Here is a 53691-nt window from a genome sequence, read left to right as displayed (position 1 = left end):
GAGCGGAAGACGGGACTCGAACCCGCGACCCTAACCTTGGCAAGGTTATGCTCTACCAACTGAGCTACTTCCGCAATTGCTGTGCAAAGGTACTTTTTTGTTTTGTCTCTACAAAATATAAGAAGGGAAAAATTAACGGACCAGGGCACAAATTTTTTCCAGATAGAAAGCATCGGTTTCATCGAAATGATTAAGACGATCGCTATCCACATCCAATACTGCTGTCACTAAACCGTTTTTCTTCACCGGTAATACAATCTCTGAGCGCGACAAGTTGTTGCATGCGATATGGCCGGGAAACTGATTGACGTCAGGAACAATCAATGTGCGACCTTCTTTCCATGCGGTACCACAAACCCCCTTCCCATAAGAAATGCGGGTACAGGCCAAAGACCCCTGGAAGGGACCAAGTACCAACCGGTCGTCTATTACACGGTAAAAACCGATCCAAAAGAATTCAAATGCTTCCTTGAGAGCAGACGAGATATTCGCCATATTGGCAATAAGATCGGGCTCTCCTGCCGTTAACACCTGTAACCGGGGTAACAACGCTTGATAAGTTTCTTCTTTGGATGCCCCGTAAGGGAGGTATAAGTCTTCAGACATCGCCGTGAGAATTATAGATGAAAAAATCGCACTACCCACAAAGGTAATGCGATTTTAAAAATTTACATTATAAAAAACTAACTTATTTCATCTGCACAATAGCACACTTATCGGGCTTGTTCCTGTGCTTCCCGAATCATCTTAGCATTGGGAAGGATATATACTTCTACACGACGGTTCTGTGCACGACCGTCTACAGTATTGTTATCAGCTACAGGTTGTGAAGAACCGAAACCTTCAGACATGATACGGCTTCCGGCAACCCCTTTGGATACGAGATAATTATATACCGATTCGGCACGTTTTTGTGACAATGGGTTGTTGATAGCATCGCTACCGGTACTGTCGGTATGCCCATAAATTTTCACATCGGTGTCGGGATTGTTTTGCAGCGAAGTAGCAAACTTATCAAGCGATGAACGTGAAGCAGTATTTAACGTGCTTGAGTTGGTAGCGAAAAGGATACCCGATTCGAAAGTAACTTTGATGGCTTCCCCTTCGTTGACTTTCTCTACCTGGGCGCCTTCGATCCGCTCGAGCTCGGCTGCCTGCTTATCCATTTTGTTGCCGATAATAGCTCCGGCAGTACCTCCCAGTACAGCTCCTATACCGGCACCCCAAGCGGCACCTTTACCTCCTCCGGCAATGGCCCCGATTCCGGCTCCAAGCGCTGCACCTCCACCGGCACCAATACCTCCACCTTTTACCGTATTGTTTGTTCCACAACCCGATAATACCAATGCACCACCTAAAATACCGATGGCCAATAACTTTGAAAATTGTTTCATAATTTCTTTGTACTTTTAATTAAAACTTAATTTATTAATTTAATTCGTTAATCGAACAGATTCAGGGTCTCATAATAGGCCAATTCCCCCGCCACAATAGCTTCTATCTGCTCGTCAGTATAATCCCTCCCTATGATATCCCGATTTTTACGAGCATTTCCATGGATATAACTGAGAAGTTCATCCTCATCGATCTCTATCTCTGAGTCTTCATCCTCATTCTCGTCGAGATATCCCTTCTCTTCGTAAAAATCATAAATAAGATCTACTATATAGTTGATCTCATCGTCGGAGAACGCATCCTTCATCTCCTCCGGCAGGTTTTCACGGATGAAACGCAAAGAGTCGTCTTCATCATACTCAAGTACTTTATCTTCCTGACTCATGTGAATATGTTTTTAAAAAGTAAATATCAACTTTCTAAACTAGAAACAAATTTCAGAAAAATAAGTTCAACAGATTGTTAAAAACTCATTTTTTTATGTCTGTGGGGCTTTTCTCTACAAGAACGAAAAAACCTGTAGATACAAAAACGGTACACACATCATTCTATTATTCTATAAAATTGATATGTGTACCGTCTACCCTATACAGATATTTTATCTATCCATATATAACCCGGTTTTAATGCCGGTAATTTCGTTTAGCATTTTCTTTGGCTTTTTCACGCGCCATTTTCTCCTGCATCTTTTGTGCCTCTTCAAGACGAGCCATAAAACCCGATTTCTTTTTGGGCTTTTTCTTGTTGGCCTCTAACTGCGCCAATACCTTATCTTCATCGATCAACTGCTTCATAAGGAAAGTAAGACCAATCGTAATAAGAGTAGAGAGGAAATAGTAATAATTCAACCCCGCCGGATAATTATTGAGGAAGAAGAACATAAAAACCGACATAAAGATGGGCATGTACTTCATGCCCGGCATGGCCTGTGTTGAACCGGTATCGGTCATCGCCATATTGTATTTCGTATAAATTACGTTGACCGCCGTCATCAATAGGCAGAATATACTGATATGATTACCCAGGAAACGGGTAATAAGGGGTATATTGCCGCTCCATGATATAAGGGAGTCATAGGTGGAGAGGTCATCGGCCCAAAGGAAACCCTGCTGCCGCAGTTCAATAGCTGCGGGAAAGAAAAAGAAAAGAGCCAACAGTACAGGCATTTGTATCAGCATGGGAAGGCAACCGCTCATCGGATTGATTCCCACCTTATTATAGAGCTCCATAGTAGCTTGCTGACGTTTCATCATCATCTCCTGATCGGTACCCGGATATTTTTTCTCAAACTCCTGAATCTGGGGACGAAGCACTCTCATTTTTGCCGACGACATAAATGATTTGTAGGTAAGGGGCAAGGTGATTATCTTCACCATAAGAGTGAGGATAAGGATAATAAGTCCCATCCCCCAGTTGAGGGAGAGGAAGAAATTGAATACAGGAATTACAAACCATTTATTTACCCAGCTAAGCCAACGATAGCCGAGATAGACATTCTCTTCAAGTTCCAGTTTATCGGCACTTTTGGAAATATCTTTATCATAAGCTTTCAGCGTATTATAATGTACGGGCCCGAAATAATAATTGAAACCGGCGGTGATCAGGTCGCTGTCGGGACTAATCACTACGGGCACCCATCCCTCGGCTTTATAGTATTTGGTATAATCAGGGCTACTGAGTACCTCCGAATTAAGAATGGTGTTGTTGAAAGGCTGTTTACCGATAACGATGAAAGTGAAATACTGATCCTTGAAAGAGAACCATTTGAGTGGTTCCGAAAGCTCTTTATGATCATTTTTCGTCTCACTCATCTTCTGCACATCCTGCTTATCGTACTTATAATGAATCCGTGTGAAACGGTTTTCAAACATGCGGCCTTTCTCCTGCTGACGGATTTTCTGTTCCCAATTCATACGGAAATTAGTAAGACTCTCAGGGTGCAGGCCGTTCTTCATCCCTGCCAGACGCACCTCAAAATCCATCATATATTCATCGGCAGGCAAAGTATACACAAAGTCGATGTATTGTCCGGGTCCCTGTTCCAGACGCATAGTAACAGAACGACCATCAGTACTGGTAATGGGTGTAAAAATAAGATCTTCAGTAGAAAGATGGACACTATTGCGGTTGAACAGGTTGAGATTAAAACGGGCTTCATCCCGTCCATCAAACAGCAGGAGATCTTTCCCCGAATGATGGAGGTATTCTTTGATCTGTACCGATTGTATCACCCCCCCATGGGTATTGAGGAGAAGTCGTATTTTTTCGTTTTCAAGAACGACGGTTTCTTCCTTTGCCGATTGAAGTGTGTTCTCCGGGAGTGTGTCCAGCACAGTTGAATCTACTGCTGAAAGGGAGGTCGTATCCATTCCTGAGGGAGTACCGGCACTAAAGAAATCCGCGATGGGATCCACTGTGGAGGGAAGCATCGTATCAGACTGGGCATCCCTCGCATTTTGCTGTGCGGCAAGTTGTGCCCGTTCGGCTTCCATCATAGCGATAGAATCACGCATGCGCCGTTGGGCCTCTATCTGTTCAGGATTGGGTCTGTTATAAATTGTAAAAGCTATAATGATAGCTGTGATAAGAAGTAATCCTATGACTGTATTTCTATCCATTTTCAGTTTTTATTTTTCATCATGCAATTCAGCCGCCGCCTGCATAAAACTCATAAATAGCGGATTGGGAGAAATAACGGTACTATTGTATTCGGGATGGAATTGGGTACCAAGATACCAGCGGAGGCGAGGAACCTCTACCACTTCTACCAATTCCGAATCAGGATTGATACCGGTACATTTCATGCCGGATGCCTCGAATCGCTCTTTATAAAGATTATTGAACTCATAGCGATGACGGTGACGTTCGCTCACCTTGGTCTTGCCATAGGCTTTATATGCCAACGATCCTTTCTTGATCGCACAGTCATACGCTCCAAGCCGCATGGAAGCACCCATATTGGTAATATGCTTCTGCTCCTCCATCAGATCAATCACTTTGTCCGATGCTTTCGGATCAAACTCGGAGGAATTGGCTCCCGGAATATTCAAAACCGAACGGGCATATTCAATCACCATACACTGCATACCGAGGCAAATGCCGAAAGTGGGAATATCATTTTCCCGGGCATAACGCAATGCCAGATATTTTCCATCAATACCACGTTGACCGAATCCGGGTGCAATCACAATACCATCGGCATCTTTCAGCGTCTCCTCCACATTCTCCGCATTGATTTTCTCCGAGTGACAGAGATCGAGGTGCAACTTCCTGTCATTATAGATAGCAGCTTGAGAAAGTGCCTCATTGATCGATTTATACGCATCCGGCAATTCAGCATATTTCCCTACCAACTTGATACATACTCCTTTTTTAGCATTTTTACGCTTCTGAAGAAAATTTTTCCATGCATCCAAGTTGGCACTGCCTTCAACAGGCATATTCATTTTACGCAATACTACTTCATCCATACCCTGCTTCTGCATCATCGTGGGTACTTCGTAAATAGTGGATACATCCACCGATTGCATCACTGCACCCTGTTCCACGTTACAGAAAAGGGCTACCTTATCGAGAATATCCTTGTTCAGATAACGATCAGTACGAAGCACCAACATATCCGGCTGTATACCAAGAGATTGCAACTCTTTCACGGAATGCTGGGTGGGTTTGGTCTTTACTTCTCCCGCGGCAGCTATATACGGAACATATGTGAGGTGGACACAAAAACAGTTGCGTCCGAGTTCCCAGCGTAGCTGGCGAACCGCCTCCAGAAAAGGAGTGGATTCAATATCTCCCACAGTACCCCCGATCTCGGTAATCACAAAATCGAATTTACTCTTCACGCCCAATGATTTTACGTTACGCTTGATCTCATCGGTGATGTGGGGAATAACCTGCACAGTCTTACCGAGATAGTCGCCGCGGCGTTCCTTCTGGATTACATTCTGATAAATCCGTCCGGTAGTGATATTATTCTCTTTGGTTGTCTGTATGTTCAGGAACCGTTCATAGTGTCCCAAGTCGAGATCGGCCTCATGACCATCAACGGTGACATAACACTCTCCATGCTCATATGGGTTAAGGGTACCAGGATCGACATTGATATAGGGGTCGAATTTCTGAATAGTGACTTTATAACCTCTTGCCTGCAATAACTTACCAAGCGATGCTGCAATGATTCCTTTTCCCAATGAGGAAACTACACCGCCTGTAACAAAAATATACTTTGTATCGGCCACAATTGTGAATGATTTAACGTGATGAATTTTGAAGTTGCAAAGATAGGAAAAAATTTGGTTGAATTCACATTTCGACCAGTGATGCGTTTTCGCAACGTATGATTTTTCCGGGAAAGACCTGCACGATAGAGTAATTATGGGTAGACATGATGACGGCGGTGCCCCGACTTGATATCTGCTGCAAGAGGGCGACGATCTGACTTCCTGTTTCGGGATCAAGATTACCGGTCGGCTCGTCCGCCAGGATCAATGCAGGAGAATTGAGCAGGGCACGTGCAATGACTATACGTTGCTGCTCGCCGCCGGAAAGCTCGTGCGGCATCTTATAAGTCTTATTCTGCATGCCCACCTGCATCAATACCTCATTGATACGGTCCCTGATTTCACGACGATTCTTCCAACCCGTCGCACGTAAAACAAATTCGAGGTTCTTTTCGACACTCCGGTCGATAAGCAGTTGAAAATCCTGAAAAACAATTCCTATCTTCCTACGAAGAAAAGGAATCAGCCGGCGTTTGATTCCGGCCAATTCATAATCGAATACCCGGGCACTCCCTTCTTCAATAGGCAATTCCCCATACATGCTTTTCATCAAGGTACTTTTTCCGGAACCCACCTTCCCGATTACATAGAGAAAATCTCCGCGGTTGACAGACAGATTAACATTGTGGAGAATTATATTCTCCTCACGGTTCAATTGCACGTTGGAATAATTGACAAGTTGTTCCTGCACCATACCCGGTCTATTTGAAAAATTGAATGGTAAACGGATATTTCCAATACTCACCATTATTGGCTTTAACGGAAGCAATCACTACAAAAACGGCATAAAGCACTCCCAAAACAATTGCTACCGGAATACCAATCAAAGTGATACAAAGAACAGCGGCATAAATAACATAGCTGATCATTGCATTGAGGATATTTTTTCCGTGCTTGTCAACATTGGCGTTGGTATCTTTATTGGTTGTCCACATAAGAATGGGCACAATAAAACCTAATAACGCAACAATCACACCAACAAACTGGGTAAGATGCATCAGCATCAGATAAGTATTCTCGGTAAGTCCGAATAATGGTTGCTTACCGGCATTGCTGAAGGAGTTCCCCTGATCATTGAGGATCCTTTCTTTCTCCCGCTGGTATTCCTCTTCGGAAATACTGCCTTTCTCCCGTAATTCGTCCAGAATCTTTAAATCTTCGTATTTCATATTTTTTTAAGTGAATAGGTAAAAATAAAGAGTGAATAGCTGTCTTAAATATGTAATGTCACAAAGGTATATTTTTTTTAGAATAACGGTGTTTTTTAAGGAATATAATTACGATGAATGTCGCGGTAATCGATCCGAGCATATCAGCGATCCAATCGCCCCACTCCGCACTGCGAGACGCAAAAAAATATTTTTGCAGCAACTCGATGATCCCCCCATAGATTACAGGAATAAGAAATCCCCAGAAGAGCCAACGGCACATCGAGGGCTTTCCCTTGTGCATCCGGTAATAATCAACCAAAGAGACCGCAGAAAGGAAAAAAAACATACTGAAATGCACCACTTTATCCCATGCAATCCCTTCCGGCATAACGGGCAATTGAGAAGGTGTGACCAAACATGTAACAATAAAAATAATCAACCCTGTAAGTAGGGGTAAAAGTGTATATCGCAACAGTATTTTCATAAACATTGATTGAGCCGTAAATAACAGCATTGATAACAAAATAGGGAGTGTTTTTGTTTAAGATAATCATCCAATTGGGCGTTGAATAAAAAACCGGCAATAGAAATACATAAAGGAGGGAATATATTTATCAGAGCAGCGATTTATAAACATATAACTAAAACTACATTTCGATGTCGTGAAAAATTTGTTCCTTTGCCATTTGTTAGAAATGGAGAGACGAAGGGACACGGAAAGATGGGAAGACGGGAGATTCAAGATCAAAAAACGAATCAATTATATAATATGAGAAAATTCATTCTTTGTATGCTGGTAGCTACCATGGCACTGCAGGCCGCAGCACAGGAAGCCCCAGCCGACAACAAAAACAAACGCTATTTCGACATCAATAAGAATATTGATATTTTCAATTCATTACTGCGCGAACTGGACATGTTTTATGTAGACAGTGTTGAAGTGAACAACCTGGTACAGGGCAGTATACGTAATATGCTGGCACGACTGGATCCATACACCGAATATTATCCGGAAGAGAATATGCAGGATTTGCAATTTATGACCACCGGCGAATATGCAGGTATCGGTGCAATTATATCCTATAACGACGGAAAGGTAGTGATCAACGAACCTTACGAAGGGCTACCGGCAGATAAAGCAGGTCTTAAAGCCGGCGATGCGATCCTTGAGATAGATGGCAATGATATGCGGAAAGCCACCGTTAAAGAAGTAAGTGATAAACTTAAAGGCACACCGGGCACATCGCTGAAAATGACGGTACGTCGGCCGGGAGAAAAGAAAGACCGGAAGTTGACGATCGTACGCGAGAAGATAGAAGTCGATCCTATTACCTATTCAGGTGTGACGGAAGATAAGATTGGTTATTTCCATTTCGGGAGTTTTACTACACGAAGTGCCGACCGGGTCAAGAAAACGGTACAGGATCTGAAAGAGAAAGGTGCCACATCGCTGATTATAGATCTGCGTGGAAACGGGGGAGGCATACTGGACGAAGCGGTGGATGTGGTGAACCTGTTTGTTCCGAAAGGGGAAGAGATTGTTTCAACCAAAGGGAAGCTAAAACAATGGGACAGGACTTATATCACACGCAACCAACCATTGGATGAACTTATTCCCATTGTGGTACTGACTGATACCGGTTCGGCATCGGCATCCGAAATTGTAGCGGGAGGGCTGCAGGATCTCGACCGGGCGGTGATCGTAGGCAACCGTTCATTCGGAAAAGGATTGGTACAAACGCCACGGGACCTGCCATATGGAGGCAACATCAAGATTACCACCTCAAAATATTATATCCCGAGCGGACGTTGCATCCAGGCACTGGATTATTCGCACCGCAATCCCGACGGGAGCGTAGCACGGGTACCCGATTCCTTGACAAATGTATTCAAAACCCGCAATGGACGTGAAGTACGCGACGGAGGCGGAATCACGCCGGATATCACCATCCCGCAACCGGCAGGTGGTACCATCGCATTCTACCTGATGACGGACAACGTGATATTCGATTATGTGACGGAATGGGTGCAGCAACATGACAAAATTGCCCCCCCCGACCAGTTCAGGCTCACTGAAAGCGATTACAAAGCATTCAAGGAATTTGTAAAAAAACGCGATTTTCAATATGACCAGTTGAGTGAGCGCTCACTGCAACAGTTGAAAAGCATGATGGAATTCGAGGGTTATCTGGACGTGGCGAAAGAAGAGTTTGCAGCATTAGAAGCGAAACTGCATGCCAACTTAGACCGTGATCTTGAACTGTTCAGGGAGGATATTACCGGCATAATCGAATCGGAAATCGTACAACGTTTTTACTACAAGAAAGGTGTATTGCTACATCAATTGTCGAGTGACAAAGTCTATGACAAGGCTGTGGAAGTACTCAAAAATCCGGAAATGTACCGGTCGTTACTGCAACCTGTATCAGTAGAGATTCCCGAAACCGGGGGAGCAACGGCACCTCCAATTGCGTCCGCAGCATCGTCTTGAACAATTGTTTCAAGTTTTAAGTAGAACCCTTTTAACCACTTAGGCATTGTAGATATTGTTGATGAATTTTCCATCAATAAGTTTTCGTTGTTTATCCAATAATTCAAAACTGTTTTTTTATTACCGACATACCAATTAATAGAACAACTTTATCTTGCTCAATAAGGGTACTTACATTTTTTAAAACATTTAAACACTGAGTGTAATAATGAGTCGTAGTGCATTATTGTAAAATTGTTCATAAGAAAGAGAGTATTTATGAAAAAACTTTATTTTCAATTCCATTAATTATGATTTCTTTTAATGGCATATTTTACCAATATATTTGCTTACAAAAATATTGGAGATTGAAAAATAATTTTTGATTCTTTTCATACATCAATAGTCTTTGCCCTATTTTATAAATTTGCTATTGAGAGGAGAGGTGAGAAATAGAAAAAATAAAGGAAGGATGCAGACTATTTCAAATTTACACATTGGATAACAATCCCGGTACAGGAAGATTGTCCTGCACAATAATCATCCAGCGTCTTTTGGTCGATGATCACTTTCTTTTGGGTGGAAGAGGCGTGGATAAAAGTGAGTCGCTCTCCATCTCTAAAAGCAAATCCCATGTGGGTAACATCTAACCCTTTTATACCGGTAGTAAAGGCAACTATCGACATATGGGGTATTGCAAAAGCTTTTCCGGCTATCTCCGCTTTGGACAGATAATAAAATCCACCCCGCTGATTGATAACCTCTTCTATCTTCTGCATCTCCCGAAGCAGCGTATCATCATCCTTTAACTGCCTGTATGCCTCCCTGTGGGTAGTCATGAAATCAATCGTTTTCTGCTCGGGGACACCCCCTAATCCGGCTGAAATATTTTTCAACAGACCTTTCTTTTCATTGTCACAGACCCAGTCAGAAGTATAATGAAGCCGCGAAGCATACCCTTGCAGATTGCCATCACGGTAACGGATACGTTGTAATTCCCCGAGGAAAGATTCAAAATCGGCTTTTCCTGAATATGCGATACGTGCAAGAGCGATTACCGACTCCACAAAAGTGGTGCAATCAAACTCACGCAGGTTGACAACCAGTTTCTCCTCTCCCGGTATTTCAAGCGTATGTGGCACGTACGGCTTACCTAAAAAAAATCGCGCCGTTTTCTCCAGCAATATATTAGTACCGGCCGATTGCCACGGATAAATACAAGTGATATAACGGTCGAAAATCTTCCGGTCCTCAGGAGTATATACTGCTTCCGGAGGTGTATCAGCAGCAATTGCGAACGAATAAGCCACGCCCGCTGTGATCATCCAAAACTTAATGATTAACCTCATATCACCTTCCAAGCGCTCAACGTTCCACTTTCGAAAGCAGGTAAGCATCCAGCAGGGTGATCGCCGCCATGGCTTCCACGATGGGAACCGCCCGCGGCAAGACACAGGGATCATGACGGCCACGCGCCTTGATGACTGTATCATTACCATGAACATCCACTGTCTGTTGCTCCCTGAGAATGGTAGAAACGGGTTTGAATGCCACCCTGAAATAGATATCCTGCCCGTTGGAAATGCCGGCCTGGATACCTCCTGAATGGTTGGTACGTGTATTCACCCTGCCGTTATCGTCAAAGAAAACATCATTCACTTCTGACCCACGGGCAGAGACATTGAACCCCGTACCATATTCAAATCCCTTGACAGCATTGATGCTCAGCATCGCCGAGCCCAACGAGGCATGGAGTTTCCCGAAGACCGGCTCTCCCAACCCCACAGGCGTTCCTTTTATCACACAGGTAATGGTACCACCGATAGTATCTCCCTGATTGCGTACTTCCTGGATAAGTTTTATCATCAGTTCGGCCATATCGGGATCGGGGCAACGGACAAAATTATCCTCCGTACGGGAAAGGTCGTATATCCTGTAATCATTCTCTAAAGCAATATCGCCGACCTGGGATGTGTAAGCTGTAATATCGATATCGAGGCGCTTAAGATAAAGTTTTGCCACCGCTCCGGCTACTACACGGGCAATGGTCTCACGTGCGGAAGACCTTCCCCCACCCCGGTAGTCGCGGATACCATACTTCTCCTGATAGGTAAAATCCGCATGTGAAGGGCGGAAAGCCTCCTTGATATTATCATAATCGGACGATTGCTGGTTCTCATTTCTTATCAGAAAACCGATAGGAGCGCCGGTCGTCTTATTTTCAAATATCCCTGAGAGGAACTCCACCTTATCGCTTTCCTTCCGCGGTGTGGTGATGCGTGATTGGCCGGGACGACGACGGTCGAGTTCCGATTGGATAAAGTCCATATCAAGTTCCAAACCGGCAGGACATCCATCTATTATGCCACCCACACCGGCTCCATGCGATTCTCCGAAAGATGTCAACCTGAATATCGTTCCAAATGTATTCATTTCAATAAATTACTAATTACCAATTATCTCGCGAAGCACATTAGGTTCATCCTTGTCAGGAAGCATCCTTATCAGCAACTACCGCAACCACCCGATCCACAACCGCATCCGCCGGCATGGCTCTCGTGGTTAGCACCACAGCCACAGCCATCTTCTTCACCCGATCCGCAACCGCCGCAGCCGCAACCGCCGGTAGAAAAGAGAGCAGCAATTTCTTCTACGGAAGCATCGCGTACACCCATCACGGTTCCTTCGAAATGCATGACCTCTCCTGCCAACGGGTGGTTGAAGTCCATTGTAACTACCTCATCACCAACAGAAACGACGGAACCGACCAATCGGTTACCGGATGAATCCATCATCGGGAGAGTATTTCCTTCAAAAAGAACTTGTTCGTCGATCTTACCGTCAATCTCAAAAATATTTTTGGGCAATTCGATCACCCTGGTGTCGTCATAATCGCCATAGGCCTCTTCCGGAGTGAGTCGGAACGAAAATTTATCGCCCTCGGAAAGCCCTTCGAGTTGTTTTTCAAAAGCTTCAAGCATGGAATTGGTACCGAAAATAAATTCCAGCGGCTGTTCAAGTGTGGCCCGTTCCATTAATTCCAGTTCATCTCCTTCACCCACATTGAGGTCGTATGTAACGGTAACATATTTGTTGTCTGATACTTGCATTGTATTCTATTTTTTAATTTATCACTTATATTTTTTTCTTAATTTCTTATCTCGAAGTACATCACTTACTAACAATCAGGTAGCATCGTTGTTTAAGGGTGTATCGCTTTTTTTAAATTATTTAATCCCTTTTCTAACAGACTGCGCGGACATCCCACGTTCATCCGCATAAAACCTTCTCCGCCGGAACCGAACATAGTTCCGTCGTTCAAGGCAAGATGGGCTTTTTCCACGAAAAGCTTTACCAATTCCCGTTGCGGCAGATTAAGCGCACGGCAATCAAGCCATACCAGAAAGGAAGCCTCCGGCAAGATTGCTTTTATCTCAGGGATATTTTCTGTCAGATAGCTATCCACCAAATCAATATTACCTTGTACATAGTCAAGCATCTGGTCAAGCCAATCTTCACACTCATCATAAGCGGCACGGGTCGCTGTAAAGGCAAAGAGAGTGCCCTGTTGCAACTCACGGGGCTCGAGATAGGCGAGGTACCGTTCCCTTATATTCTTGTTGGGGATGACTGCAAAGGAACTGACAATACCCGCAATATTAAAAGTCTTGCTGGGTGCCATAATCGTTAGTGAAATCTCTTTCGCCTTCTCGGAGACGGAAGCAAACACTGTGTGTTGATGTCCGGGCAATGCCATATCGGCATGTATTTCATCGGAGACAACCAGTATGTTGTGCTCGTAGCATATATCTGCCAGTTCGCTTAATTCATCGGGTGACCATGTCCGTCCACCGGGATTATGCGGATTACAAAGAATCAACATCTTACAATCGTTTTCGGCTACGATACGGCGCAATCCTCCGAAATCCATTTTATACTGTCCATTCTCAAGAATCAGGGGATTATAAACAACTTCACGACCAAGCGATTCTGTAACGATACGGAAGGGATGATAAACAGGCGGCTGAATAATTACTCTGCCTCCTTTTTCGGTAAACTCATCGATGGCAAAAGCAAAACCCTTGACCACCCCCGGCACGAAGTTAACATGCTCACCCTTCACCTGCCACCTATGGCGTCTTTCAAGCCAATGAACGATAGAGTCGGTATATTCTTGTGAAGGGGCTGTATAACCGAATATGCCATGTTCTACCCTTCGTTTCAGCGCTTCTACAATAGCCGGTGGGGATTTGAAATCCATATCGGCCACCCAAAGCGGGATAAGATCTTCATGCCCGAATAACAGTTTTAACTTCTCCAGTTTGATAGCCTGAGTTCCTGAACGATCTATGATTTCATCAAAATTATATTGCATCTTTTTAAATTAAAAATTAAAAATTAAAAGTGAATAATGAAACCATCACACTTATCCACTTAACCACTTGTCTACTCAATAATATACAGACGGTATTGACCGATTTTCCCGCACCTTTTCCCCTCCGAAGTTGAGTGATTCCACCGCGAGCCCAATCATAAACTGGTGTGAAATAATACGGGTGGTAAGTTTGTTCACATGGGTACGGTAATAATCGCCCAGATAGCCTCCACGCAGGGTTATATTGCCTACGGGGACATCTACCGTGAAATAGTTGCGCAGCGCCAACTGATTATGGAAAGATCCGAAATGGATGGTTCCTTTGTTATTCCCGAGTGAAAATATTTCGTAATATGAATGACCATATTCCGGTGAGAAAAAGACTCCGGCAAACGGTGTGGCAAGTTGCCATCTGAAGGTAAAAATCTTCCAATTATAGATTGCCATCGCCGAAAAATTAAAGTTAGTCGATACCTTTAATGATCCGGGATTATTAGAATTCCGCACGTTATATATGCCTCCCAGTGAAGCGTCCCATCCACCGCCACCAAATAGCCTGAAATCAGGAGCCGTCAAAACGGGATAAAATCCGGTCAGCCTGTACTGAATATTACCATAATACTCGGATGCAGAAGCAGTAGGATTATGAGTGATGGCCGTATGTATCAGGAACTGTTGTTGCAGGAGCAATTTACCGCTACAATAACCGGTACCTTTGATACGGTCGTGCATCAGCGACAGGCTGACACCGTCGTATCTGAGCGGCGAGAGATAAGTATCGTTAAGGAATGCCTTTCCTATACCGAAAAGAGTAGCCTGATTGACAGGTCTGACCGATAAAGGATAATGATCTTCCTGTGAAATTGTTACACCAAGAATACCTATCCATATACTGATCAGTAACACTGCCCTCTTCATCGTAGTCTTTCTCCCGTTCAAATTAAAACAACTTCATCTGGCCGGTGATCTCATCGCGTAAATCGGCATCGGAAACATCGTTTTCCTCACTCTCTCCATTATTCCCGATATCGCCATTCTCTCCATTTTCTTCTCCTATCTCCACTTTCATCGTTTGCTGCGGTTCCTCTTCCGGTTCCGGCATACGAAGCGGCTCCAACTCGTCAACCGTTTCCACGCTATAGTTAGAGATCCGTTTACCTTTCGCTTTATAACTCTTTACGCCGATAAATTCTTCCACTTCGATCTCCATCGGATCACGAAAATCGTCATGACCTCCGAATATGGCCTTTACCCTCGGGTAAACGACATCTGTCAATAAGAACAAGCGGGAGTCGGGATGATCACCGATAAAACGGAGCGGCCTCTCCGAGAGCTCGAAGGTAAAACGTTTAAGATAAGCATACCCTTGTTCCGCATCGAAGAGGGCAGCTGTCCATACCTTATGTTCATCGAACTTCTCAATCCGGAGTATATTCTGCGGAAAGTGGTTCGTAAGATCGAAATTGCAGATATAATATTCACCTCCGGTAGTAACTACCAGTATCATATCATCACCCTGAAATTCGCCAAGAAATTGGCCGCTGCCTTCATAGTTGAGGCGGAAGACATCAGGGTCGAACCAGACCTTACGGCCTCCAAGCGTAGATAATCCTTTTTGTTTCAACTGTATACGGTGTACTTCAGCCTTAGTAAGGATATTGCCCATCGCCTGCCTACCCTTGATTTCTATCTCACTGAAATCCTTCTCAAACTGAAGGATACGCATACGGGGTTTAGGCTTGAGAATCACTTTGATGGTTTCGGCTTCACCGTTGGGATTGGCGCTAAAGTAAGCTATACGCGACCCGGCCTCTCCCCTGGTAACATCATATTCCTTATCACGGGTGATACCAGTAACGGCGAACCGTTTGATATAGTGTGGACCTTTTTTGCCGTCACGATAAACCACATTATAAATGGTACGCTTGTCGTTCCTTTTAAAGACAGCCGCATAAAGGATGCCTTTCCCCACGAACATCTTGTCGCTCACCTTTACTATCTTATATTTTCCCTCCTTGAAGAAGATTATGACATCATCAATATCGGAACAGTTGCAGACAAATTCATCTTTCTTCATGCCGGTACCAATGAAACCCTCCTCGCGGTTCATATAAAGCTTTTCGTTGGCTTCCACCACTTTGGTCGCCTCTATATTTTCGAAACTACGAATGGTAGTATGTCGTGGAAAATTCTTACCATACTTGTCCTTGAGCATCAGAAACCATGCAATAGTATAATCCACCAAATGATCGAGGTTATGGTTGATCTCTTCAATCTCTTCCTTCAATTTTGCGATCAGTTCTTCCGATTTGTCGGAGTTGAATTTAAGGATACGTGCCATCCTGATCTCCATCAGACGGAGAATATCATCCCGATTGATTTCGCGCAGAAATGAAGATTTATAAGGCTCAAGTCGTAGATCGATATGTGTCACAGCCACATCCATATTTTTGGCAGTCTCGAACTCCTTGTCCTTATAGATACGCTCTTCAATAAATATCTTTTCGAGAGAAGCAAAGAGGAGCGCCTCCTGTTTTTCACCCTTCTCAATCTCCAGTTCGCGACGAAGCAGTTCACGGGTAGTATCCACGGACGAACGCAATACGTCGCTCACGGTAAGGAAATGCGGCCTGTTATCGTCAATCACGCAACAGTTGGGGGAGACACTAATCTCGCAATCAGTGAAAGCATAGAGAGCATCGATGGTTTTGTCGGATGAGACGCCTGGCGCCAGTTGCACGTGAATCTCCACGTTTTGTGCCGTGATATCGTCTACTTTCCTAATCTTTATTTTCCCCTTATCATTAGCTTTAAGGATAGAATCTACCAGACCTGCGGTAGTTTTACCGTAAGGAATATCTTTAATGACCAGCGTCTTGTTATCGAGTTTGGTGATGGTGGTTCGTATCTTTACCGATCCGCCCCGTTCACCATCGTTATATTTTTCCACATCAATATATCCTCCGGTCTGAAAATCAGGGTAGAGTGCAAACTCCTCCTCTTTCAGATAATGCACTGCCGCATTACATACCTCATTAAAATTGTGTGGTAATATCTTAGAAGAAAGTCCTACTGCAATTCCCTCAGCACCTTGCACCAATAAAAGGGGAAATTTAGCAGGAAGGGTGACCGGTTCTTTATTACGTCCGTCGTACGAAGCTTTCCATTCAGTAGTCTTGGGGTTAAAAAGTACCTCAAGGGCAAATTTATTAAGCCGTGCCTCAATATAACGGGGAGCGGCAGCACCGTCACCGGTAAGTATATTTCCCCAGTTACCCTGACAATCTACCAACAAGTCCTTCTGTCCAAGCTGTACCAATGCGTCACCGATAGAGGCATCCCCATGGGGATGGTATTGCATGGTGGTTCCAATAATATTGGCCACCTTGTTATACCGTCCGTCGTCCATTCGTTTCATGGCATGCAAGATGCGCCGTTGTACCGGCTTAAGCCCATCGGAGATATGTGGCACGGCACGTTCCAATATCACGTAAGAAGCATAATCGAGAAACCAATTCTGATACATCTTCGAAAGGTTGAGCGAACTATCATCACCCAACCGTACCGGCACCTTGGAGCCGGAAAAGGATTCGGAAGAGGGCAAAATATCGTCCTCTCCCATATTTTCATCATCTCTTTCTTTTAATTCGTCGTCTGGTAATTTGGGAGACATTATTCAGTTGTTATTCAGTTGTTATTCAAATTTACATTGTAAATTTAGATGCCAAACAAAGGTAGTAATTATAGCTGCAAATGCAAAATCAGAAAGTCCACTCTTTGGAAGTCTTTGCCTTACTTGTCTCCGCCGGCACCATTGTCCGGGTCTTAATCGGCTCCTTGGTATTATTCTGTACCCCTGAACCCTTGTAATACTGCAATGCCGTGGGCATAATTGATTCAATATGGGTAATACGTTTTGCATCATCAGGGTGCGTACTCAGGACTTCGGGCACCTGACCACCGCCCGAGCTTTGTGCCATTCTCGTCCAGAAAGGTACTGCAACCCTCGGATCATAACCGGCAATGGACATCAGTATCAATCCAATCTCATCGGCCTCATATTCGTGTTTACGGGCATAAGGCATCATTACACCATATTGGGCGCCCAGGCCGAAAACGGCACTTCCAAGTTGCCTTGTAACCTGTGAGTTACCCAAAAGTCCACCCGCTATGGCTCCTCCATATTGAAGGGCTACCTGCTGACTCATCCTCTCATCTGAATGACGGGCTAATACATGGGCAATCTCATGCCCCAAAACCACAGCCAATGCATCTTCCGTCTGAGTAACGGGTAACAATCCCGTATAAACAACCACTTTTCCTCCGGGCATGGCAAAGGCATTGACACTATTCTCCTTTACTAAGTTAAACTCCCATGCATAGTTATTGAGTTCAGATGCATAGCCGTTATTGGTATAAAAAATCTTTACCGCATTGGCGATCCGGGTACCGACACGATTAACCATCTCCGCATTGGCAGTACCCCGTTCAACAGGAGCAGCACGCATGAATTCCTGGTATTGCTGCAAACTCAATGCCATCACCTCTTCGTTGGATACCAACTGCAATTGCTTTCTACCGGTAAACGGCACGCTCCCGCATGATTCAAGTAAGACTGCTGTAACAAATATTACGAGTGTAAATCGCACCGTCGCCTGTAATTTCTTCTGTTCCATAGTTCTTATTGTTTGATTATGTAAATGTTTTATCCTGTTGGATCAACTTATATTACTCAAGCAAACAAAAGTAATTAAAATTTCGCAAATACAAATATTAGAAGAATACTGATGCGCAAAGAAAATGTTGAAAAAATAAATTAGTCAATCAATGGTAAAAATTTTATTTTGTCATAAAAACAGGGTGCCCCGTCAATAAATAATTCGACAGGGCACCCTTATATAAATTTATCGGGAATTTTTACCTTTTATTTTCTAAGCCGGTTAAACGACCGGACCAACACTTCGTCAGCACCTATCCTGCGAATGGCAAGAATGGTGAGAATAAGGGCAATTACCGGCATAATAATTCCTACACCTATTTTCTGGAATTGGAGGCTCTCTACTGAATAGAGTTTATATACAATAAACCCGAAATAGAGGTAAAATCCTACCATCAATACTACATTGAAAATAGAAAGACGTATCTGCAACATCCGATTCTTGTACAAGAAGATCGTTAATAGGGCTACAACCGAACTGGTTACACCAATCGCAAACAAGCCCCAGGTAGACGAGTTGAGATCACCGTTAAGATAAATCCCCATAGCTTCAAACACTGCCTTATCGGCATTGTAAAGGAACAGTGCCAAAGGAGTTACCGAAGCGACCAACATAGCGGCTGATGCCAGTAGAAGAAAAACCGATTGGATACGTTGCAACATACTATCCAAACATTTCTTTTTCTTTCGAGGGATTGCGATAGTAGATATCACCTTCTTTCCACTCTTCGATAGCCAATAAAGAAGGTTTCGGCAGTTTTTCGTAGAAACGGGAAATTTCTATCTGTTCATGATTTTCAAATACCTCTTCCAGATTATCGCTATAGGAAGCGAATTCCTGCAACTTGGCATCGAGATCCTGTTTCATTTCCACTGCCAACTGATTGGCTCTCTTACTGATAATCATCACCATTTCATATACATTACCTACCTGATCCGACATTTTCATAACATCACGGGTTTCTGTATTGGTGCTTGCAGCAATTTTCTTATAATCCATATTTATTGATTCTCTTTATTTTTCTGTTATTCAGGTGGTCGGAAGCTCATCGATCTTACTCTGCGCTTCACGATTATATCTTTCGGCCTCAGCCATATATTTCCCTTCCGGGAATGAGTTCTTATAATTGAAATATTCATCTACTACCATGCGGTAACGTTCGGGTTGTGCCCGTAGCGTACTGTTCTTCGCATACTCAAATCGCGCACGAAGGATAGTAATCTGATATTCCTCCAGATATTCGGAAAAGGGATAGCTTTTGATTGCCTCACGTGCCGTAATGACTGCCGATTCATAATTATTCCCCATATAATTCCCCAAATTCAAGTAGAGCCGGGCTGCCAATAATTCTTTATAGGCGAGCTTTTCCTGCAGTTCAAACAGGTAGTTTTTAGCTTGCTCAGCTCTTTCGGTCTGCGGATATTTCTCTATATATTTTTGAAATTCAGCAATGGCTGTATAGGTCTTTGTCTGGTCCAGACGGGCTTCAGGCGAATCCAAATACATTCCATACGCAGAATAGAAGAGGGCCGGTTCTGCATATTCACCATTGGGATAAGTATTATAATAGGTGGTGAACCACTGCGTAGCCGAATAGTAATCTTTCGAATTATAATGGCTCTGGGCCAATAAATAGAGTGATTCTTCCGCCTGTGCCGTTCCTTTCATGAAAGAAACCAGTTCTTCGAGTAATGTGATGGAGCGATTGTACTTTCCTTCCTCGAAGTATTTTTTTGCATAACTGTATTTCAAATCCCTGTCGGTACTTTTCAGAATTTTGTTGTACTCGCTACAGGAACTCAACACCAACGCGAACAGTAAAAAATATAAAGTTTTTATTCTCATTGCGTCACAAGTGGGTTTTAGCGTGCAAATTTACAGAATCTTTCTCATTAATGAATAATGGAACGCCAGTTTTTATTCTATTTTAGGATTTGATCTAATTAAAAAATGACCAATTACCAATTATTGTGTGCCGTTTACTATAAAATCGAGGATGCTATCCACATATTTCCGGTCGTTGGAGAGTTTAGGTACTTTGTTTTGGCCTCCATATTTCGCCCTCTGTTTCATCCAATTATAAAAAGTACCCTTCTCCACAATCCTTATTACCGGTATGCCGAGGGAGAGATTGTAAGAACGTTTTGCTTCATAATCTGAATTGAGACGTTTCAGGCTTTCGTCGAGAATATGGGTGAATTCGTCGAGAGTACCGGCAGGCTGAGTATCAAATTCTATAATCCATTCGTGGGCACCGTTGCTTTTTTCCCCGAAATAGATGGGTGCTGCGGTGTATTCGGTCACTTTTGCACCGGTATAACGGCAAGCTTCATCAAGAGCCTTGTCGGCGTTATCTATAATAAGCTCCTCTCCAAAGGCATTGATAAATTGCTTTGTACGCCCGGTCAGTCTAAAAAGGAAAGGATGTATGGAAGTGAACTCGACAGTATCACCTATCCTATACCGCCACAGTCCGCCACTGGTAGTAATTACCATCGCATATTGTTTACCTGTCTCAATAGCGCTAAGGGGGATGGTAGCGGGATTTTCCTCATCCCATTCTCCCGCAGGGATAAATTCATAATAGACTTCATTGTCGAGTAATAGAAGCATATCCTTCGCTCCGGGAGCAAACTGTACACCAAAGAATCCTTCCGAAGCATTGTAAGTCTCCCAATAGTGCATCTTTTCAGAGGGAATCAACTTCTCATACTGTTCCTGAAAAGGGAGAAAGCTTACCCCACCATGAAAGAATACCTCAAGATGAGGCCATAGTTCCGGTAGAGAGCATCCGGTCTCATCGACAATTTTTTTGAGGAGCACCAACATCCAGGAAGGAACCCCCACCATAGCGCGGATATCGGCTTTGACAGCATAATCGGCCAACTTACGCAGTTTCTCTTCCCAATCGGGTAACAGGGCAATGCTTTCGGGCGTTCTGCTTCTTTTTGCCAATACCGGAAGGTTCTTCATCAGGATAGCAGAGATATCACCCGTATAGAAGCCTCCCCCGATATGGTTGATCTGCTGGCTTCCACCCAATACCAACGTCTTGCCTAAAACAAAAGCAGTATCGGGATGATGGTGGGCATAAATACCCAGCATATGGTAACCTGCACGATAATTACCGTTATATAGCGATTCTCTGGTGACAGGGATATACTTGCTTTTATCCTCAGTCGTACCGGACGACATGGCGAACCACTTCACCGGCGTGTCCCAAAGCACATTCTGTTCCTTACCAAGGATTATCTTGTCGAGCCACAAACGTAACTCTTCATAGGAGATAACCGGCACATGAATACTAAAACCGTCGCTATTCCGGATCGATTGAAAATTGTTTTCTTTCCCATAAAGTGTATTTCGCCCATGCCCAAGCAAATAGTCCAGGGTTCTCTGTTGCGTTCCCAGTGGATCATTTACAAATTTTCTCACCGGCTTATAATAGCCCGTAAGTATGGAGCGGGTTATTTTCTGAATCATCCCATCATGAATTGAAGCACAAAGGTAATAAAAAAACAGCTATCCCATCCTGCTTATCTTATGGAGCCTTTCCTCGTCGATGATCTTTATTTTTCGGCCATCGATAGCGATGATGCGTTCATTCACAAAATTAGACAGCGTTCTAATGGCATTAGATGTTGTCATATTGGATAGACTGGCCAAGTCTTCACGAGCCAGATAAATGTTAATAGTGGCGCCATCCTCTTCGAGTCCGTAACTATCTTTCAAACCCAACAACGATTCCGCAAGTCTTCCACGCACATGCTTTTGGGTGAGGTTGACAACTCTCTGATCGGCAATACCCAAATCGAGCGATAACATCTGGATGAAGAAAAGAGCCAGGTTACCGTTCTTACGCAAGAATTTTTCTATCAGTTCCATGGGGATCATGCAGACGGTACACGACTCAAAAGCCATAGCTGCAGTCACGTAACTTTCACGTGCAAAATAAGCCCTGTAACCAAAATACTGCACAGGTCGTATAATCCTGATGATCTGGCTACGCCCCCCTATTCCACTCTTGAAAATCTTCACCTTCCCTGTAAAAAGACACATCAATTCTTTGGGTGTCTCGTCTTCGAGGTAAATCAATTCATTTTTTTTAAAATGAACAATACGGGCACTACTGCGTAACATTTCACGCTCAGTGTCCGATAACATCCTCCATATTTCAGGAAGTGAAGAGGAAAAATCGATTACATTTTTTTTCTTTGCGACCATGAATGTTATAGAACTATGTTCTAAAACACAAATATACCGTTTTTTTTTATAAATAATTCTCAAAAGGGTGCTTTTTTACCTTTTTTTCCCATCATTCATTCCTTGTCAATATTTTTCCCGATTAAAAAAAAGGTAAGTATGAAAAATACTTTCACTATATTTGCAACCTAATTAGAATGAAAGGGAAAGTCACCTTATACGTCCTGATTTTATTAATTGCATCCTTCAACAGTTTTGCTTCACCTGCTGATTTGTCGGTAGATACCATCATGAAGAGAGCAATGAGCGCCGCTGAAAAATATAACGATTTGGTAGAAAATTTTTCAGCGGAAGTATATACTCGTACTTACGTAGAAACATTGAAAAAGAATTTCCTCTATAAACACACCCATCTGATACCCGGTTTTGTATTGCACGATCCCCATAACGATGCGGCTGTGATAGAAACTATCAGTAACCTGCGGTTTGATTATCCCAATAATTACGTACAGGACATACAGCATGTGACGGGCACGCTTACCGGCAGGAAGGATATCGACATGATACCATTCGAACTGCTGAATATCAATATATACGGTGAGACTACCAACGATGAGAGTTTTTTCATGCCCCTTCGGTCCAGCACGTGCAAATATTATCGTTACACCCTGTCACGAACCTTTACCGAAAACGAGAGAACCTACTTCAGTGTGAACTTCAATCCTATTTACGAGAATAGCAAACTGCTACAAGGAACATTCATCATAGAAAGAGATACCTGGCGAGTCATTTTTTTCAGGGGTGAGGGCATCGGTATCTTTTCTGATTTTTCGTTTGAGATAAATATGGGAGATACAGGAATCACCAACTTTTTACCGGTACAATTCACCGTTTATCAAACGGCATCCTACCTGGGCAACGTGTTGGCAAGCCGGCATCTGGCCACTATCAACTACCGTGATATCCAATTGCGGCAGGATACTGAACCAATTCGTTCACTCAATATCAGCAACCTCTACAAGATAAGATTAGATTCGGTACCGCTGCGAAGCGACACCACATTTTGGAACATACGACGGCCGATACCATTACAAGCCATCGAAAAAGATGTTTTGGCAGAATACCAGCACCGGAAAGCCAATGGAGATTCGCTACACGGATCAAATATAGCACAACAGGTACAACGTATGGCCTTGAATTCAAAGTATGAGTATAAGTCCACTGCGATCCGTTATTCGGGACTGCTTAACCCATTGATGATAGGCTATGGCTCCAGGGATGGTGTAACCTATCGCCAAAAGCTGTCTTTTAATTTCGACCTGAAGCGCAGCCGGACCGTAAATATAAATGCTTTTGCGGGATACATGTTCCGCCGCAAGGAGTGGCGTACCGACCTGACTACGATTTGGAATTATGAACCATACCGACTGGGAAGTGCCACCCTCTCCATCGGAAACGGTAATCCCACTTATAGTTCAATATTCGTAAAGCAGGTACAAGACAGCCTTAACAACCGGGGAATTAATTTTGATGATATCTCTTTAAAATATTACAAGGACTATTATGTAAAGTTATTCAACACCTATGAAGTAACCAACGGTCTGCTATTACATACAGGCATAGATTATCATATCAGGAAGAGTAAGAAAAATAAAAACCGGCTGCGCTCTGCCATTTCCGATACTGAAAATACCGAAGACACCGAACCACTCGAAGACCTGTTCGGCATCCGTAGATCGTTTGCCCCGTTTGTGCGCGTCAGTTGGACACCCCGGCAATATTACCGTTACGACAGGCGGCAGAAAATCTATGAACGGTCGCCCTTCCCCACCTTTAAGCTGGAATTCTCCCGGAGCTTTTTGGATATCCTCGGAAGTACCTCGGAGTACAACCGTGTAGAAGTCGATATCAGCCAGAATATCTCTTTTGGATTACGGCACTCACTCCAGTACCACGTGGGAGCAGGTATGTTCATCAATCAGAAAACAGAATATTTTGCCGACTTTGTCTACTTCTCCAAGAATAACTTTCTCGAGAACTGGGATGATGGGCTGGGAGGTAATTTTAACTTATTGGGACGCGACCTCTATAATGCCTCCGACTCTTATATCCAGACACATCTTATGTTCGAGGCACCGTTCCTGATCTTGAAAAGCATACCCTTTGTATCCGATTTTGCCGATAATGAACGGATCTACCTCAGCCAGTTATACACTCCTCAAATCATTTCCTATACCGAACTAGGTTATGGCATCGGCAACCGTTTTTTCAATGCCGGTATCTTCGCCTCATTCCATAAAGCAAAATTCAGGGAAGTGGGTGTACGCGCAGCACTTGAGTTTTAGACTGCTTTTCGTTGTTATCAGAAGAAAAGAAAATCTGTATATTTGTAGTCTCAAGATACAACAAGTATTGAACTATAACAGCAAATGATAAATGATCTGTTTTCCTAACGCAAAAATTAATCTGGGACTCCACGTTGTTTCACGTCGACCGGACGGTTACCACGATCTGGAGACTATCTTTTATCCTATCGGACTAAAAGATGCTTTGGAGATTATACCGACATCGGAGACCCGATTTTTTCAGACCGGAAACCCTATCGAAGGGCCCTCCGATAATAACCTGGTGATCAAAGCACTCCGAATGATTACAGCCGAAAGAAAGTTGCCTGAAATGGATATCCATCTATTAAAAAAAATCCCCTCGGGTGCAGGATTGGGCGGAGGTTCTTCGGATGCAGCTTTTATGCTCAACCTCCTCAATGATACTTTCAAATTGGAGTATACCCGGGAAGAGCTGATGATGCGGGCGGCCCGCCTTGGAGCCGATTGTCCATTTTTCATCATCAACAAGCCGGCATATGCCACCGGTATCGGTGATAAACTGGAACCCATAGAAGTAGACCTGAGTCGATATACTCTCCTGTTGGTAAAACCGGACGTCAGGATCTCCACTAAAGAAGCCTATGCGATGATTACTCCCCATAAGCCGGAACTGTCTCTAAAAGAAATTATCACCCAACCACCCGAAACATGGAGAGATCTCATGAAAAATGATTTCGAACTGCCTGTTTTCAAAAAATTTCCCGAAATTTGTAAAATTCGTCAACAACTATATGAAATGGGAGCTATATACGCCTCCATGAGTGGATCGGGATCGGCACTCTTCGGTCTTTTCGAGAAGGAACCTGACTGGAAGGAAGCTTTCGGTACCCACTTCATATGGAGTGGAAAAGTGGAAAAGTAATTTTTAATTTTTCACTATTAATTCTTAATTTAAAAAGTATGAAACAATATTATTTTTTAATTATTATCGTATTATTGACAGCAATAAGCCTGAAGGCTCAGCAACCATTAATGCCTGAGAAGATATACTCATTCATGCCGATTCCGGTACAGAAGCCGGTCATGCTGGATAGTGTGAACCTGGATAAATCTACCTTTACCGATGAGCTACTCCTCGCCTATCCCATCTCTTTTCCTCCACAGGAACGGTTTACCACCGAACTAACTCCGGACACGGCGGGATTTTTCATCCTCTCCAGGCCAGCGCAGGGCGAAGAGCTACAGTTATTTTCTCTCTTTGTCACCGGTGATCGCTACGGGAAGGGAAAACTGACCGTCACGTCGCCTAATCCACTGGAATTATGGGTCGATGACATAAAGCGAGCCACTAAAACACAAATAAATGACAGCCTACATCTTTCGGGATCGGTAGATGCCAACCTGAACGGTTTAGCCAACAACTCCCGCATCGTGATTAAAATGCTTACCTCGGCGGATTATAAGACCGACCCCGCCCTAAAAATCGAACTGAAACCCGATCAAGCGGATTCAATGCTCATTTATACATTCAATAATAGGGATCGGCGACGAATCAATATCAAAGATATTCTGGAAGGGAAAAGAGTCAATAGTTCCTCCATCTCCCCGAGTGGACGATTCCTGCTGCTAAGTCTGGAGGAAACCCTTTCGGGAGGGACCAACCGCAGATATACAGAAATATACGATACCAAGCAGAAACGGACGATCCTTTCTGAACCGGCTGCAAGAACACAATTAAAATGGATGCCCCAATCGGACCTTCTCTATTATGTGGCTGATGATAACGACGGACGCACTATCTACACTCTCGATCCGCTCACCGCTGAAACAAAAATAATAGCCGAAAAACTACCGAAAGAGAATTTTCACATGGCACCCGATGAGCATTCTGTTTTCTTTTCTTCCAGAAAAAGTATCACCGTCAGCAATCCCGGCGGATTGAAACGGCTGCTCGGGATGGATGACAGGCAACCGGGTTACCGCGACCGGTACTATCTCTATCGCCATTTCTTCGATACGGGGCTCACCCAACAGCTTACTTTCGGAAAACAAACGGCATCACTCAACGATGTGACGAAGGATGTAAAAAAACTGCTTTTCTCCACCTCTGAAGAGTACCTCGCAGAACGTCCTTTCCGAAGAAGCACACTCTATATGCTGGATCTGGAAACCATGGCAATAGATACTGTCTGGAAAGACCAGACATACGCTTACTCTGCTCAATTTTCACCGGATGGAAAACAATTATTGATACACGGTGCTCCCGAGGCATTTGGAGGGATTGGCCTCAATATCAGAGAGGGTCAGATTGCCAACAGCTATGATACGCAATCGTTTATTATGAACCTGGCAACCCGACAGGTAGAAGCGGTAACAAAAGAATTCGACCCGTCGATCAATGCCCAGGAATGGAATACCTTGGACGGATATATCTATTATCGTGTGGAAGAAGGCGACCGGGGCAATGTGTACCGATATGATCCCAAACGCAGGAAATTCGATAAACTACCGCTCCAAGAGGACATAATCCGTTCGTTCAACATCGCTGAGAATGCCGCATGGGCTACTTATACAGGTGTCAGTGCATCCAACTCTAACCGAAGCTACCTGCTGAACCTCAAAACTCTGGAGTCAACCTTGATTTCGGATCCATACGCAGGGCGATTGAACAAACTGGAATTGGGTGAGGTAAAGGACTGGCAGTTCACCAGCTCATCCGGAGATGTGATCGAAGGACGTTATTACCTGCCTCCTCATTTCGATCCACAAAAAAAATATCCACTGATCGTCTATTACTACGGTGGAACAAGCCCTACGGCACGTACATTCGAAAGTACTTATCCACTGCATGTCTATGCTGCACAGGATTATGTGGTATATACACTACAACCGAGCGGTACCACCGGCTACGGACAGAAATTCTCGGCCCGCCATGTGAACGCGTGGGGCAACCGGACAGCCGAGGAGATTATAGAAGGTACCAAAGCTTTCGTGGCTGCACATCCCTTCGTGGATGGCACAAAGATCGGGAATATAGGCGCATCTTATGGCGGATTTATGACGCAATATCTAATTACCCGGACCGATCTCTTCTCTGCCTCCGTCTCACATGCCGGTATCAGTAATATCACCAGTTATTGGGGTGAAGGATATTGGGGTTACTCCTATAGCGCAGGAGCAAGCGCAGGAAGTTACCCATGGAATAATCCCGATCTTTATGTAAAACAGAGCCCGCTCTTTTCTGCCGATAAGATCAGGACACCATTGCTATTGCTTCATGGCACCGCTGACACTAACGTGCCTATCGGTGAAAGTATTCAGATGTATAATGCCCTGAAACTGCTCGGCAAAGAGGTGGAATTCATTCAGGTAGATGGCGAGAATCATGCTATCTACGATTATGACAAACGAATCGCATGGAATAACGCTATCTATGCATGGTTTGCCAAATGGCTGAAAAATGACCCACGATGGTGGGATTCGATGTTTCCGAATGAGTGAGAAAATGGAAAAATGAATAACGGAAATATCATATAAGAAAACGATGGATAACCAAACAGTTTTAATAGCATTGCTACTGACACTCTTTGCCGGTTTGTCGACCGGCATCGGCAGTTTGACTGCATTTTTGGCAAAACATACCAATACCAATTTTCTGAGCTTCTCACTGGGACTGTCCGCTGGTGTGATGATCTACGTATCATTTATGGAACTGATGCCTAATTCATTAGAGGCTCTCAATGGGGCATTTGGAAATAAAACAGGAATGCTATACATGATCCTCGGCTTTTTCGGAGGTATTATCCTGATTTCACTGATAGATTTTTTAGTGCCCAAGTCCCAAAACCCACATGAAATACATGGCGTGGAAGAAATGAATTCCAACTACCGTTTGAAACAAACGGGGATGATTACAGCCATCACCATCGCCATCCATAACTTCCCCGAAGGAGTTGCTACATTTATGTCGGCGCTGAACTCCTATGAAGTAGCCCTTCCCATTACTGCCGCCATCGCCATCCACAATATACCCGAAGGAATTGCAGTATCGGTACCGATTTACCACGCTACCGGCAGCAAGAAAAAAGCATTCTGGCTATCTTTCGCTTCGGGACTGGCAGAGCCGGTGGGCGCACTCATTGCGTTCCTGTTCCTGCTTCCTTTCTGGAATCCGGTATTGGATGCGTTTGTCCTCTCAGCCGTAGCAGGGATTATGGTTTTTATTTCTCTCGATGAGTTATTACCCACTGCCGAGAAATATGGCAGGCACCACCTTTCCATTATCGGGGTAATGTTAGGTATGGCCATTATGGCACTAAGCCTCTATTTGTTTGTATGAACAAAAAAGTTTACTTTTGTTTCCCGTTTTGATCCATCAATACTCATATTATATATAGCGATGACAACAGATATTAAACAGATAGGTGAACGGATAAAAGGTTTACGCGAAGCAGTCGGCCTTTCACCCAACGAAATGGCCCACAGGTTGGAGGTCGATACAAATGACTACCGTAAATTTGAATTGGGAGAAAAAGACATCTCGATCTCATTTTTGCAACGTATAGAACGGGAATTCAACGTGGACTTGGGAACCCTTATGTTTGATACAGAGCCGCGCATGAATTCTTACTTTATCACCCGTAAAGATAAAGGTGTAAGTGTGGAAAGGGTTTCAGCCTATAAGTACCAATCACTTACTTCCGGATTCACTAATAATGTGGCGGAAATTTTCGTGGTGACGGTGGAGCCCAAGCCGATGGAATCCGATTTCTATCAAAATATCCATGCCGGACAGGAGTTCAACATGATATTGGAAGGAAAAATGATGTTAAATATCAACGGCAAGGATCTGGTACTGGATGAAGGTGATAGCATTTATTTCGATTCATCGCTGCCGCATGGCATGAAAGCGCTCAATGACAAGCCGGTGAAATTCCTTGCCGTTATCCTGTATCCCTGATCAAAAAGTAAATATTTTCCTCAACTGTCATACCCCTCTCCAACAAGGGGTTCGACACCATAATACGGTTATCATGTTAGAAAAATTTGTAAGAAAAACCTCATTCATTTCACATCAGGATTTTATCGATAATTATGAGATTTTAATACCCAAAAACTTTAATTTCGCATATGATGTGACGGATGAATGGGCCAGGACAAATCCCGATAAGAGGGCACTCTGCTGGACCAACGATAAGGGGATACACAAAGATATGACATTCGGTGAACTGAAAACGCTGTCTGATCAAACCGCCTCTTTCTTCCTGTCCCTCGGCATCGGTAAAGGTGATATGGTGATGCTTATCCTGAAGCGAAGCATCGAATTCTGGCCGGCTATCCTGGCGTTACACAAAATTGGCGCAATAGCAATCCCGGCCACCCATCTGCTCACCGACAAAGATATTATTTATCGCAACAATGCAGCAGGAATAAAAGCCATTGTGGCTGTACAGGAAAAGAGCCTGATCAACCATGTAAACCTGGCGATGGCCAAATCCCCCTCCATACAACACCGTATTCTGGTGGGTGATTCCACTCCTGAAGGATGGATCGACTTCCACCGGGGAGTAGAACAGGCCACACCTTTCACAAAGCCGGAAAAGGTGAATAAAAACGAAGATATCATGCTTCTCTATTTCACTTCCGGCACCACAGGCCAACCTAAGATGGTAGTACATGATTTCACTTATCCGTTGGGGCATATCACTACTGCCAAATACTGGCACAATCTGCATGAGGACAGCATTCACCTCACCGTGGCCGATACCGGATGGGCTAAGGCAGTGTGGGGAAAGATATACGGCCAGTGGATCGTAGGCGCCTGCGTATTTGTCTATGACTATGATGGCCGTTTTATTCCGCAGGATATGCTCCGTATACTTTCGGAATACAAAGTCACTTCATTCTGTGCCCCTCCAACGATCTACCGTTTCCTGATCCGTGAGGACCTGAATAAATACAACCTTTCGGCCTTGGAATATTGTACCACCGCCGGCGAAGCACTCAACCCGTCGGTATTCGAAACTTTTTATAAACTGACAGGCATCAAGATGATGGAAGCTTTCGGTCAGACCGAGACAGCACCTACCATCATCACTTTCCCCTGGATAGAACCGAAACCCGGATCAATGGGGGTGCCTAATCCTCTATACAAGATGGACCTGTTGACATACGACGGAAGGTCGGCCGAAGATGGAGAACAAGGAGAAATTGTCTTCTATACCGACGAAAAACGTCCCCTGGGTCTGTTTAAAGGGTACTATCGCGATGAAGCACTCACCCGGGAGGTATATGCCCACCATGTCTATCATACAGGTGATATGGCCTGGCGCGATGAAGACGGATACTACTGGTTTGTGGGACGAACCGATGACGTAATCAAGAGTTCCGGTTACCGCATCGGCCCGTTTGAGGTAGAGAGCGCCGTGATGACTCACCCTGCCGTGGTAGAATGTGCTATCACCGGCGTGCCCGATGAAATCAGGGGACAGATTATTAAAGCCACCATCGTGCTGGCCGAAGAATATAAAGCACAGGCAGGTGACGAATTGGCCAAAGAAATTCAGGAGCATGTTAAAAATGTGACAGCTCCCTATAAATACCCCCGGCAAATTGAATTTGTAGACGAATTGCCAAAAACAATCAGTGGAAAGATTCGCCGGGTGGAGATACGAGAGAAAAATCAATAAATAATTTTAAATGATATGAAGAAAGCATACGTATTCCCCGGCCAGGGAGCCCAATTCGTGGGTATGGGCAAAGATCTGTACGAGACCTCACCCTTGGCGAAAGAGTTATTCGAAAAAGCAAACGAAATACTCGGTTTCCGCATTACCGACCTGATGTTTGCAGGGACAGACGAGGACCTGAAACAAACAAAGGTCACACAACCGGCTATCTTCCTGCACTCGGTGATTCTGGCAAAGACGCTGGGCTCAACGTTCCAACCCGATATGACCGCAGGACATTCACTGGGAGAGTTCTCGGCATTGGTGGCAGCCGGCGCCTTATCCTTCGAAGACGGCTTAAAATTGGTTTATACCCGTGCATTGGCCATGCAGAAAGCATGTGAGAAACAACCATCTACTATGGCGGCTATACTGGCACTGGCCGACGACAAAGTGGAAGAGATATGTGCGTCGGTGGATGACGTAGTGGTACCGGCTAATTACAACTGCCCGGGACAGGTAGTGATCTCCGGAACAATGAGTGGCATTGAAAAAGCATGCGAACTGATGAAAGAAGCGGGGGCAAAACGGGCATTACCCTTAAAAGTCGGTGGTGCTTTCCACTCTCCCCTGATGGAACCGGCCCGTTTGGAACTGTCGGAAGCTATCGAGGCAACTCCTTTCTCAGCACCTGTTTGCCCGGTATACCAGAACGTATCGACTATGGGAGAGACTGATCCCGCGACCATCAAAGAGAATCTGATTGCTCAGCTTACCTCACCGGTAAAATGGACGCAGTCGGTACAACAGATGATTGCCGACGGGGCCACAGAATTTGTAGAACTTGGTCCCGGCACTGTATTACAGGGACTGGTCTCCAAGATAAACCGCGAAGTAGCCGTTTCAGGGAAACAATAATGATTCCGGCATTTCGAAGAAACCGTTTCAGGTATTAAAAATGAACAATTACCGGAACAGGACATGTCTCCTGTTCCGGTTTTTATTGCCGATTAAGGTTTCTTATCTAATTTTTTTTGTTAAAATAGAATTTAGAAAATACATTTGTATCGTAGCACTATTACTAAAACAAAAAAGACTATGTATAAATTACTGTTCATATTTGCATTTATCTCCACAGTTGCATTTTCAGCACACGCCCAAGATGAGTTTTTCAGCGCTCCCGATTTCGCGCAGATTGAAAGAAATATCAAAGAACCGGCTTCGTCTTATTATTATCCGAAATTGATGGAGAAATACATGTCGGGTGATGAAACGATGACCCTCGAAGAGGGACGCCATCTCTATTTCGGTTTTATCTACCAGTCCCAATATATGCCGGTGGACACTTCCTCCTATAACAACAAGATCGCAGAGGTATTATCGAAGAAATCATTCACTCCCGGCGATTACAACAATATTTTGGAATACTCCAGTGCATTGTTACTGGAAGACCCGTTCAACCTGCGGGCGTTGAATGCCAAGTTGCTGGTGTATGCCCAACAAGATAATGCGCACGAATATAAAAGGGTGGCACAGCAAAGACGGGTCGTGCAGAATGCCATTGCAGGCACCGGAGACGGGATGTCGGAGAAAACGCCGTTCTATGTAATCAGAGTGGCACATGAATATGATATACTTCCATTCCTGGGATACAGCTTCGGAGGCAACGACAAGATACTGTCGACAAAAAAGATAAATTACCTCACACTCTCCGAAAACCGATTCGGTGTAGAGAAGGTCTATTTCAATATTGCTCCCGTTATCGACCATGTAAGTTCACATGGTGGAGGGAAAATGTAAAAGCAGAAAATTCAATTCAGATTCTGATTACTCTATCCACCACACTTTCAAAATCTTTCAAGTGGGTAGCCATTAGGATGGTGATACCGGGGTATCGCCATTTTATGTTTTGGAAGATGGCAATCGCATTTTCGGAACTGATACCGGCGGTAGGTTCGTCCACCACCAGCAGTTGCGGTTCTTTGAGTAACGCTTGTGCCAATAGCAATTTCTTGCGTTGTCCGCCACTTAGCGTCTCCCCATTTTCGCCCAACCAACTATCCAACCCGTCGGGAAGCGATGCACGCCAACCGCTCAGATCCACCGTTTTCAGTACCTGTTCAATAGCTTCGTCAGGATATCCCTCAAAATTCTCACGCAGTGTTCCTGTCAGAAGATAGGCTTTCTGTGTTACATACACACATTCAGGTACCGGTAAATGGGATAATACTTGTAGATCGTTCCATATCAACGATCCCGTCCTACGGTATTCAGGATAAAAGAAACTGTTTAACAGCGTGGTCTTTCCTTTTCCTGTCTCCCCGTAGAGGGCAATCCACTCCCCTTTCTTTATTTTCAGCGATACTTCATCCGTTCGTACCGATGTTTCAGGGATTTTCGCACTCACATCCTGCAACACTAATCCTTCCAGAGGGGAATCCACCACTTCTTTTTGGATAGGCTGCCCCTCTTTCCCTACGGTTTTTTCCCCCTGTCCGATGATAGTCGCCACATCATTGACCTGGTTTTTTACCGCATTCTTTTCCGATTTTCCCGAGAAAAGCATCTCAGACAACTCGGCCTGCGCCATGATACCGAAGAAGATACCGATCGCCGCCGGCCCGTCAATACCATGATTGGATGAATTCCAGAGCAGGAAAGCAGCTATCAGACTAAATCCAAGACCGGCAATCAATTGAAGATAAAATGAATTTGTCTGCAGTTTATTCTCCAGTCGCTCGAGTATGTCCAATTTTTCCTCGTACTGATTAATCACCTTTTCCTCCATATTGTATTTGGTGATCTCTATCCGCCCCCTGAAACTTTGAATAAGTGCATGGTTATTCTCTTCTCGGTGTGTTTTCAATATTGCATAGAGTTTTCCGTTCTGCCGGAAGAAAAGTTGAGGAACGATAAACAATAACACGGCGGCAGAAACCAGGAATTCAATGGCTATTGCATGCGAAAACAAGACAAGAAAACCATAATAGAGGATAAGGGAAAGGACCAGCGCCGTAAGTGGCATCAACCATAAGAGGACATGGTTCAGTATCTGTTCAACGCCGAGCGTACTGTTCTCGAGCAACGTGGAATTGTTGTTGACCTGTTTTTTGAAATAGGGAAATCCGGCTACCGATTGGAATATTTTCAGTTGTAGGCTCTGCTGCACATCCAATGTGGTTTTGTGTGTCTCCATCCGTTCGAAATACCTCGTCGCTGTACGAAACAATGCCAACAAACGGATAACGGCAGAGGGAATCAGGTATGAAAACGCAGTGTTTGCCGTAATGAATGCCACACTACAAATAGCAAGGAACCATCCGGAGACCGCCGGCATGGCAATAAATGCCGCGGTCCAGAGAAAGAGTAGCAAAAAAGCCCCCCCCCACCTGCCGGCAAATGGCCGCAATATATATGTTGTTATAAATTTATACATCATCACATCAACAAATCAAACCTGCTCCCCCCAATTTAAGTTCAGTACAACATCCGCTACGCCATCGAACATCTTTTCATGTGAAGCAATGATCACCAACCGTTCTTCAGCCATTTTTACGATTTGCGGAAGGATAATCTCAATGGTATCATTGTCCAGACTGGCCGTCGGTTCATCCATAATCGCAACCGGTTTGGGATACATCATCATCCGGGCGAGGGTCACCAATTGTTTTTCTCCACCTGAAAGTTGTTTACCGCCATGGCTTAATTCCGTCTGTCCCCCCTGTTCCTTTTTCTCCAATATTCTATTTAGAAAATCAGGATACCCCTCGGAGCCGTTTCCTTCTTTTCCCAGGAAAACGTTGTATCGCAATGTTCCATCGAAGATAAATGGGTACTGGTTCATATATGCGCTGTTTTCCTTCAGCCATTGACGTGACCATGCATTATCCTGTCCGTTTACAGACACCGTTCCCTGCTGTACTGAAAGGCTACCGGTACAGATTTTAAGCAAGGTAGATTTTCCCGAACCGGAAATACCTTTCACCAATACCAACCCTTTTACCGGTAATTGCAGGTGGATATCATTCAACACTTTTACCGGAGAATCGGGATAGGCAAAATGCAAACTACAGATATCAAAACTCTTCAGAGATTCGTCCATTCCCTCCAAAGGCGGAGCAACCTCCTGTGCCAATATCGGCATCAACAATTCAGCTGAGGCCAGGGCTCTGTTACGGTCGTGGTATGCACCGACAAATTTCCGCAGATAAAAGAAGAAATAGGGTGTAATAGTAAGTAAAAAGAGCGCTGTACGAAAATCATATCCCTTACCATAATTAGCGCCGGGCATAATACCAAGCAAACTCATTCCCAGATAGATGGCTATAGCTGCAATGGCAATGGTCACAAAAAGCTCGAGGGCGGTGGACGACAAAAAAGCAACCCGCATCACACTGGTAGTAGCCTTGCTCAACTCCTTGCTTTTTCCGGACAAAAACCGGTATTGTGCTTTAAAATTATCCAGATTGACGATCTCGGCAATAGTCTGGAGTCGGTTATAGAAAACGGCCGAATATTTCAAGAAAAGATTAATATGTTTTTTATGAAGCGACTCGGCTCCTATACCCACCACCGCCATCTGCATAGGAATGACCAGCAACGAAACCAACAATATAATGCCTACCCATTTTTCTATCCAGAAGCAAACCAATAGCAGCAGCGAGCTGACCAAGGCGGTCGCTACGGAATAGGGAATAAAAAAAGCATAGAATGGTTTCAGATCATCGCTGATACGGGTGACATACAATGCACTCGCAGTAGAATCTAACTGATTATTGTGAAGCAACAGCGGATAAACCTGTTTTTTTATTTTTGAAACAATGATATTCCCCGCATTGTAATTGCATTGCGAAGCTAAGTGGGCGAAAAGATACCTACCCCCGAGAAATGCAGAGGCATATAATAATATGTTTGGCAGAATCAATCCGCTGTTGATCCACGAAGCGGCGAATTCCGACAGATACCAACAAAAAACGACAAAACAAACAGCGCTGACAATGGTAAACAGCGAAGCTGCAAGGTAGGCCCCCTTGGCTTCTCCCACTTTCCTGCCCAACCATCTGGAAGCACTTTCCTGATTTGAATTCATCTACTGATCATGATTTTTATTTCGTCCTCGTTACTTCAAATAACCGGGTATCGAGTAAACATGTGATTTTTATTTTAATGTCAAAAAAGTTCCCTGACATTTAAAACCATTTTCTTTTCTTAAAATACCAGAACATTCCGATGGCAATTAACAGCATCACTCCCCAGACGATAAAATAACCATATTTCAAATGTAATTCCGGCATATTATCGAAATTCATTCCATAGACACCCACTATAAATGTGATGGGGATAAATATCACTGAAAAGATAGTCAGCAGCGCCATAATATCGTTCAGTTTTGTACTCATGGAAGAGTGATAAATATTCAATTCATCATACAGCAGTTCACGATAGTACTCCAACAACTCCACCGCCTGATTGATATTGTCCTGCAATTCCTTATAGTGTTTTTCATTTTGGGGCGTAATAAAATCGCTCTCCGATTTTACCAGTCCGGAGACCATCTCCCGGGCCGGTTTGATATACCGTCCCAGGTTACTGAGTTCACGCTTGAGAAGATTGATTATCCTGAGTGTTTTCCTGCCGGGATCCAGCACCATTTTGTTTTCCAGGTCTTCAATTTTCTCACCCAAAACACCCAGGATAAAGATGTAATTGTCAATAACCACATCCAACAAGCCAAAAGCAAGGTAATCAGTCCCTAATGCCTTGAACCGTTTATTATGCTTCCTGATGCGTTCCCTGACAGGATTGAACAAATCGCTCTTCTCTTCCTGGAAAGTGACCAACAGCTTATCCATGATCACTATACTCAGGTTATCAATCGATATCAAATTGGTCTTCTCATCAATCTGCATTATCTTCAATGAGATAAAAAGTCCGTTATCGAACTCTTCCATCTGGGGACGCGTGCCCGGTTGCATCACATCCGACAGGATATCGGCAGGGATCTGTAACGTATCCACCAATTCCTGCATCAGTTGCTCATTGTGCAATCCGTCAATATTCAACCATGTGAGCGTATCGTTGTCTTTATAGGGCAAAACGCCCTCGATCGACCGGATCTCCAATTGGTCCACCTTCTCCAGGTCAATATCGAAAAGGGTCATTTGTATCTCTTCGGAACGGTGCCGGCCGCGGAACTTCAGTTCATACGGCGAAAGCCCTATATCCTCCTTGCGCTTAAGCATAATCGTCTTTAGTGATAATCTATAAAATCCAAATATACAGTATTTATTTGAAAAGTAAAAAATATTTATCAAACTATATTTTTTGATTTGTTCAACATTTTAGTTAAATTATTCACATCATTACCGAAAAATAATACCAACTGAAATGATACTGAATGATCCACCGGACTATTTATGGCTCTTGTGAAATATTTGCAGGCAAGGGTTGTGGCAATAGATCGGGTTCCCGCTATGGAGGTAATAGACGAAACCATCCTGCTCACGGAAGCCGACTATCTCATTGACCATTTTACAATTTATTGATCCTCAATAACAGGATCAGGAGTTCTGAATTTATTAAATATACAGACATTAGCACATTATTCATATATCAATTCAAAATTATCAATCCACAACTTACTGCCTGTACCACCTGTGAAATAATCGCCATACTTGCTGGCGGTAGCAACCACCACAATATACTTAGGAGTACGATTTGTATAACGATACACCAAAGGAAGATCTATTTGCTGATAGGTAGAAAGGGAGCTTCCTTGCGTGAATCCCGCATAGGCAATGATCTGCTTATCGTTTTTATCAAACAATTGCCTTTCAGAAGGACGGGTACGTATTTCCAGGGGTTCGTCCCAGTCAGTCAAGGCGATATAAATATCGCATGAATCCGGCCTTCCTTTCAGGTATTGAAATTCATCATCGCCCACCCTGTCGATGGGGGCGGATGTGTACTTATAATGGATGCGCAGTTTGGAAGGGAAAGAGGTAAACGGTCGTCCGAAACTTAATACTCCGTTCATCCCGGTCGTTCTCACATAGCTTCCGGTAAAGATATTACCGGCGGCAAACTGCATCACTAAGAATTTGGATTCCAACAAGGCTGCCTGTCCTGTGCCGTTGCTGGTTTCGTCCGTCGGGACGGAGTTGCTGGAACCAATCGTAGTGGCTCCTTTATTACCGGTATCCCAATAAGAAGTAGCGTCGGAAGCCCAGGGATTCCAGACCTTCCCATTCTGATGCCAATGGTCAAAGCTACCATCCGTCAAAGGAGCAGCAGTGGCAGTGACAAACGGCTTGGCGTCCCCCATCGTGCCGTCTATGCCCACCCGGTAGTGATACGCAGTAGCAGCGGAAAGCCCGCTCAAGGAGGCGGTGTAGCTTGTTCCATTCACTGTGATAGCAGAAGCAGGTAACCTGTTCCACGCACTTTCTGCCTGCTTCTTATATTCTATTTGGGGTGTTTTCCCATTTTGTATGTCGCCACTCACTATCGCACGTATGGTCATCGGAAATACCTCGGCAGAGATAGCACCTGATTCTTCTGAATGATAGACAAAAACTTTCCACTCATGGCTGACTTCTTCCCAACCATACGAAACAAAGAAAGCACGGGGCACAGAAAAGTCGAAAGTTGGCACTGCCGTTGGATCCGGAACTATTTTGCCATGTTCGCCCCCCAACTGAAACGACGTCACCTTGATTGCGTTCAACGGCTGCTCTTTCGCCACATACACAACCACATTCCTATTGACCTCATCCACCACCGCTTTCCCTATCTGATTCTCCAATACAATCTTGCGGGAAATAACCTGCGTCACTGTCACTGTCCATACATACTCCTGGTAGGTATGCAAGGTGAAAGTCACAGGTTGCGAAAAGTTGACCCGCGTATCCGAAGAAATAGGAATACTCTCCAGCGATTCAAATCCGGCAGTAGGAAATTTTGAGAAATTGTTGCAAACGGCAGGGTCGGCCACCAACTCCACTCCATCACTGACGGTCAGCTTGGTAATACGCAGTTTCGACAAGTCCACGGAATCGTCCACATAAAGTTGCACCGTACGATTCTTTTTATCGATAACAGCCTGCACGTTTTCTCCCTCAGAGGAAGCGCGTTGCCCCTCCACTTCCATGGAAAGGATATTCCCTTCTACAATGGGATACGGTATGTCGTTTTCGATTTTACAACCGGCAACAGCCAGCAAACAAAACAACGTATATATAATTTTCTTTATCATGTGTACAGTTTATCCATTACAAATAGAAAGACATGCCAATATTGAGGGAGAACAAGTCGAATTTAAAATTACCGGAAGAGACTTGTCTCGATCCGGTTTCGATCTGATTGGTCGTTTGGTCTTGCCATTTAATATTAAACCCCATCACCCCAAAAGAGACCTCCACGCTCGCCCAGTCGGTGACAAAAGCTGTCAGTCCGGGCGCAATGCCTATTTGCAGATTATGCGCCTTTTGATAAGTACCGTCATATTCCACCCCTGATCCGGTGGAATTTTTACCCGAACTATAACCGTAGGTTACCCTGGCTTCATTGAAAAGGCCAAAAATTTTACTTCTTCCCACCGGCATATAGGTCCGGATAAACCCCGAAACCTCATATTTATGTTCCAAATAATACAGGTTATTCAGACTGATATTAAAATCTTCGCCCAGATTAAGATCAAAATTATCCATGTCGAGATAAGTACGATTATAGCTGAAGCGTGCCCCCGCAGCAATATTATTTTTAAAGAAATAGCCAACATAGGGACTCACCTTGAATCTATATCCCAACGCCTCCACATCTTTCAAAACCAGAAAATTCAAGTTATTCTCCTCATGTTCAGAATAAGAGACTGTTCCGCCCACCAGCCATTGTCCTTTGGGGATAAATACTGCTTTTTGTATTTCCCGGTCTATACGTTGAGGCCTGCCCGCCATTGCAGAAGAGATTCCTACTATCAACAGCAGTGAACATACTACGATTTTTACTTTCATACATACAATGAATATAACCGGAGAAGGGTTTTCGCAAAGAGCCTTCCCCGGCTAAGAGGTTATAATTGAGTGATATTTTTATTGACTGATCGGACTGTCACCATACACCAATGCCAAGTCATCCACATACATCAGACTCTTCGTGCTGCCGGTAAAATAATCCCCGTATTTACTTGCCGAACAGACCACAATAATATGGGTAGGTTTCGTTTCCAGGTCACGATATTTCAGATCAATCGTAAATTCTTTCCAAGCATCGCCGGTAGGCACGGCATCCGATGCCGGAAGTTCGCCATAGGCAATGATACCGGCATCATTTTCAAAATCAATAAAAGTAGCGACGTTTGTGTTGTCCACCTCATACGAATTGGTAGTCAGCGCGATATAGATAGCACACACATCCGGTGTCTTTCCTTTTTCAATGCCTAAACTTGCCGGCGTATTACTACCCACATAATCCATTGCCTCTGTAGCATACCGGAACCATCCATGCAGTTGGGTAGGACGTGCAGCAAAAGGCTGGCCAAAATTGATTTTAGCACCATTCGTCCCAACCAATTTCACGAAATTACCGGTATAGAGACTTGCGGCAGCAAATTTACCAATCCCGATAAAGGAGGCGTATTGGGACTGCAATGATGCGGATTTTCCACCCGCCGTATGCACCACGGACGAATTGCCTTGCGTTGGATTTTTATTGATCAGCGCACCTGCGCCGGTAGTAGTACCCGGATTACTGGAGTCCCAAAATGAACCGCCATTGGCAGTGAAATAAGCTTCAGAAGCAGCATACCACGTTTTACCCGATTGATACCAATCGTCTAAATTTCCATTCACCAACGCAATCTCCGTTTCCGTAGTAAATGAAACAGGATTGCCCTCATACTCTTCGCCATCCTTACTATACTTCAACCGGTAACTGTAATCCGTATTGGGAAGCAAGCCTTTCAAGGTCGCTTTAAAGTTATTCTCCCCCTCTTTGGAGGCTGCAATCGTACTCCATTCGGAAGCGTTGTCCGCCTTATACGCAAACACCATATTGTCCGGATCCAATTCTCCCGCGGCAGACACAACCTTCCCTTCCAGATAAGCGAAGTTACTCCAGGCATTGGCGACGTTTGTTTGCAACTTAGTCTCTAATTGAGAAGATATCACGAATTCAAAAGTATAGGTTGTCTCCGTGTCATCCACATTGACAGTGACACCCCCCTCGCCCGTCTCCGCTACTTTGTAGTGCAGGATATAATGGTCACGCGCTTTTACGCCGGTAATTTTATCTGTTTGGGAGAAAGGCTGATCCGACTTGTTTACTACAGCGATGGTAGAAGTCAGGTCTCCTACAGGGAAGTAAGCCGACCGGGCAGTCTCCCCCATTACAAATGCTTGAGAAGCGATGTCCGGCAATTCCGAGGCAACTGTCGCTGTTGCCGACTTGAAAGCAGCGATAAATGTCTGGTCGAAATGGACGGTCACTTTTACATTTGCCAATGTACAGGTGACAGAGGCCGTCACTTCTTTGTCTTTTTCAACCGTGACTTGCGTAGTGCCGGCATAGTAAGGAATATCAAAACCCGACTCCGCACCATCAAATCCATTGGAAGACGCATTAATCGTATAAGTACCCGGCGTCATTTCCAGTTGCTTTCCTGCCAGCGTAGTCCAGTCGTCGGTGCTCTCCACCACCTTGCCCGAAGCATCTACTATGCTGATGGCTATTTGCTTCGGATTATACTCTTCACCCACACCTCTTGTCACATTCACGGAGACATTCGTATCAACGATGAGACGTAAATACCCTTTGTCGTTTGCTATATCCTCATTCTGGCACGAAAACAGGCAGACCGCGGTGAGCAATGCCAATAACTTATATATTCTTTTCATTCCCTTATCCTGTTATAGTTACTTTATAGGTTCCACTCACCGTTTTTCCATTCTTGTCCGTTACGACAATATCAAACTGATGAGCCTGTCCGGCATCTGTAGCACCCGTCAAATTGAGGAATGTAAAAAATACCCCTAAAGGGAAAGTATAGGATGTGTCTCCCTCATGAGGAGCGGACAAATTCTCATCCACACCGGAGAGTAACGTGCCAAAATCTGTATTATCAATCAAATCAACGCCTTCGATAAAACTTTGACCATCCATCTTCAGGTCTGTCAAGATATCGTCAAAACCCCGATTTCCCGCCGTAATCTTCACCACAATGCTTTCAAAACCTGCATCGGCCTTAATAAGAGCGTCTGCACTTGAAGGCATCCCCGTTCCATCTTCCTTGTAAATGGCATCAGCAGGCAACGCCAATGAAGGTCCATCCCCTTCACCCGGTGTAGGATTGGGATCTACCGGAATTTCCACCTCATCGGTATGATTTTCAAATTTGATGTTCAGCGCAATATCAATTCCACTCACGCTTCCGGCAGCACCGGCATCATGCTTCATATTAATAATCAGACCGTCACCACCAGTAAAGAACTCCGATTCATCGTCATACTGTTCGGCGGCTTGCGACTTTGTAAATGTACGACTGTCTCTCACGCGTGCTCCAAACACTGTTATAGCACTAAAATTCACTTTGAGGGAAGACACATTGTCGCCGAACAACCAATAAATGGATGCAGGAGCTGTATCTGTCTCATCAAAAGAAAGCGCAGTATCCGAACCGTCATCCACGGTAATGACCCAAGAAGAGAAGGCAGCCAAAAAACTTGGGTCGTAATTCATCTGAATCCGGCTATTCTTCATCTTGCAAGTGACCACAGTTTGTGTGGTTATCCCTTTGGTAATAATCAGCTGGCTACTACCTGCATAATAAGGAGCAGTCATCTTTTTCTCCAACGTGCCGGGACTGTGAGAAGACACCACATACGTACCCACTGCCAACGGAAGCGATACGGGAACCTCTGCCACAGTAGAAAAATTCTTGACGACAGACTCCACCTCTGTACCCGTTTTTCCCGCAATAGTTACAGGGAAATCGTCTGCACTGACCGCTGCACGCATTTGTGAGACCGGCGTCTTCACTGAAACTGCCAATTCCAATGCTCCCATATCCTGACCGACAGAAGTCCTCTCTTCTCCAATTTCACAAGATACCATACCTATTACGGTAAGAGCGCTTAAAGCTACAATATTAAATAGTCTCATATTTATTCTTTTCTCTTTCATTCGTATTCATCGATTATCCAATCCACTCGGATGGAACTTCTATCTCCATCTCATGATCATTTGTACTCTCATCAATCGTAATCGTAAATCCCAATTGACCGGTAGCCGGATCATACTTGGGAGTAATGTTCAATGTCCAAGACTTATTGGGAAGCAAAGTATGCGTTTTCTCCACCGTGCCGGAAGCTACACTGCCATATTCCGCTTTCCGGGTGAAGTGAATAGTCGCTTTTACCACCTCACCCTCCTTGTTCACTTTCAGATACCAAGGTGCCGCATCACCTTTCGCCCAGACGGCAGTCGCACTCTCGGCTTTCAATGCCGCGGTTTCATAAGAAACCCAATAGTCGCTGAAATAAGTATCCATCGACGGATCAAAATTCACCGATGCCTTGGCAGCCGTGGGCGTGCAATTGACTGTCACACGCTGATCGTCACTGTTCACGGAAAAATTCTGAATGCCTTCCACATAAAGATTCGTTCTGGAAGAAGTGGTAAAATCTGTTCCGTAAAAGGCCTTCAAGATATAGGTGCCGTTATCCATCTCTATGCCCTCAGGAATCTCAGCATATCGATATTCATGAAGAGGAGCGTCCGCACCCTCTTTTAGAATCTGTACGGTATACTTATTCTTGTTTTGGTACTCTGCCAAATCAACAGCACGAGCCTTCACTTCAAAATCGGCTACTACATTCATATCCATAAAGACAAATCCTTTCCCATCACTAGGGAGTTCTTCTTCCGAAGAACAGGAAGATACGATCAGGGCTACCCCCATCATACAACACACCAAGAGTTGCCTCATACTTTGCTTATTCATACTTTTCTGTTTTATTTTTACATTCGGGGACCAAGGAAGGCCATTCAATCATTCAAGAAAGACGAAAAAAAATTGCTATTACATCCCTTTTCATGCTTTCAGAGCATCAAAGGTAGCATAAATTTTCAGAACTCAAGAAGGCAGGGTCAACGCATTTAAATTTTCAATAAATACAACAAGAATTTGTTATCCCAGCCGGCTTTTAAACGTTTGGAGACCAGTGATCCTTTCGAAGTGTCCTGTTTTAGGAGGTTAAGTGCTATTTTCCCATAACCGAATCGACCGAATCCGGTTTATGCCGGTTGAAACTGTCTTCCACATGGGATAAAAGCTCTATTTAAAATAAAAGATTATGCATTTCAACCTCTATTCAAAATGGTGCGAAACAATATCACGAACGAGAAAGAAATAAAGTTGTTGGTATCGTATCTCGCGGGAAATTTCGCCCGTTTATCCACCAATAGCGAGCTGACTGATATCATAGATGTTAAAAATCCGACAACTGTAAAAAAATATATCGGATTTTTGGCCGACAGTTATCTTGTTTTTCAAACAAGTAAGTACACTTATTCATTGTCAAAACAAATACAGAACCTCAAAAAAATCGTATTTCATTGATAACTCGGTTGTTTCAGCAATACAGGTTTGCTACACTTTTTCATCGGAAAAAGAAAAAAAGGGAAATAAACGATTTGCCCGACGCATTAAACACGTATAGCCTGCAATCAGGACTAATTATTACCGACGACGCTGCAGGTGAACTTGTTTTTGAGAACAAAACTATAAAGATAATTCCCGCATGGAAGTGGCTGTTTGAGGAATAGCCGCCGAATTGATCTCTGCGCTCAAAAATATTCTCCAGCAGATACAACTACTCCTGATCCGGTTTGTATTAAACCGGATCAGGGAGCTGCATTATAATATAAATATAAAAATATCGTCTTAATCAGTCATTCATCAATACATGCATGATCTGGCATGCTGATTCGGTAATGGAACTTCCCGGGCCGAAGATGGCGGCTACACCAGTCTTGTATAGGAAGTCGTAATCCTGTGCAGGAATTACACCTCCCGCTATGACAACGATATCTGGACGACCCAACCGTTTGAGTTCTTCAATCACCTGCGGTACAAGTGTTTTATGTCCGGCAGCCAATGAAGATACGCCCAACACGTGCACATCATTCTCCACCGCCTGGCGCGCTGCTTCGGCAGGGGTCTGGAACAAGGGTCCCATATCCACGTCGAAACCACAATCGGCATAACCGGTAGCGACCACCTTGGCACCACGGTCGTGTCCATCCTGTCCCATCTTGGCTACCATGATTCTTGGTCTGCGACCTTCCTTTTTGGCAAACTGGTCTGTAAGGGCACGCGCTTTCTCGAGCGTCGGCGCCGATTTTGATTCTGCTGAATACACGCCTGAAATTGTTCTGATTACTGCATTATAACGTCCTACTATCTTTTCACATGCGTCGGAGATCTCTCCCAGCGTAGCACGGACCCGTGCCGCCTCTACCGAAAGTTCAAGCAGATTACCCTCTTTGGTTTCCACACAGCGGGTAATAGCATCGAGTGCCTTTTTCACAGCCTCATTATCGCGTGTTGCCTTCAATTGGCTGAGACGCTCCACCTGCTGCTTGCGCACCTCTGTATTATCGATATCGAGGATGTCAATCGGATCCTCGTGGTCGAGTCTGTAACGGTTCACACCGATAATAGCCTGCACGCCCGAATCGATACGTGCTTGTGTACGGGCAGCCGCTTCTTCGATACGCATTTTGGGAATACCGGTTTCAATGGCCTTTGCCATTCCTCCAAGTTCCTCCACTTCCTGTATATGTGCCCATGCCTTATCGACCAGTTCCTGGGTGAGCGATTCCACATAGTAAGAACCGGCCCACGGGTCAACCTGACGGGTGATCTGGGTCTCTTCCTGGATATAAATCTGGGTATTACGGGCAATACGGGCCGAGAAATCGGTCGGTAAAGCGATAGCCTCGTCGAGCGCGTTGGTATGGAGCGACTGTGTATGTCCGAGTGCGGCAGCCATTGCCTCGATACAGGTGCGTCCTATGTTGTTGAACGGATCCTGTTCGGTGAGCGACCATCCCGATGTCTGGGAGTGGGTACGCAACGCCATCGATTTGGGATTTTTGGCACCGAAACTCTTCACGATCTTGGCCCAAAGGAGGCGTGCAGCACGCATCTTGGCTATTTCCATAAAATGATTCATGCCGATAGCCCAGAAGAAGGAGAGACGCGGTGCGAAAGCGTCCACATCGATACCTGCATTAATACCCGCCCTCAGGTATTCAATCCCGTCAGCCAAAGTGTATGCCAATTCGATATCAGCAGTAGCACCTGCTTCCTGCATATGATATCCGGAAATGGAGATAGAATTGAACTTAGGCATCTTCTGGGATGTAAATTCGAAAATATCAGCGATAATCTTCATTGAGAATTCGGGTGGGTAGATATAGGTATTACGCACCATGAACTCTTTCAGTATATCGTTCTGGATGGTACCGGCCATCTCTTCTAATTGGGCTCCCTGTTCCTGAGCAGCTACGATATAGAATGCCAGGACAGGCAATACTGCTCCATTCATGGTCATCGACACCGACATTTTGTTGAGTGGGATGCCATCGAACAATATTTTCATATCTTCCACCGAACAGATAGAAACACCGGCTTTACCCACGTCACCCACTACCCGCTCATTGTCGGCGTCATAACCCCGATGCGTAGGGAGGTCGAATGCTACGGAGAGCCCTTTCTGTCCCGAAGCAAGATTACGACGGTAAAAAGCATTAGATTCTTCTGCGGTAGAAAATCCGGCATACTGACGGATGGTCCATGGTCGCATCACATACATCGTGGAGTAGGGTCCACGAAGATAAGGTGCCACTCCGGCAGCATAATTGAGGTGTTCCATGCCTTCCAAGTCTTCTTTGGTATAAACCGGTTTTACCGGAATCTGTTCCGGCGTAAGCCAATCAGCTTTGATCTCATTTTTTTCAGCCCATCCGGCCACATCAGTCGATGCAAAACCGACGGTATGGATATCAATATCTTTAAAATTTGGTTTCATATTTTTTCATTTAGAGCCAAGAGCCGGGAATCAAGATTCAGGACCGTTGGCGTTAGTCTAATTATTTAATCGTATGTAAGAGAAGCGATCAAGTTGCCAGCCACCATCAATAAACTGAAAATCAAAACTAACCGGGCTGTATAGGTATCCAAAAAACGGATAATTCCCAGATCGTCCATAGTTGCTCTTTTCATCAGTTTGAGATTTTTAATGGCAAGCGGAAAACTGAGTAGTACCAGGAAAACCCAGCTGTCCAACATCTGTATCATCACCATGATGGTAATCAGTAGGTAAGCCACCAGCAGCAATGTCTGATAAGCAATCTGAGAACCTTCCAATCCCATCTTCATGGCTCGGGTTCGTATGCCCCCCTCCTTATCCTGTAGCATATCGCGCGTATTTCCGGCATGCAACATGGCCATAATGAGCAACCCCGGGGGCGTGATCACGAGTAATACCGGCCAGAGTGACAGCCCAACTATTCCACTCTTTTTATGGAGATAAAAAAGGTAGGATATAGCCACCAATACCGGTGATACCGATACCGACAACATCCAGTATCCTTTTCTACAAAAGCTTCTCATTAAACGCTTTCAAAGTCTCCAATACATTACTGCGTACATTGATAAAATGTTCGATTCCGATTGCTTTGAGATCATCCGCACAGGCGGGAGCACCGGCTACAACCAAGATTTCTTTTCCTCCTTTAAGAAGATTATAAGCTTCGGGAGCCAAAGTAGCATATTCGTCATCGCTCGAGCAAAGGACTACCACATCAGCCTCTTTGGCACGTGCAGCATTTATCCCTTCTTCTACCGTCTTGAATCCGAGGTTGTCAATAAGTTCGTATCCGGCACAAGCAAAGAAATTACTTGAGAACTGAGAACGCGCTAGCCGCATAGCCAAGTTTCCAATGGTCAGCATAAACACCTTAGGGCGTTTAGTGCTTTGTTCGGTAGCAAGACGCAGTGTATCGAAAGCATTGGACAGACGGCGTGTATTGAGTCGTTTGAGCGGTCTATCCTGCACATCATTGCTTCCGCAACCGCAGTGGCATGACTTATCTTCTATCTTAGCGTTCATAGTCTCACTAAAGTTAGGATATTGATTGGTTCCCAGCAATATCTCACGGCGATTGGCTACTGCATTGAAACGGGTATTGGCCGACGCATTGACTGCATCCTGTACCGTACCAGCTTTAAGAGCTTCATAGAAACCGGACTCTTCGGTGTCGAGGAACAATTTCCACGACTGTTCAGCGAGTGCTGCTGTCAGTGTTTCGATATAGTATGATCCGGACGAAGGATCTGTAATTTTGTCAAAATGAGATTCTTCTTTCAGCAATAGTTGCTGGTTAACTGCAATCCGTTCCGCAAAAGCGGTGGCAGTTTCGAATGCTTCATCAAAAGGACGCACCGTAAGTGAATCGACCGCACCAATAGTAGCAGACATTGCCTCTGTTTGAGTGCGTAACATATTCACATAAGGGTCATACAGCGATTGATTAAATCGTGAAGTGACAGCATGAATATTCATTTTTGCCGCACAACGGCAGGTACCGTCAGAAGCTTTGTTGTCGCAATCATGTGAACAGGACGGTTTATACGCATTCACAATCTCAGCCCACAACCAGCGTGCTGCACGAAATTTTGCGATTTCCATAAAATAATTGGCGCCCACTCCTAATTCAAATTTTATCTTTTTGGCTGCTGTAGAAGGATCAACGCCATTTTCTATCAGCGCCGACAACACCTGATTACCGTAAGAGAGGCTATATCCCAACTCCTGGTAACTGTATGCTCCTGCGTCGTTCATCCTGTCTCCCGAGACCGTGATAGCACGATAACGGGGAAGCGGTGCCGTAATCTTTACCATCTCCACTGCCTTTTCGATCCAGTCGGGTTCATCGACTCCTTTTTTCAATATCTTCCTGAAAGGATCGAATTCTATGGAGCCAAAACATTCCATCACGTTGAGGTTTCGTGATTTGACATAATCCACTACTAAGCGTGCCAGATCGATAGTACGCGAGATGCAGGTGCTGAAATTCAACTCCACCTTGTCGGGCGAAATCCCCTGAAGCAGTATCTCCAGATTCTCTGCCGAAAGTTCATTCTTCGGCAAACGAAATCCAAAGGAGGTAATACCCTTTTCGAGTAAGGTAAGTGCTTTTTTGTTTGCTTCTGTAAAATCCTTCACATTGATTTCCTGGCGCACATACCACTTGTTATCCTTTCTGGTGCTGCGCACATAAGGGAATTGTCCGGGCAGGTTTTCAGCCGCCCGGGATCCTTCTATATCTTCTGCACGATAAAAAGGATTTACATTGAACCCTTCATTGGTTCTCCACACCAGTTTTTTCTGGAAATCGGCCCCTTTCAGGTCCTTTGTAATGACTTCCATCCACTCTTCAGTGGAAACGGGAGGAAAACCGGTGAAAAGTTTCTCTCTCTGATTACTCATAGTTCACTTGTTTATTTATTATTTTGATTAAGCTTCTACGGTCTCTAAAAGAGAACAAAAATAACGCTTTTTATTCTCTTTAAAAAGTATTTATCGTCTTAATTGCACTTTTTCACATACTCTCTTTTCACTATTATTTATGGAGAAAAGAACGAAGAGCCCCTAAAAAAGTATTTCAGGCTATAAAGAAGATTATTGCATTGGTATCAATCCTTTTCGGATAGCGTAGAAAGTAAGCCCGGAAACGGTTTTAATTCCGGTCTTTGCAATAATGTTTTTCCGATGCGTAAGTACTGTATTATGACTGATATTTAACTTCTCGGCAATTTCCTTGTTAATATGACCGGTCACAATAAGCCGGAGAATCTCTTCTTCCCGGTTTGTAAGTTGATGACCGTGATGTACCTGATGTTGGGTATGCTCTTCGGAGATAGCCTCGTGCAGATGGCGGATGCTCCTTGAGTCTAACTCTTCGAGTTTAGGACGAAGTACTTTCTCCCGTAATCTGTTGTGGGCCGATAAATCACTCTCCAGCGAATGAACTGAAAAAATGACGGCATATATAAGATTTTGGTTGAACTCTTTGGAAAAATGCCTGATCAGAATATTTTTCAGATCGTGCAGTAACTCATAGGGGAAGTCATCATCAAAGAGCGTCTGATTCTGCAAATGCTCTGTCATTTTCTCCTTGAATTTCAGAAAAAGGTTATTGAATATTCCCAATTCTTTATTCTCGGGACCACTCATTGCAATAAAGGCATTCAAGTGTCTTCCAATATTGGGAATAAGTTCGTGGATATAGTTTTCCACCGTACATTGAAAATAGTCTGCAATCAATTCGGTATCGAACAGGGGGAGCGATGCATCGGGAATATAGTTGTTATCAAGATAGACATTCAACACCGTAAGGATGAAATCAGGATTAAGGTCATATTCATCACAAAGTTCGAGAATGGTTTTGTTACCCACGCCAAGATGTATCCCAAAACGGTTCAATACGGGGATAAGCGAATTATGCTCTACGAGCACATCAGCCATAACACAATATTTGTCTAACAATCTCAACTATTTTTGTTATTTATTCTATTTTTTGCCGCATAATTACGATTACGCCTAATCTCCTGGCAGTAATGACGGATAGTATCCAGGGGATGAAAAAACATCATTCGGGGCCCGGAAAAACGCATCACCTCTTTAATCTTCATCCGCATATCACTTCTATAGCAATGAACCGGACAGGTTGCACACGTAGGTTTATCCTCACCATAGCGGCACTTCTCCAATCGCTGTAAAGCATATCGTTCCAAAGCCCCACACTCTATACATAACTCCTTCACAGAGCCATGCTTTGAACGGCAGTATAGAAAAATCATTTTGCTGACAACTTTTTTTTCTCCTTCGTTCATCCACTTTCCTTTTTCACTTCAAATTCAACGTAAAATTAACCAAAATCCCCTTCTCTTCCAAATTCATTCGCTCTTTTCCTCCGGGACAAATTTTCCATCTTCCGGCAATTGAGTTGTATTCTTTTTTGAAATATGATAATTACCCTGAGAATTTTGAATCACCTGGTATCCCTCATTGAGTGCAATAGTCCACCCCTCTCCCGTTATTTCTTTCTCACTGATTGTTAATGGCTCAGAAACAATCACCCACCGCCAATCGTCCCTCAGCAGGGCACCTCCTCTTTTCACGGTAAGGATCCCCCACTTATCACTCAGGGTGATAGAGGGGTAAACCGTTCCTTCATCCTCATCAAGAGGGACCAGCTTCTGGAGATCGAACGACATGTTCATATCTTCCAACCGTATCTCAAGGTGCGGCCGTTCAAAGAACTTCTCACGATAGAAATCGATCAATGTATTCTGAGTTAACTCCCTTTTGTTCTCCTCATCGATAATTATGCGTCCATTATATTCTTCGGCCACCTGCTTTACATACGATTGCAACAGAATACGCCTATCTACGCCAAATGCCTCGGACAAGAATTCCGTCAATTGGGTATCTGCATTCATCCCTTTATTCCAATGATTATCTTTTTGATAGAGAAAAAAACCATATACAGGTATCGTTTCATAAGCAAACGAACGTACAAATGAAGGAACTTTTTCAAATATATCGATGCGGCTGACAAGATACTCCCGCCATTGCCATTTATCCCTTCCGCTCATTATCTGTCCGGTGTATGAGGCTAATCCTTCCAGTAATTCCAGGCTGTTTTCCGTTGTCTCGGACCCTCTGTAAAGCATTTGACGATATTTTCGAAAAATCAACGCATTCCTGAGATGTTCTTCGGCACGGTTAAATCTTTGGGCTTTCAGCGCAGCCTTCAGGGCGGCCATTTCAAGACGGAGATATATCCTCCCTTCTCTGATATCCAAATGTTTATTTTCTTCTCTTCTAATCTGGAAACCGAGTGAAGGTTGAGCCACATGAAACAGTTCGTGGGTAATAAGATCAATGCGATCGTAGGCGTTGGCAGACAAGGGTAACTTTATCATTGCCCAGTGGGTACCATTCCATTGGATATCCGTATTAGAAATAGTAACTTCGAGCGGAAGTATCCCCGTATAAATGCCATTCATACAATTCAAGATACCTTCTGCATCGACCCGGTTGGCATATACCTCCCTGGTTTCCGGATCCACCAGAAGTACAGGACCGTATATATCCTTATCCCAGAGACTCTGATAACGAAAAGTGGCATCCTCCACCTGTTTAAAGTAGAATAAAAGCGAGTCGGCAGGATAGCATTGAGCCCGATGGACCATCGCTATAGTAAACAGCCCCGTTAACCATATGAATCCAAGCAGTTTCATTGCTGTGTGATTTAAATGAAGGCTATATATAATACACCCCTTATTGATGTTGCATTACTTTTGCCGAAAGGCGTGTAACCCATTTCCTTGGCAGGAAACGGATACTAAAAGGAGCCAGTTTATTCATAGAGCCTTGAATGACGGCGGGTTTTCCCTTCATCATGGCCTTGAATCCCAGTTCTGCCACTGCCCTGGCATCGGCAATCTTTACGTTCTTCACCAATTGGGATGCATTCATCTTCGATACTTCACCAAAATAAGTACTGGTAGGCCCCGGGCAGAGCGCGGTAATAGTAATACCCTCTTTTCTCAATTCATTTCCCACGGCCTCCGACAAGCTGAGTACAAATGCCTTGGTAGCGAAGTAGACCGCCATCATCGGTCCGGGTTGAAATGCAGCCGTAGAGGAGAGATTTAATATCTTTCCTCTTTTCCGGCCTTTCCATTCCTGTATAAACAAGTGCATTAAATGTGAGAGCGAGGTGATGTTCAATGTTATCATTTCCTCATAACGATGCCAGGGAGTATCGGCAAATAATCCATAATCACCAAAACCGGCATTATTGACTAGATAATCCACTTCCATCCCTTTGTCTTTCACCTCCCGGAAAAGTGCTTCTGCGGCACCGGGCAGGGAGAGATCTCCTACAACAGGATATACAGAGATGCCATAACCATCCTCCAGTTGTTCTTTCAGTTGCGCCAGCCTGTCGCCACTACGGGCTGTA

46 protein-coding genes and 1 tRNA gene (1 of these 47 cut by a window edge) are annotated in these 53691 nt (G+C 44.2%); 11 read left to right on the top strand and 36 right to left on the bottom strand.

Going from position 1 to position 53691, the window contains the following annotated elements:
* Position 1: 1 nt before the first annotated feature.
* From B4G81_RS00435 to B4G81_RS00395, 9 genes are all read right to left on the bottom strand, one after another.
* Positions 2–74, bottom strand: a tRNA-Gly gene (locus B4G81_RS00435).
* Between the two features lie 58 nt (positions 75–132).
* Positions 133–606 (bottom strand): GAF domain-containing protein, encoded by a 474-nt coding sequence (locus tag B4G81_RS00430; protein ID WP_294078873.1) that lies wholly within the window; start codon positions 604–606, stop codon positions 133–135.
* 107 nt (positions 607–713) lie between these two features.
* Complete coding sequence (locus B4G81_RS00425) at positions 714–1394, bottom strand: OmpA family protein (protein ID WP_294078869.1); 681 nt, start codon at positions 1392–1394, stop codon at positions 714–716.
* Positions 1395–1441: 47 nt separating this feature from the next.
* Positions 1442–1780: a hypothetical protein gene (locus tag B4G81_RS00420; RefSeq protein ID WP_294078866.1), complete on the bottom strand. Its 339-nt coding sequence runs from the start codon at positions 1778–1780 to the stop codon at positions 1442–1444.
* A 238-nt stretch (positions 1781–2018) separates the two neighbouring features.
* A complete protein-coding gene (yidC, locus tag B4G81_RS00415) occupies positions 2019–4013 on the bottom strand; it encodes a membrane protein insertase YidC (protein WP_294078863.1) in 1995 nt (664 codons plus the stop codon).
* A gap of 9 nt (positions 4014–4022) precedes the next feature.
* A complete protein-coding gene (locus B4G81_RS00410; protein ID WP_294078860.1) occupies positions 4023–5636 on the bottom strand; it encodes a CTP synthase in 1614 nt (537 codons plus the stop codon).
* A 64-nt stretch (positions 5637–5700) separates the two neighbouring features.
* Positions 5701–6372, bottom strand: a complete 672-nt coding sequence (locus B4G81_RS00405; RefSeq protein ID WP_294078857.1) for a cell division ATP-binding protein FtsE — start codon at positions 6370–6372, stop codon at positions 5701–5703.
* Between the two features lie 7 nt (positions 6373–6379).
* Entirely contained in the window at positions 6380–6847 is a 468-nt protein-coding gene (locus B4G81_RS00400) for a DUF4870 domain-containing protein (RefSeq protein ID WP_294078854.1), read from the bottom strand.
* Positions 6848–6905: 58 nt separating this feature from the next.
* Positions 6906–7313: a VanZ family protein gene (locus B4G81_RS00395; RefSeq protein WP_294078851.1), complete on the bottom strand. Its 408-nt coding sequence runs from the start codon at positions 7311–7313 to the stop codon at positions 6906–6908.
* A 285-nt stretch (positions 7314–7598) separates the two neighbouring features.
* Between B4G81_RS00395 and B4G81_RS00390 the strand changes: the two genes are divergently transcribed.
* Positions 7599–9320, top strand: a complete 1722-nt coding sequence (locus B4G81_RS00390) for a S41 family peptidase (protein WP_294078848.1) — start codon at positions 7599–7601, stop codon at positions 9318–9320.
* Positions 9321–9778: 458 nt separating this feature from the next.
* Here the strand turns inward: B4G81_RS00390 and B4G81_RS00385 are convergent, their stop codons facing one another.
* The 12 genes from B4G81_RS00385 to B4G81_RS00330 all read right to left on the bottom strand — a co-directional run bounded on the left by B4G81_RS00385 (position 9779) and on the right by B4G81_RS00330 (position 22616).
* Positions 9779–10648, bottom strand: coding sequence for an N-acetylmuramoyl-L-alanine amidase-like domain-containing protein (locus B4G81_RS00385; protein ID WP_294078845.1), 870 nt, complete (start codon positions 10646–10648; stop codon positions 9779–9781).
* A gap of 16 nt (positions 10649–10664) precedes the next feature.
* Positions 10665–11732, bottom strand: a complete 1068-nt coding sequence (gene aroC, locus B4G81_RS00380) for a chorismate synthase (RefSeq protein ID WP_294078843.1) — start codon at positions 11730–11732, stop codon at positions 10665–10667.
* Positions 11733–11803: 71 nt separating this feature from the next.
* Positions 11804–12409 (bottom strand): FKBP-type peptidyl-prolyl cis-trans isomerase, encoded by a 606-nt coding sequence (locus tag B4G81_RS00375; RefSeq protein WP_294078841.1) that lies wholly within the window; start codon positions 12407–12409, stop codon positions 11804–11806.
* 92 nt (positions 12410–12501) lie between these two features.
* Positions 12502–13674, bottom strand: coding sequence for a MalY/PatB family protein (locus B4G81_RS00370; RefSeq protein WP_294078838.1), 1173 nt, complete (start codon positions 13672–13674; stop codon positions 12502–12504).
* A gap of 75 nt (positions 13675–13749) precedes the next feature.
* Entirely contained in the window at positions 13750–14592 is an 843-nt protein-coding gene (locus tag B4G81_RS00365; RefSeq protein ID WP_294078835.1) for a DUF3316 domain-containing protein, read from the bottom strand.
* 22 nt (positions 14593–14614) lie between these two features.
* Positions 14615–17347, bottom strand: a complete 2733-nt coding sequence (locus tag B4G81_RS00360) for a DNA gyrase/topoisomerase IV subunit A (protein ID WP_414703138.1) — start codon at positions 17345–17347, stop codon at positions 14615–14617.
* 88 nt (positions 17348–17435) lie between these two features.
* The gene (locus B4G81_RS00355) at positions 17436–18350 is read right to left on the bottom strand and encodes a M48 family metallopeptidase (RefSeq protein WP_294078833.1); all 915 of its coding nucleotides are present in this window, start codon (positions 18348–18350) and stop codon (positions 17436–17438) included.
* Positions 18351–18598: 248 nt separating this feature from the next.
* Positions 18599–19054 carry a DUF4293 domain-containing protein gene (locus B4G81_RS00350; RefSeq protein WP_294078831.1) on the bottom strand — a complete coding sequence of 152 codons (456 nt, stop codon included), beginning with the start codon at positions 19052–19054 and terminating at the stop codon, positions 18599–18601.
* A 1-nt stretch (position 19055) separates the two neighbouring features.
* Complete coding sequence (locus B4G81_RS00345; RefSeq protein ID WP_294078828.1) at positions 19056–19391, bottom strand: DNA-directed RNA polymerase subunit omega; 336 nt, start codon at positions 19389–19391, stop codon at positions 19056–19058.
* Positions 19392–19421: 30 nt separating this feature from the next.
* Positions 19422–20237 carry an outer membrane protein assembly factor BamD gene (locus B4G81_RS00340; protein WP_294078825.1) on the bottom strand — a complete coding sequence of 272 codons (816 nt, stop codon included), beginning with the start codon at positions 20235–20237 and terminating at the stop codon, positions 19422–19424.
* A gap of 120 nt (positions 20238–20357) precedes the next feature.
* Entirely contained in the window at positions 20358–21875 is a 1518-nt protein-coding gene (locus B4G81_RS00335; RefSeq protein ID WP_294078822.1) for a GH3 auxin-responsive promoter family protein, read from the bottom strand.
* 39 nt (positions 21876–21914) lie between these two features.
* A complete protein-coding gene (locus B4G81_RS00330; protein ID WP_294078820.1) occupies positions 21915–22616 on the bottom strand; it encodes a Crp/Fnr family transcriptional regulator in 702 nt (233 codons plus the stop codon).
* 176 nt (positions 22617–22792) lie between these two features.
* Here B4G81_RS00330 and B4G81_RS00325 point away from each other — a divergent pair, with 176 nt between their 5' ends.
* From B4G81_RS00325 to B4G81_RS00290, 8 genes are all read left to right on the top strand, one after another.
* Positions 22793–24940 (top strand): DUF5686 family protein, encoded by a 2148-nt coding sequence (locus tag B4G81_RS00325; RefSeq protein ID WP_294078817.1) that lies wholly within the window; start codon positions 22793–22795, stop codon positions 24938–24940.
* Positions 24941–25031: 91 nt separating this feature from the next.
* Positions 25032–25844 (top strand): 4-(cytidine 5'-diphospho)-2-C-methyl-D-erythritol kinase, encoded by an 813-nt coding sequence (gene ispE / locus B4G81_RS00320; RefSeq protein ID WP_294078815.1) that lies wholly within the window; start codon positions 25032–25034, stop codon positions 25842–25844.
* A gap of 38 nt (positions 25845–25882) precedes the next feature.
* The gene (locus tag B4G81_RS00315) at positions 25883–28423 is read left to right on the top strand and encodes a S9 family peptidase (RefSeq protein ID WP_294078812.1); all 2541 of its coding nucleotides are present in this window, start codon (positions 25883–25885) and stop codon (positions 28421–28423) included.
* A 43-nt stretch (positions 28424–28466) separates the two neighbouring features.
* Entirely contained in the window at positions 28467–29261 is a 795-nt protein-coding gene (zupT, locus tag B4G81_RS00310) for a zinc transporter ZupT (protein WP_294078809.1), read from the top strand.
* Between the two features lie 60 nt (positions 29262–29321).
* Positions 29322–29882: a helix-turn-helix domain-containing protein gene (locus B4G81_RS00305; protein ID WP_294078807.1), complete on the top strand. Its 561-nt coding sequence runs from the start codon at positions 29322–29324 to the stop codon at positions 29880–29882.
* A gap of 73 nt (positions 29883–29955) precedes the next feature.
* Positions 29956–31611, top strand: coding sequence for an AMP-binding protein (locus tag B4G81_RS00300; RefSeq protein WP_294078804.1), 1656 nt, complete (start codon positions 29956–29958; stop codon positions 31609–31611).
* Positions 31612–31626: 15 nt separating this feature from the next.
* Positions 31627–32508: an ACP S-malonyltransferase gene (fabD, locus tag B4G81_RS00295; RefSeq protein ID WP_294078802.1), complete on the top strand. Its 882-nt coding sequence runs from the start codon at positions 31627–31629 to the stop codon at positions 32506–32508.
* A 180-nt stretch (positions 32509–32688) separates the two neighbouring features.
* Positions 32689–33390: a DUF4919 domain-containing protein gene (locus B4G81_RS00290; RefSeq protein WP_294078799.1), complete on the top strand. Its 702-nt coding sequence runs from the start codon at positions 32689–32691 to the stop codon at positions 33388–33390.
* 16 nt (positions 33391–33406) lie between these two features.
* Here the strand turns inward: B4G81_RS00290 and B4G81_RS00285 are convergent, their stop codons facing one another.
* From B4G81_RS00285 to corA, 3 genes are all read right to left on the bottom strand, one after another.
* Positions 33407–35029 carry an ATP-binding cassette domain-containing protein gene (locus B4G81_RS00285; protein WP_294078796.1) on the bottom strand — a complete coding sequence of 541 codons (1623 nt, stop codon included), beginning with the start codon at positions 35027–35029 and terminating at the stop codon, positions 33407–33409.
* Between the two features lie 12 nt (positions 35030–35041).
* On the bottom strand, positions 35042–36679 hold the full coding sequence (locus B4G81_RS00280; RefSeq protein WP_294078794.1) for an ATP-binding cassette domain-containing protein: 1638 nt from the start codon (positions 36677–36679) through the stop codon (positions 35042–35044).
* Positions 36680–36779: 100 nt separating this feature from the next.
* Positions 36780–37832 (bottom strand): magnesium/cobalt transporter CorA, encoded by a 1053-nt coding sequence (corA, locus tag B4G81_RS00275; RefSeq protein WP_294078792.1) that lies wholly within the window; start codon positions 37830–37832, stop codon positions 36780–36782.
* Positions 37833–38006: 174 nt separating this feature from the next.
* Here corA and B4G81_RS00270 point away from each other — a divergent pair, with 174 nt between their 5' ends.
* Entirely contained in the window at positions 38007–38135 is a 129-nt protein-coding gene (locus B4G81_RS00270; protein ID WP_294078789.1) for a hypothetical protein, read from the top strand.
* Between the two features lie 56 nt (positions 38136–38191).
* On the opposite strand, the gene B4G81_RS00265 is transcribed toward B4G81_RS00270, so the two are convergent.
* The 5 genes from B4G81_RS00265 to B4G81_RS00245 all read right to left on the bottom strand — a co-directional run bounded on the left by B4G81_RS00265 (position 38192) and on the right by B4G81_RS00245 (position 44587).
* Positions 38192–39844: a PCMD domain-containing protein gene (locus tag B4G81_RS00265; RefSeq protein ID WP_294078786.1), complete on the bottom strand. Its 1653-nt coding sequence runs from the start codon at positions 39842–39844 to the stop codon at positions 38192–38194.
* 16 nt (positions 39845–39860) lie between these two features.
* Positions 39861–40544: a hypothetical protein gene (locus tag B4G81_RS00260; RefSeq protein ID WP_294079215.1), complete on the bottom strand. Its 684-nt coding sequence runs from the start codon at positions 40542–40544 to the stop codon at positions 39861–39863.
* A gap of 135 nt (positions 40545–40679) precedes the next feature.
* Positions 40680–42482: a DUF4493 domain-containing protein gene (locus tag B4G81_RS00255; protein ID WP_294078783.1), complete on the bottom strand. Its 1803-nt coding sequence runs from the start codon at positions 42480–42482 to the stop codon at positions 40680–40682.
* A 4-nt stretch (positions 42483–42486) separates the two neighbouring features.
* A complete protein-coding gene (locus B4G81_RS00250) occupies positions 42487–43746 on the bottom strand; it encodes a DUF4493 domain-containing protein (RefSeq protein ID WP_294078781.1) in 1260 nt (419 codons plus the stop codon).
* 34 nt (positions 43747–43780) lie between these two features.
* Positions 43781–44587 (bottom strand): DUF4493 domain-containing protein, encoded by an 807-nt coding sequence (locus tag B4G81_RS00245; RefSeq protein ID WP_294078778.1) that lies wholly within the window; start codon positions 44585–44587, stop codon positions 43781–43783.
* 375 nt (positions 44588–44962) lie between these two features.
* Between B4G81_RS00245 and B4G81_RS15255 the strand changes: the two genes are divergently transcribed.
* A complete protein-coding gene (locus B4G81_RS15255; RefSeq protein ID WP_414703137.1) occupies positions 44963–45205 on the top strand; it encodes a DUF4143 domain-containing protein in 243 nt (80 codons plus the stop codon).
* A gap of 328 nt (positions 45206–45533) precedes the next feature.
* Here the strand turns inward: B4G81_RS15255 and scpA are convergent, their stop codons facing one another.
* The 7 genes from scpA to B4G81_RS00210 all read right to left on the bottom strand — a co-directional run.
* Positions 45534–47681 carry a methylmalonyl-CoA mutase gene (scpA, locus tag B4G81_RS00240; protein ID WP_294078776.1) on the bottom strand — a complete coding sequence of 716 codons (2148 nt, stop codon included), beginning with the start codon at positions 47679–47681 and terminating at the stop codon, positions 45534–45536.
* A 65-nt stretch (positions 47682–47746) separates the two neighbouring features.
* Positions 47747–48265 carry a prenyltransferase gene (locus B4G81_RS00235; RefSeq protein ID WP_294078773.1) on the bottom strand — a complete coding sequence of 173 codons (519 nt, stop codon included), beginning with the start codon at positions 48263–48265 and terminating at the stop codon, positions 47747–47749.
* Positions 48249–50144: a methylmalonyl-CoA mutase family protein gene (locus B4G81_RS00230; protein ID WP_294078770.1), complete on the bottom strand. Its 1896-nt coding sequence runs from the start codon at positions 50142–50144 to the stop codon at positions 48249–48251. The genes B4G81_RS00235 and B4G81_RS00230 overlap by 17 nt, the downstream gene beginning before the upstream one ends.
* Positions 50145–50336: 192 nt before the next feature.
* Positions 50337–51182: a LuxR C-terminal-related transcriptional regulator gene (locus tag B4G81_RS00225; RefSeq protein ID WP_294078767.1), complete on the bottom strand. Its 846-nt coding sequence runs from the start codon at positions 51180–51182 to the stop codon at positions 50337–50339.
* 23 nt (positions 51183–51205) lie between these two features.
* Positions 51206–51517 carry a nitrous oxide-stimulated promoter family protein gene (locus B4G81_RS00220; RefSeq protein ID WP_294079212.1) on the bottom strand — a complete coding sequence of 104 codons (312 nt, stop codon included), beginning with the start codon at positions 51515–51517 and terminating at the stop codon, positions 51206–51208.
* A 96-nt stretch (positions 51518–51613) separates the two neighbouring features.
* The gene (locus B4G81_RS00215) at positions 51614–52963 is read right to left on the bottom strand and encodes a hypothetical protein (RefSeq protein ID WP_294078764.1); all 1350 of its coding nucleotides are present in this window, start codon (positions 52961–52963) and stop codon (positions 51614–51616) included.
* Between the two features lie 40 nt (positions 52964–53003).
* On the bottom strand, positions 53004–53691 hold the 3' portion of the coding sequence (locus tag B4G81_RS00210) for an SDR family NAD(P)-dependent oxidoreductase (RefSeq protein WP_294078761.1). It continues 92 nt past the right edge of the window; the window shows 688 of its 780 coding nt (coding positions 93–780); its start codon lies beyond the right edge, outside the window; it ends in the stop codon at positions 53004–53006.

This window comes from Proteiniphilum sp. UBA5384 (assembly GCF_002410825.1).
Lineage (GTDB): Bacteria > Bacteroidota > Bacteroidia > Bacteroidales > Dysgonomonadaceae > Proteiniphilum.
This window is presented reverse-complemented; position numbering and strand designations above follow the sequence as displayed.

Excerpts from the sequence above, each read along its gene's own strand:
- B4G81_RS00430 (WP_294078873.1), bottom strand. The coding sequence starts at position 606 with ATGTCTGAAGACTTATACCTCCCTTACGGGGCATCCAAAGAAGAAACT.
- B4G81_RS00425 (WP_294078869.1), bottom strand. The coding sequence starts at position 1,394 with ATGAAACAATTTTCAAAGTTATTGGCCATCGGTATTTTAGGTGGTGCA.
- B4G81_RS00420 (WP_294078866.1), bottom strand. The coding sequence starts at position 1,780 with ATGAGTCAGGAAGATAAAGTACTTGAGTATGATGAAGACGACTCTTTG.
- yidC (WP_294078863.1), bottom strand. The coding sequence starts at position 4,013 with ATGGATAGAAATACAGTCATAGGATTACTTCTTATCACAGCTATCATT.
- B4G81_RS00405 (WP_294078857.1), bottom strand. The coding sequence starts at position 6,372 with ATGGTGCAGGAACAACTTGTCAATTATTCCAACGTGCAATTGAACCGT.
- B4G81_RS00400 (WP_294078854.1), bottom strand. The coding sequence starts at position 6,847 with ATGAAATACGAAGATTTAAAGATTCTGGACGAATTACGGGAGAAAGGC.
- B4G81_RS00395 (WP_294078851.1), bottom strand. The coding sequence starts at position 7,313 with ATGAAAATACTGTTGCGATATACACTTTTACCCCTACTTACAGGGTTG.
- B4G81_RS00390 (WP_294078848.1), top strand. The coding sequence starts at position 7,599 with ATGAGAAAATTCATTCTTTGTATGCTGGTAGCTACCATGGCACTGCAG.
- B4G81_RS00385 (WP_294078845.1), bottom strand. The coding sequence starts at position 10,648 with ATGAGGTTAATCATTAAGTTTTGGATGATCACAGCGGGCGTGGCTTAT.
- aroC (WP_294078843.1), bottom strand. The coding sequence starts at position 11,732 with ATGAATACATTTGGAACGATATTCAGGTTGACATCTTTCGGAGAATCG.
- B4G81_RS00375 (WP_294078841.1), bottom strand. The coding sequence starts at position 12,409 with ATGCAAGTATCAGACAACAAATATGTTACCGTTACATACGACCTCAAT.
- B4G81_RS00370 (WP_294078838.1), bottom strand. The coding sequence starts at position 13,674 with ATGCAATATAATTTTGATGAAATCATAGATCGTTCAGGAACTCAGGCT.
- B4G81_RS00365 (WP_294078835.1), bottom strand. The coding sequence starts at position 14,592 with ATGAAGAGGGCAGTGTTACTGATCAGTATATGGATAGGTATTCTTGGT.
- B4G81_RS00360 (WP_414703138.1), bottom strand. The coding sequence starts at position 17,347 with ATGTCTCCCAAATTACCAGACGACGAATTAAAAGAAAGAGATGATGAA.
- B4G81_RS00355 (WP_294078833.1), bottom strand. The coding sequence starts at position 18,350 with ATGGAACAGAAGAAATTACAGGCGACGGTGCGATTTACACTCGTAATA.
- B4G81_RS00350 (WP_294078831.1), bottom strand. The coding sequence starts at position 19,054 with ATGTTGCAACGTATCCAATCGGTTTTTCTTCTACTGGCATCAGCCGCT.
- B4G81_RS00345 (WP_294078828.1), bottom strand. The coding sequence starts at position 19,391 with ATGGATTATAAGAAAATTGCTGCAAGCACCAATACAGAAACCCGTGAT.
- B4G81_RS00340 (WP_294078825.1), bottom strand. The coding sequence starts at position 20,237 with ATGAGAATAAAAACTTTATATTTTTTACTGTTCGCGTTGGTGTTGAGT.
- B4G81_RS00335 (WP_294078822.1), bottom strand. The coding sequence starts at position 21,875 with ATGATTCAGAAAATAACCCGCTCCATACTTACGGGCTATTATAAGCCG.
- B4G81_RS00330 (WP_294078820.1), bottom strand. The coding sequence starts at position 22,616 with ATGGTCGCAAAGAAAAAAAATGTAATCGATTTTTCCTCTTCACTTCCT.
- B4G81_RS00325 (WP_294078817.1), top strand. The coding sequence starts at position 22,793 with ATGAAAGGGAAAGTCACCTTATACGTCCTGATTTTATTAATTGCATCC.
- ispE (WP_294078815.1), top strand. The coding sequence starts at position 25,032 with ATGATCTGTTTTCCTAACGCAAAAATTAATCTGGGACTCCACGTTGTT.
- B4G81_RS00315 (WP_294078812.1), top strand. The coding sequence starts at position 25,883 with ATGAAACAATATTATTTTTTAATTATTATCGTATTATTGACAGCAATA.
- zupT (WP_294078809.1), top strand. The coding sequence starts at position 28,467 with ATGGATAACCAAACAGTTTTAATAGCATTGCTACTGACACTCTTTGCC.
- B4G81_RS00305 (WP_294078807.1), top strand. The coding sequence starts at position 29,322 with ATGACAACAGATATTAAACAGATAGGTGAACGGATAAAAGGTTTACGC.
- B4G81_RS00300 (WP_294078804.1), top strand. The coding sequence starts at position 29,956 with ATGTTAGAAAAATTTGTAAGAAAAACCTCATTCATTTCACATCAGGAT.
- fabD (WP_294078802.1), top strand. The coding sequence starts at position 31,627 with ATGAAGAAAGCATACGTATTCCCCGGCCAGGGAGCCCAATTCGTGGGT.
- B4G81_RS00290 (WP_294078799.1), top strand. The coding sequence starts at position 32,689 with ATGTATAAATTACTGTTCATATTTGCATTTATCTCCACAGTTGCATTT.
- B4G81_RS00285 (WP_294078796.1), bottom strand. The coding sequence starts at position 35,029 with ATGATGTATAAATTTATAACAACATATATATTGCGGCCATTTGCCGGC.
- B4G81_RS00280 (WP_294078794.1), bottom strand. The coding sequence starts at position 36,679 with ATGAATTCAAATCAGGAAAGTGCTTCCAGATGGTTGGGCAGGAAAGTG.
- corA (WP_294078792.1), bottom strand. The coding sequence starts at position 37,832 with ATGCTTAAGCGCAAGGAGGATATAGGGCTTTCGCCGTATGAACTGAAG.
- B4G81_RS00270 (WP_294078789.1), top strand. The coding sequence starts at position 38,007 with ATGGCTCTTGTGAAATATTTGCAGGCAAGGGTTGTGGCAATAGATCGG.
- B4G81_RS00265 (WP_294078786.1), bottom strand. The coding sequence starts at position 39,844 with ATGATAAAGAAAATTATATATACGTTGTTTTGTTTGCTGGCTGTTGCC.
- B4G81_RS00260 (WP_294079215.1), bottom strand. The coding sequence starts at position 40,544 with ATGGCGGGCAGGCCTCAACGTATAGACCGGGAAATACAAAAAGCAGTA.
- B4G81_RS00255 (WP_294078783.1), bottom strand. The coding sequence starts at position 42,482 with ATGAAAAGAATATATAAGTTATTGGCATTGCTCACCGCGGTCTGCCTG.
- B4G81_RS00250 (WP_294078781.1), bottom strand. The coding sequence starts at position 43,746 with ATGAGACTATTTAATATTGTAGCTTTAAGCGCTCTTACCGTAATAGGT.
- B4G81_RS00245 (WP_294078778.1), bottom strand. The coding sequence starts at position 44,587 with ATGAATAAGCAAAGTATGAGGCAACTCTTGGTGTGTTGTATGATGGGG.
- B4G81_RS15255 (WP_414703137.1), top strand. The coding sequence starts at position 44,963 with ATGGTGCGAAACAATATCACGAACGAGAAAGAAATAAAGTTGTTGGTA.
- scpA (WP_294078776.1), bottom strand. The coding sequence starts at position 47,681 with ATGAAACCAAATTTTAAAGATATTGATATCCATACCGTCGGTTTTGCA.
- B4G81_RS00235 (WP_294078773.1), bottom strand. The coding sequence starts at position 48,265 with ATGAGAAGCTTTTGTAGAAAAGGATACTGGATGTTGTCGGTATCGGTA.
- B4G81_RS00230 (WP_294078770.1), bottom strand. The coding sequence starts at position 50,144 with ATGAGTAATCAGAGAGAGAAACTTTTCACCGGTTTTCCTCCCGTTTCC.
- B4G81_RS00225 (WP_294078767.1), bottom strand. The coding sequence starts at position 51,182 with ATGGCTGATGTGCTCGTAGAGCATAATTCGCTTATCCCCGTATTGAAC.
- B4G81_RS00220 (WP_294079212.1), bottom strand. The coding sequence starts at position 51,517 with ATGATTTTTCTATACTGCCGTTCAAAGCATGGCTCTGTGAAGGAGTTA.
- B4G81_RS00215 (WP_294078764.1), bottom strand. The coding sequence starts at position 52,963 with ATGAAACTGCTTGGATTCATATGGTTAACGGGGCTGTTTACTATAGCG.